At 66.7% G+C, this 56,242-nt stretch carries 49 protein-coding genes, 3 tRNA genes and 1 pseudogene; 28 read left to right on the forward strand and 25 right to left on the reverse strand.

The window, feature by feature from the left end:
• From ON21_RS29830 to ON21_RS29855, 6 genes are all read left to right on the forward strand, one after another.
• On the forward strand, positions 1–3,766 hold a 3,766-nt coding region (locus ON21_RS29830), incomplete at its 5' end, for a lipid II flippase MurJ (RefSeq protein ID WP_245562789.1).
• Between the two features lie 275 nt (positions 3,767–4,041).
• Complete coding sequence (sigM, locus tag ON21_RS29835) at positions 4,042–4,623, forward strand: RNA polymerase sigma factor SigM (RefSeq protein ID WP_039803482.1); 582 nt, start codon at positions 4,042–4,044, stop codon at positions 4,621–4,623.
• 102 nt (positions 4,624–4,725) lie between these two features.
• Positions 4,726–5,499, forward strand: a complete 774-nt coding sequence (locus ON21_RS29840; protein WP_157171012.1) for an RsmA family anti-sigma factor — start codon at positions 4,726–4,728, stop codon at positions 5,497–5,499.
• Between the two features lie 108 nt (positions 5,500–5,607).
• Entirely contained in the window at positions 5,608–6,618 is a 1,011-nt protein-coding gene (gene trxB, locus ON21_RS29845; protein ID WP_051021482.1) for a thioredoxin-disulfide reductase, read from the forward strand.
• 56 nt (positions 6,619–6,674) lie between these two features.
• Positions 6,675–7,007 carry a thioredoxin gene (gene trxA / locus ON21_RS29850; RefSeq protein WP_039803419.1) on the forward strand — a complete coding sequence of 111 codons (333 nt, stop codon included), beginning with the start codon at positions 6,675–6,677 and terminating at the stop codon, positions 7,005–7,007.
• Between the two features lie 146 nt (positions 7,008–7,153).
• Positions 7,154–8,347: an N-acetylmuramoyl-L-alanine amidase gene (locus tag ON21_RS29855; RefSeq protein ID WP_039803420.1), complete on the forward strand. Its 1,194-nt coding sequence runs from the start codon at positions 7,154–7,156 to the stop codon at positions 8,345–8,347.
• Positions 8,348–8,417: 70 nt separating this feature from the next.
• On the opposite strand, the gene ON21_RS29860 is transcribed toward ON21_RS29855, so the two are convergent.
• From ON21_RS29860 to rpmH, 9 genes are all read right to left on the reverse strand, one after another.
• Complete coding sequence (locus ON21_RS29860; protein WP_039803422.1) at positions 8,418–9,146, reverse strand: hypothetical protein; 729 nt, start codon at positions 9,144–9,146, stop codon at positions 8,418–8,420.
• Positions 9,147–9,397: 251 nt separating this feature from the next.
• Positions 9,398–10,411, reverse strand: coding sequence for a ParB/RepB/Spo0J family partition protein (locus tag ON21_RS29865; RefSeq protein WP_039803424.1), 1,014 nt, complete (start codon positions 10,409–10,411; stop codon positions 9,398–9,400).
• 70 nt (positions 10,412–10,481) lie between these two features.
• Entirely contained in the window at positions 10,482–11,435 is a 954-nt protein-coding gene (locus ON21_RS29870; protein WP_245562791.1) for a ParA family protein, read from the reverse strand.
• A gap of 1,713 nt (positions 11,436–13,148) precedes the next feature.
• Positions 13,149–13,940 (reverse strand): 16S rRNA (guanine(527)-N(7))-methyltransferase RsmG, encoded by a 792-nt coding sequence (gene rsmG, locus ON21_RS29875; RefSeq protein ID WP_083880966.1) that lies wholly within the window; start codon positions 13,938–13,940, stop codon positions 13,149–13,151.
• Positions 13,941–14,085: 145 nt separating this feature from the next.
• Positions 14,086–14,634, reverse strand: a complete 549-nt coding sequence (locus tag ON21_RS29880) for a Jag family protein (protein WP_039803428.1) — start codon at positions 14,632–14,634, stop codon at positions 14,086–14,088.
• Between the two features lie 114 nt (positions 14,635–14,748).
• Positions 14,749–15,831 carry a membrane protein insertase YidC gene (yidC, locus tag ON21_RS29885; protein ID WP_039803430.1) on the reverse strand — a complete coding sequence of 361 codons (1,083 nt, stop codon included), beginning with the start codon at positions 15,829–15,831 and terminating at the stop codon, positions 14,749–14,751.
• Between the two features lie 4 nt (positions 15,832–15,835).
• Entirely contained in the window at positions 15,836–16,234 is a 399-nt protein-coding gene (gene yidD, locus ON21_RS29890; protein ID WP_039803432.1) for a membrane protein insertion efficiency factor YidD, read from the reverse strand.
• The gene (gene rnpA / locus ON21_RS29895; RefSeq protein ID WP_039803434.1) at positions 16,231–16,659 is read right to left on the reverse strand and encodes a ribonuclease P protein component; all 429 of its coding nucleotides are present in this window, start codon (positions 16,657–16,659) and stop codon (positions 16,231–16,233) included. The genes yidD and rnpA overlap by 4 nt, the downstream gene beginning before the upstream one ends.
• 21 nt (positions 16,660–16,680) lie before the next feature.
• Positions 16,681–16,824 carry a 50S ribosomal protein L34 gene (gene rpmH / locus ON21_RS37430; RefSeq protein ID WP_006550910.1) on the reverse strand — a complete coding sequence of 48 codons (144 nt, stop codon included), beginning with the start codon at positions 16,822–16,824 and terminating at the stop codon, positions 16,681–16,683.
• Between the two features lie 635 nt (positions 16,825–17,459).
• On the opposite strand from rpmH, the gene dnaA reads away from it, so the two are divergent.
• From dnaA to ON21_RS29940, 9 genes are all read left to right on the forward strand, one after another.
• On the forward strand, positions 17,460–19,394 hold the full coding sequence (gene dnaA / locus ON21_RS29900) for a chromosomal replication initiator protein DnaA (RefSeq protein WP_039803435.1): 1,935 nt from the start codon (positions 17,460–17,462) through the stop codon (positions 19,392–19,394).
• 884 nt (positions 19,395–20,278) lie between these two features.
• Positions 20,279–21,454: a DNA polymerase III subunit beta gene (gene dnaN / locus ON21_RS29905; protein WP_039803437.1), complete on the forward strand. Its 1,176-nt coding sequence runs from the start codon at positions 20,279–20,281 to the stop codon at positions 21,452–21,454.
• A gap of 243 nt (positions 21,455–21,697) precedes the next feature.
• Positions 21,698–22,978 carry a DNA replication/repair protein RecF gene (recF, locus tag ON21_RS29910; protein ID WP_083880967.1) on the forward strand — a complete coding sequence of 427 codons (1,281 nt, stop codon included), beginning with the start codon at positions 21,698–21,700 and terminating at the stop codon, positions 22,976–22,978.
• 350 nt (positions 22,979–23,328) lie between these two features.
• Positions 23,329–23,889, forward strand: a complete 561-nt coding sequence (locus tag ON21_RS29915; protein WP_039803439.1) for a DUF721 family protein — start codon at positions 23,329–23,331, stop codon at positions 23,887–23,889.
• Between the two features lie 137 nt (positions 23,890–24,026).
• A complete protein-coding gene (locus ON21_RS29920) occupies positions 24,027–24,938 on the forward strand; it encodes an alpha/beta fold hydrolase (RefSeq protein WP_051021483.1) in 912 nt (303 codons plus the stop codon).
• 310 nt (positions 24,939–25,248) lie between these two features.
• On the forward strand, positions 25,249–27,294 hold the full coding sequence (gene gyrB, locus ON21_RS29925) for a DNA topoisomerase (ATP-hydrolyzing) subunit B (protein ID WP_039803440.1): 2,046 nt from the start codon (positions 25,249–25,251) through the stop codon (positions 27,292–27,294).
• A 71-nt stretch (positions 27,295–27,365) separates the two neighbouring features.
• A complete protein-coding gene (gene gyrA / locus ON21_RS29930) occupies positions 27,366–29,882 on the forward strand; it encodes a DNA gyrase subunit A (RefSeq protein WP_039803442.1) in 2,517 nt (838 codons plus the stop codon).
• Between the two features lie 39 nt (positions 29,883–29,921).
• Positions 29,922–31,106 (forward strand): DUF3566 domain-containing protein, encoded by a 1,185-nt coding sequence (locus ON21_RS29935; protein WP_039803443.1) that lies wholly within the window; start codon positions 29,922–29,924, stop codon positions 31,104–31,106.
• Between the two features lie 213 nt (positions 31,107–31,319).
• A tRNA-Ile gene (locus tag ON21_RS29940) sits at positions 31,320–31,393 on the forward strand.
• A gap of 416 nt (positions 31,394–31,809) precedes the next feature.
• Here the strand turns inward: ON21_RS29940 and ON21_RS29945 are convergent.
• On the reverse strand, positions 31,810–32,022 hold the full coding sequence (locus ON21_RS29945) for a hypothetical protein (RefSeq protein ID WP_039803445.1): 213 nt from the start codon (positions 32,020–32,022) through the stop codon (positions 31,810–31,812).
• Positions 32,023–32,754: 732 nt separating this feature from the next.
• Between ON21_RS29945 and ON21_RS38775 the strand changes: the two genes are divergently transcribed.
• Positions 32,755–33,015 (forward strand): LppP/LprE family lipoprotein, encoded by a 261-nt coding sequence (locus tag ON21_RS38775; RefSeq protein WP_157171013.1) that lies wholly within the window; start codon positions 32,755–32,757, stop codon positions 33,013–33,015.
• 123 nt (positions 33,016–33,138) lie between these two features.
• Here ON21_RS38775 and ON21_RS29955 read toward each other — a convergent pair.
• Positions 33,139–33,211, reverse strand: a tRNA-Ala gene (locus tag ON21_RS29955).
• 120 nt (positions 33,212–33,331) lie between these two features.
• Positions 33,332–33,988 carry a TetR/AcrR family transcriptional regulator gene (locus ON21_RS29960; protein ID WP_039803448.1) on the reverse strand — a complete coding sequence of 219 codons (657 nt, stop codon included), beginning with the start codon at positions 33,986–33,988 and terminating at the stop codon, positions 33,332–33,334.
• A gap of 42 nt (positions 33,989–34,030) precedes the next feature.
• On the opposite strand from ON21_RS29960, the gene ON21_RS29965 reads away from it, so the two are divergent.
• Both ON21_RS29965 and ON21_RS29970 read left to right on the forward strand, forming a co-directional pair.
• Positions 34,031–34,219, forward strand: coding sequence for a hypothetical protein (locus ON21_RS29965; protein WP_039803450.1), 189 nt, complete (start codon positions 34,031–34,033; stop codon positions 34,217–34,219).
• An 8-nt stretch (positions 34,220–34,227) separates the two neighbouring features.
• Positions 34,228–34,300 (forward strand) — tRNA-Ala (locus ON21_RS29970).
• A gap of 59 nt (positions 34,301–34,359) precedes the next feature.
• On the opposite strand, the gene ON21_RS29975 is transcribed toward ON21_RS29970, so the two are convergent.
• Positions 34,360–35,238: a hypothetical protein gene (locus tag ON21_RS29975; RefSeq protein ID WP_157171014.1), complete on the reverse strand. Its 879-nt coding sequence runs from the start codon at positions 35,236–35,238 to the stop codon at positions 34,360–34,362.
• A 6-nt stretch (positions 35,239–35,244) separates the two neighbouring features.
• A complete protein-coding gene (locus ON21_RS29980; RefSeq protein WP_245562792.1) occupies positions 35,245–35,772 on the reverse strand; it encodes a type VII secretion system-associated protein in 528 nt (175 codons plus the stop codon).
• Between the two features lie 252 nt (positions 35,773–36,024).
• On the opposite strand from ON21_RS29980, the gene ON21_RS29985 reads away from it, so the two are divergent.
• The 3 genes from ON21_RS29985 to ON21_RS37435 all read left to right on the forward strand — a co-directional run bounded on the left by ON21_RS29985 (position 36,025) and on the right by ON21_RS37435 (position 38,836).
• Positions 36,025–36,870 carry a ParA family protein gene (locus tag ON21_RS29985; RefSeq protein ID WP_157171015.1) on the forward strand — a complete coding sequence of 282 codons (846 nt, stop codon included), beginning with the start codon at positions 36,025–36,027 and terminating at the stop codon, positions 36,868–36,870.
• 119 nt (positions 36,871–36,989) lie between these two features.
• A complete protein-coding gene (locus ON21_RS36130; protein WP_157171016.1) occupies positions 36,990–37,661 on the forward strand; it encodes a hypothetical protein in 672 nt (223 codons plus the stop codon).
• A gap of 698 nt (positions 37,662–38,359) precedes the next feature.
• Positions 38,360–38,836, forward strand: coding sequence for a C40 family peptidase (locus ON21_RS37435; RefSeq protein ID WP_083880972.1), 477 nt, complete (start codon positions 38,360–38,362; stop codon positions 38,834–38,836).
• A 34-nt stretch (positions 38,837–38,870) separates the two neighbouring features.
• On the opposite strand, the gene ON21_RS30000 is transcribed toward ON21_RS37435, so the two are convergent.
• Positions 38,871–40,055 carry a DUF1444 domain-containing protein gene (locus ON21_RS30000; RefSeq protein ID WP_039803456.1) on the reverse strand — a complete coding sequence of 395 codons (1,185 nt, stop codon included), beginning with the start codon at positions 40,053–40,055 and terminating at the stop codon, positions 38,871–38,873.
• Positions 40,056–40,099: 44 nt separating this feature from the next.
• A complete protein-coding gene (locus ON21_RS30005; protein ID WP_245562790.1) occupies positions 40,100–40,804 on the reverse strand; it encodes a YoaK family protein in 705 nt (234 codons plus the stop codon).
• Between the two features lie 232 nt (positions 40,805–41,036).
• Here ON21_RS30005 and ON21_RS30010 point away from each other — a divergent pair, with 232 nt between their 5' ends.
• The 3 genes from ON21_RS30010 to ON21_RS30020 all read left to right on the forward strand — a co-directional run bounded on the left by ON21_RS30010 (position 41,037) and on the right by ON21_RS30020 (position 44,650).
• A complete protein-coding gene (locus ON21_RS30010) occupies positions 41,037–41,975 on the forward strand; it encodes an acyl-CoA dehydrogenase family protein (protein WP_039803457.1) in 939 nt (312 codons plus the stop codon).
• An 828-nt stretch (positions 41,976–42,803) separates the two neighbouring features.
• Complete coding sequence (locus ON21_RS30015; RefSeq protein ID WP_039803459.1) at positions 42,804–43,805, forward strand: daunorubicin resistance protein DrrA family ABC transporter ATP-binding protein; 1,002 nt, start codon at positions 42,804–42,806, stop codon at positions 43,803–43,805.
• The gene (locus ON21_RS30020; protein ID WP_051021488.1) at positions 43,802–44,650 is read left to right on the forward strand and encodes an ABC transporter permease; all 849 of its coding nucleotides are present in this window, start codon (positions 43,802–43,804) and stop codon (positions 44,648–44,650) included. The genes ON21_RS30015 and ON21_RS30020 overlap by 4 nt, the downstream gene beginning before the upstream one ends.
• Positions 44,651–44,669: 19 nt before the next feature.
• Here ON21_RS30020 and ON21_RS30025 read toward each other — a convergent pair whose 3' ends face one another.
• Entirely contained in the window at positions 44,670–44,882 is a 213-nt protein-coding gene (locus ON21_RS30025) for a hypothetical protein (protein ID WP_039803461.1), read from the reverse strand.
• A 106-nt stretch (positions 44,883–44,988) separates the two neighbouring features.
• Here ON21_RS30025 and ON21_RS30030 point away from each other — a divergent pair, with 106 nt between their 5' ends.
• The gene (locus ON21_RS30030) at positions 44,989–45,516 is read left to right on the forward strand and encodes a peptidylprolyl isomerase (protein ID WP_039803501.1); all 528 of its coding nucleotides are present in this window, start codon (positions 44,989–44,991) and stop codon (positions 45,514–45,516) included.
• Between the two features lie 4 nt (positions 45,517–45,520).
• Entirely contained in the window at positions 45,521–46,393 is an 873-nt protein-coding gene (locus tag ON21_RS30035; protein ID WP_039803463.1) for a rhomboid family intramembrane serine protease, read from the forward strand.
• Between the two features lie 66 nt (positions 46,394–46,459).
• Here the strand turns inward: ON21_RS30035 and ON21_RS30040 are convergent, their stop codons facing one another.
• Positions 46,460–46,945: a PH domain-containing protein gene (locus ON21_RS30040; protein ID WP_051021489.1), complete on the reverse strand. Its 486-nt coding sequence runs from the start codon at positions 46,943–46,945 to the stop codon at positions 46,460–46,462.
• An 89-nt stretch (positions 46,946–47,034) separates the two neighbouring features.
• Positions 47,035–47,298, reverse strand: coding sequence for a cell division protein CrgA (crgA, locus tag ON21_RS30045; RefSeq protein ID WP_039803465.1), 264 nt, complete (start codon positions 47,296–47,298; stop codon positions 47,035–47,037).
• 97 nt (positions 47,299–47,395) lie between these two features.
• On the opposite strand from crgA, the gene ON21_RS30050 reads away from it, so the two are divergent.
• Together ON21_RS30050 and ON21_RS30055 are read left to right on the forward strand one after the other, a co-directional pair.
• Positions 47,396–48,040: an aminodeoxychorismate/anthranilate synthase component II gene (locus ON21_RS30050; RefSeq protein ID WP_039803467.1), complete on the forward strand. Its 645-nt coding sequence runs from the start codon at positions 47,396–47,398 to the stop codon at positions 48,038–48,040.
• Positions 48,037–48,717: a RibD family protein gene (locus tag ON21_RS30055; RefSeq protein ID WP_039803468.1), complete on the forward strand. Its 681-nt coding sequence runs from the start codon at positions 48,037–48,039 to the stop codon at positions 48,715–48,717. Before ON21_RS30050 ends, ON21_RS30055 begins: the two co-directional genes overlap by 4 nt.
• 184 nt (positions 48,718–48,901) lie before the next feature.
• Here ON21_RS30055 and ON21_RS30060 read toward each other — a convergent pair whose 3' ends face one another.
• The 6 genes and pseudogenes from ON21_RS30060 to ON21_RS30085 form a co-directional block, all read right to left on the reverse strand.
• Complete coding sequence (locus ON21_RS30060; RefSeq protein ID WP_039803470.1) at positions 48,902–49,321, reverse strand: CBS domain-containing protein; 420 nt, start codon at positions 49,319–49,321, stop codon at positions 48,902–48,904.
• A gap of 107 nt (positions 49,322–49,428) precedes the next feature.
• Positions 49,429–51,330 (reverse strand): Stk1 family PASTA domain-containing Ser/Thr kinase, encoded by a 1,902-nt coding sequence (gene pknB, locus ON21_RS30065; protein ID WP_039803471.1) that lies wholly within the window; start codon positions 51,328–51,330, stop codon positions 49,429–49,431.
• Positions 51,327–52,847 carry a protein kinase domain-containing protein gene (locus tag ON21_RS30070; protein WP_039803473.1) on the reverse strand — a complete coding sequence of 507 codons (1,521 nt, stop codon included), beginning with the start codon at positions 52,845–52,847 and terminating at the stop codon, positions 51,327–51,329. Before ON21_RS30070 ends, pknB begins: the two co-directional genes overlap by 4 nt.
• Positions 52,848–52,884: 37 nt before the next feature.
• The gene (locus tag ON21_RS30075) at positions 52,885–54,351 is read right to left on the reverse strand and encodes a peptidoglycan D,D-transpeptidase FtsI family protein (protein ID WP_039803475.1); all 1,467 of its coding nucleotides are present in this window, start codon (positions 54,349–54,351) and stop codon (positions 52,885–52,887) included.
• On the reverse strand, positions 54,348–55,832 hold the full coding sequence (locus tag ON21_RS30080) for an FtsW/RodA/SpoVE family cell cycle protein (RefSeq protein WP_039803476.1): 1,485 nt from the start codon (positions 55,830–55,832) through the stop codon (positions 54,348–54,350). Before ON21_RS30080 ends, ON21_RS30075 begins: the two co-directional genes overlap by 4 nt.
• Positions 55,832–56,242: pseudogene (locus tag ON21_RS30085) on the reverse strand (serine/threonine protein phosphatase); the annotation flags it as partial. The pseudogene ON21_RS30085 and the gene ON21_RS30080, both read right to left, overlap by 1 nt.

The following is a 56,242-nucleotide window of genomic DNA, read 5'->3' on the forward strand; positions in this document are numbered from 1 at the left end:
GGTCCGGCACGAACCCCCGGAGCCGGATCGCCCACGGACCAGGGAGTGGCCCGCCGCCACCGGCACCGCGGAGCCGCCGAAGGGCGACGAGCCGAAGCAGAGCGCGAATTCCCGGCTGCTCAGCGATTCGGGATCGATCGCGTTCGCGACACTGATCAGCAGGATCACCGGTTTCGGTAAGCAACTGCTGCTGCTCACCGTGCTCGGTCCGGCCATCGCCAGCGCGTTCACCGTCGCCAGCCAGATTCCGAACATGATCGCGGAGTTGGTGCTGGGCGCGGTGCTCACCGCGATCGTGGTGCCGACGCTGGTGCGCGCGGAACAGGAGGATCCCGACCGGGGAGCGGCGTTCGTCCGGCGCCTGGTGACCGCGGCTTTCGTGGTCCTGGCCACCGCCGCGCTGCTGGCCACGGCCGCAGCGCCGGTGTTGACCACCCACGTCTTCCTGTCCGACGACGGGCAGGTCAACACCGCGCTGACCACCGCGCTGTCTTTCCTGTTGCTGCCCGCGATCCTGTTCTACGGCATGTCGGCGCTGCTCACGGCGATTTTGAACACCCGGCAGATGTTCAAACCCGGCGCCTGGGCGCCAGTGCTGAACAACCTGGTGGTACTCACCGTGCTCGGGCTGTATGTCCTGATGCCAGGGGAGATCACGCTGGACCCGGTGCGCATGAGCGACCCGAAGCTGTTGGTGCTCGGCGTCGGCGTCACGGTCGGCGTGGTGGTGCAGGCGGTCAGCCTCGTTCCGGCTATCCGGAGGGCGGGCATCGACCTGCGCCCACTGTGGGGCATCGACGATCGCCTCAAGCAGTTCGGCGGCATGGGCGCGGCGATCATCCTGTACGTGCTGATCAGCCAGGCGGGCTTCGTCTTCGCCACCCGGATCTCATCGCATGCCGACGCGGCAGGCCCGGCGATCTACAACAACGCGTGGCTGCTGCTGCAACTGCCGTACGGCGTGCTGGGTGTCACGGTGCTCACCGCGATCATGCCCCGGCTGAGCCGCAACGCCGCCGCCGACGACACGCCCGCGGTGGTCGACGATCTGTCCGCCGCCACCCGGTTGACCATGATCGCGCTGGTCCCCGTCGTCACCTTCCTCACGCTGGCCGGCCCCCAGGTCGGCCAAGCGCTCTACGGCTACGGCAATTTCGGATCGGACGCCGAACGTCTCGGGCTCGCGGTCAGCTGGTCGGCGTTCGCGCTGATCCCGTACTCGTTGGTGCTCATCCATCTGCGGGTTTTCTACGCCAGGGAGCAGGCGTGGATCCCGACCTGGATCATCCTCGGCATCACCGCCGCCAAGATCGTCTTCTCCGCCTTGGCCCCGGTGGTCACCGACGCCGAGCACGTGGTTATCGCGCTCGGTGTCGCGAACGGCCTCGGCTTCACGGTCGGCGCCGTGGTCGGCGGTGTCCTGCTGCACCGCAGTCTGGGCGATCTCCGGATGGCCAATGTCGGCCGAACGGTGACTCGTGTCGTACTTGCGTCACTCGCGGGCGGCGCGGTGATGTGGATCGTGGACCGGGTACTTGGCCTGGATCGGCTGACGGCGTCCTTCGGCGGACCCGGTTCGCTGATCCGGGTGGCGATCACCGCGATCGTCATGTTCGCGGTGGCCTTCGGCTTGATGCGACTCGCCGGTATTCCGGAGATCGTCGCCATCACCGTGGCCATCTCGCGGCGCCTCGGCTGGACACCGCCCGCGCCGGAACTCGACTTGGAAAGCCCTGCGGAAGATCCCTACGTCACGCAGGTGCTCCGCAGGCCTGACCCCTACCTGGCATACCCGCGGTTCGATCCGTACATGGACGCCCAGACCATGGTGCTTCCTGTGATCAGACCGGATGCCGTTGACCGCACCGGCATGGGTGAGTTCCCGTACCCTGTTCGGCAGAGAAGCACAAGTGGCGAATTCGCCGGAACCTCGACATATCAGGGCGAAGGAGGACCGAGGGTGAGCGACGACGCGGTGGGCGGCGTCCCAGCCGCCGATTCTTCTGCGACCACGCCCGGCGGACTGTCCACCGATGTACCGCCGACCGCGGGGGAGCCGTTGGATCCCGCGTACGCGAACAACGAGCCGGGCACGGCCGGACCGGAGCAGGACGCGGCGAGACCGCAGGAGAACCAGCTGCCGCCGCGCGATCCGATGTACGACACGGGGATGATCCCCGTCGGCTCGCCGGAGATGCCGCCGATGGGTGGCGAGAACCTGGGCGCCCGGCGAATCCCGCGCGGCCCCAAGTTGATTCCGGGCGCGTCGGTCGCGGGCGGCCGGTACCGCCTGCTGGCCAGTCACGGCGGCGCCCGCGGCCTGAAGTTCTGGCAGGCGCTGGACATCAAACTCGATCGCGAGGTCGCGCTGACCTTCGTCGACGCCGACCAGAAGGCGACGGAGAATTCCGGGCAGGACGGTCCCCAGGCGATCTTGTCCCGGACGCTGCGCCTCGGCCGGATCAATTCACCCGGCCTCGCCCGCGTGCTCGACGTCGTGCGCGGCAGCTCCGGCGGCATCGTGGTGGCGGAATGGACGCCCGGCCGTTCGCTGCGCGAGATGGCCGATACGGTGCCTTCGCCGATCGGCGCGGCGCGTGCCATCCGGGCCCTCGCCTCGGCGGCCGAACTGGCGCACCGTGGCGGCGGGTCGCTGTCCATCGACCATCCCGACCGGGTGCGCATCAGCGCATCGGGTGACGCGGTGCTCGCGTTCCCCGGCACGCTGTCCGATTCCGACGCGCAGTCCGACGTGCGCGGTCTCGGTGCCATGCTCTACGCGCTGATCACGGCTCGCTGGCCGATCCGCTCGGGCGGTGTCACCGGTACCGCCGCGACCGTCGGCGGACTGCGGCTGGCCGATTTCGGCCCGGACGGCACTCCGGTGGAACCGCGCCAGATCCGTCCCGAAGTGCCGTTCGAGATCTCCGCGGTCGCCGTGCGCTCGCTGGAGTCGAACAAGGGCGTGCGTACGGCGGCGACGGTCCAGCATGTGCTGGAGCAGGCGTCGGTGGTCGATCAGAAGACCGATTTCATCCCCGTGCTGCGGCTCGGCCAGCGCGCTCCCGCGAACATGGACGACTCGCTCGCCGATCCGGAGCTGCTCGCCGCCGAACGCGAACGCTCGCAGCGCATGATGTGGATCATGGTCGGCCTCGGCATCCTCGCCGCGCTGGTGGTCGGCGTCGTGATCTGGTGGATGGTCAGCGTGTTCGCGCCGAGCGCTTCCGACGCGCCGCTGAACGAGCAGCGCAATATCGGCCTGACGACGAACAACCAGCCGGTCCCGACGCCGGCTGCCGCGGGCCCGAACCTCAACTCGACCGGTGCGCCGGTCCCGGTGACCGGCGTGTCGGTGTTCTCGCCCGAGGGCACCGCCGACGGCGTCGCCAACGTCCACGCGGTGCTGGACAACGATCCGGGCACCCAGTGGCGCACCGATCAGTACTTCCAGCAGTTCCCCGCGCTCAAGAAGGGGGTCGGTCTGCTGGCCACGCTGCCGGCCCCCGCGAAGCTCACGAACGTCTCGATCAACTCGCCGAGCTCGGGCACATCGGTGGAGATCCGCACCTCGCCCACCGGCTCGCCGACGCTGGATCAGACCCAGCTGATCGGTTCCGCCCGGCTGGACGACGGTGTCACCGACATTCCGGTGCGCGCCGACCAGGCCGCCCGCTACGTGCTCGTCTGGATCACCGGACTGGGGAATTCCGGAGGACAGTTCCAGACCGCCATCGCCGACATCCGCTTCGACGCCGCGCCGTAGCCCGGCCTGCGGGCCCATTCGACACGCGGTGTCGAGCGCCGCGCCTTCCTCCGTCCTCGCCCGAAGTTGGTTGCTGCCAAAACGTTACGGACGATATGATCTTCGGGCGCTCTCAGCAGGGGAGCTTCCCAGGTTCTGGCGTTTCTCGATCCTGGATGCTGCGAAGTCTCGGTGATGGTCAACCATGCCCGTTGCCGCCGTGAGGGCTGTCCAAGGGGTTGGCATTGTCGTCCGAAGTGAACGAGGAGCTCGGCAGGGGGGCGTCGCAGCCGGTGATGTGTCGCGAGCGCTCCTTCGACCTCGGTGAACGCACCGATGTGGAGTTGTTGCGGGCCCATGTGGCCGGTGAGCGGTATGCGTTCGCGGAGTTGCTGCGCAGACACAACGATCACCTGTGGCAGACCGCGCTGCGCACTTCCTACACGCGTGAGGATGCGGCCGATTCCCTACAGGACGCGCTCTTGTCGGCGCACCGCACCGCAGGCTCGTTCCGGGCGGAGGCGGAGGTGCGCAGTTGGTTGCACGCGATCGTGGTGAACGCGTGCCTGGACCGGATCCGGCGGAACAAGACCAGGCGGGCATTGTCGCTGGCACCGGAGTCGCTGCCCGAGCCGAGGGATACCCGCGACGAGATGGCCGAGGTGGAGATGTCGTTGGTCATCGATCGGGCGTTGTTCTCGCTGCCACCGGATCAGCGGACCGCGTTGGTGGCGGTGGACGTGGAGGGGTATAGCGTGGCCGAGGCGGCGGCGTTGCTCGGCGTGCCCGAGGGGACAATCAAGAGCCGATGCGCTCGCGCGCGGCAGCGGTTGAAAGAGCGATTGGATTTTCTGCGTGATCCGGGGAACCGGAGGTAGTTGGGATGCGTCATTAACAGTGACGAACCACTGAACGAATCAGAGACAGGCCCCGTCGGCGAGGGGGTCCCCGCGATGCCCGATGCGAACAACGGAGGTGCGATGGCTACCGAGTCCGTGCCGCAGCCCCCGTTCACGTCCGAATTGCTGGCCGACCTGCATGCCGACAATGTGACGGCGGCACGGCGCGAGCAATTGTGGCCGATCGTCTCGCGTGATCCCGAGGCGATGCGGTATCTGCACGCGCTGGATGACGTGAGTGCCGAGCTGCGTGCGCTGGGCCGGGACGAGCGCATCGTCCATTCGATGCCGGAAGACGTCGCGGCCCGGCTCGCTCGCTTCGTCGACGAACTGGAGCCACCCGAGGGCGCCACGGTTCATGAGCTGCCGCCCCCTCGGGTAAGCGAATCCGTCGGTGAAGCAGATGTTTCCGGATCCGTGCCGGTGGCTCTGGAGGAGCGTCGCCGCGGCAGGTTGCGCTGGTTCGCCGCGGCAGCCGCGGCGATCGTCGCGGTCGCCGGTGCGGGTGTCTTGGCATCGACGCTGCGCAGCGGTGACGAACCAGCGCCCACCGCGCAACCGACCACCGGGAACGAAGACCGGGGTGACGATCTCACCGCCACCGTGGCCCTCGGCGCGCTGGGCCGTCACAACGTCACCGGACCCCTGGCCGGCCCGCAAGCGCTCGAGCGTTGCGTGCGGGCCAACGGTCTGGACCGCACGATCCTCGGCTCGACCGACATCCGATTCCAGGGCGGCAACGCGGTGCTCATCCTGCTCAACGGCCCGCACCCGCCGAAGATCACCGCGCTGGTCGTCGGGACCGGTTGCGATACAGGTGATCCGCAACGCAAAGCGCTGCAGGACATCGGCTGACCTTGCGATCTGGACCACCCGCGCGGTGTGACCCCGCCGACGCGGGAACAACAGCCATTACCCTGTTGTTGACCGACACGTCCGATCGAATCTTCCCGGAAGGGCCCCATGAGCGAGCGTAGCGAGCAAAAAAGCGACACCGGCGCGCCAGTTCGCGATCTGATCATCATCGGCTCCGGCCCCGCCGGCTACACGGCCGCCGTCTACGCAGGCCGCGCCGAGCTCCAGCCGTTGCAGTTCGAGGGGACCCAGTTCGGCGGCGCGCTGATGACCACCACCGAGGTCGAGAACTTCCCCGGCTTCCGCGGCGGCATCATGGGCCCGGATCTCATGGAGGAGATGCGCGAGCAGGCCAAGCGGTTCGGCGCGGACATCCGCACCGAGGACGTGGAGGCCGTAGACCTGACCGGCCCGATCAAGAAGGTCGTCGTCGGCGGGGAGACCTTCCAGGCCTACGCCGTCATCCTCGCCATGGGCTCGGCCGCGCGCTACCTGAACGTGCCTGGCGAGCAGAGGTTGCTCGGCCGCGGTGTCAGCGCCTGCGCCACCTGCGACGGCTTCTTCTTCAAGGGCCAGGACATCGTGGTGGTCGGCGGCGGCGACTCCGCGATGGAAGAGGCGACCTTCCTCACCAAGTTCGCCTCCAGCGTCACCATCGTGCACCGCCGTGAGGAGTTCCGCGCCTCCCGCATCATGCTGGAGCGCGCGAAGGCGAACGAGAAGATCAAGTTCGTGCTCAACGCCGAGGTGGCCGAGGTACACGGCGAGACCAGCGTCACTCACCTGACCTTGCGTGACACCCGGACCGGCGAGACCTCCGAGCTGGCCGCCACCGGCCTGTTCGTCGCGATCGGCCACGATCCGCGCAGCGAACTCGTCAAGGGCCAGGTCGCTTTGGACAACGAAGGATACGTGCTGGTACAGGACCCGACGACCGCGACCGACATCCCGGGCGTCTTCGCCGCGGGCGATCTCGTCGATCACACCTACCGCCAGGCGATCACCGCCGCGGGCACGGGCTGCCGGGCGGCCATCGACGCCGAGCGCTGGTTGGCCGAGCAGGGCGACATCACCTCGAACACCCTCGCCCACGCGGGTGAGTCGGTGGCCGTCAACTGAGCTCGTGCCGGACGAGCCACACACTTCCGTCTCGCTGTATCGCAAGGAGAACATTCATGTCCGAGTCCGCCAACACGGTCACCGTCACCGACGCGTCCTTCGCCGACGACGTGCTGCTGAGTGAGAAGCCGGTCCTCGTCGATTTCTGGGCCGACTGGTGCGGACCGTGCAAGATGGTCGCGCCCGTCTTGGAGGAGATCGCGGGCGCGCACGCGGACAAACTGACCGTCGCGAAGCTCGATGTGGACGCCAACCCGAGCACCGCCCGCGATTATCAGATCCTCTCGCTGCCCACTATGATGCTGTTCCGCGGCGGTAAGCCGGTCAAGCAGATCGTCGGAGCGAAGGGGAAAGCGGCTCTTCTGCGCGAACTCGAAGACGTCATCTGAGGACGCGCCGTAGGATGCCTGGACCCGGGGATTGTCGAAACCCGGTCCGGGTCTGAGACAATCGACCGACGCTCCGGTCGTGCGAAGGTGTATCCCATCGCATGAGTGGGTACCCGCGGGTTGACGGAAGGAAAGGGCTCTCACGCATGCACCGACTTCGTCACGGCGATTCCGGTCCAGCCGTAGCAGAGGTTCGGAGCACCCTGGCAAGCCTCGGGTTCCTACACGCGCACGTCGCTACCGATAACGCGGACGCACGCGAATATTGGAAGGACACCGAAGTCTCCTTCGACCATCATCTCGACTCCGCGGTGCGCGCGTTCCAGCAGCATCGCGGTTTGCTCGTCGACGGTGTGGTCGGTCCGGCAACCTACCGGGCACTGAAGGAAGCGTCCTACCGACTCGGCGCGCGTACGCTGATCTACCAACTGTCCGCGCCGTTGTACGGCGACGACGTGGCCACGCTCCAGCGCAGGCTGCAGGACCTCGGCTTCTACGTGCACCGGGTCGACGGCTACTTCGGTCCGCACACCCATGACGCGCTCACCGCCTTCCAGCGGGAGATCGGCCTGTCGGCCGACGGCATCTGCGGTCCCGACACGCTGCGCTCGCTGGACCTGCTCGGCGCCAGGGTCACCGGCGGCAATCCCCACCGCATCGCCGAGGAAGAGGTGGTGCACCGGGCGGGGCCGCAGCTCACCGGAAAGCGGATCGTCATCGATCCGGGTCTCGGTGGCCCCGACAAGGGCTGTGCCGTGCCGACGGAGTACGGCGACGTCTACGAGTCGGAGATCCTGTGGGATCTCGCCAGCCGTCTGGAGGGGCGGATGGCGGCCACGGGCATGGAGACCTTCCTGTCGCGTCCGTGGGGCGCCAACCCCACCGACGCCGAACGCGCGGAAACATCCAACGCCTTCGACGCCGATCTCATGATCTCGCTGCGCTGCGCCGCCAACCCGAGCCCTCTGGCCAACGGCGTTGCCGGGTTCTACTTCGGAAACTCGCACGGCTCGGTGTCCATGATCGGACAGGTGCTCGCCGGGTTCATCCAGCGCGAGGTCGTCGCCCGGACATCCTTGCAGGACTGCCGGACCCACGCGCGAACCTGGGACCTGTTGCGCCTCACCAAGATGCCCACCGTGCAGGTCGACATCGGTTATCTGACAAACGAATACGATGCCTCGGTACTCACCAATCCGCGCATGCGCGACGTGATCGCCGAAGCCATCCTGATCTCGGTGAAGCGGCTGTACTTGCTCGGACAGGACGATCAGCCCACCGGCACATACACTTTCGCGGAACTGCTGGCCGAAGAGCTGGCCGCCGCCGACCGGATGTAGCCGTCCGTTCTTTCGTAAGTCGAAGCGCCCCCTGCCTTTCGAGCCGACAGGGGGCGCTTCGTTGTTCAGCTCAACGTGCTCCGATGCGAGTCGGCACGGTCATCGAAGCCGCCGCGAGCAGCTGATCCAACGCCCGTTCGACGTCTTCCTTCCAGCCGTGGTCGGAGGCGAGCTCCAACCGCAAGCGCGGGAATCGGTGATGCGGGGCAACGACCTCGAAGCCGACATCTTCCAGGAAGTCGGCGTCGATCATGCAGCTCTCGGGTGAGCACTCGGTCGTCGCACCCGCCGGGTTCGCATTCTTGATCGGCGCGACGATCCGCTCGAGCAGCGTCATCGAACCGGACCGCTCCGACAGTGCCTGCGTCGCCGGATCGGTTCGAATACCGAACGCCTCCAGGGCGCGCACGCCGCGGCGCACCAGATCGGCCACCACGGCCTGGACCAGGCGGTGGGCAACATCGGCATCCTGATAGGGGAATTCGGCCCGCAGCGTGGTCAACAGGATCGCGTCCGGGCTCACGGGGGAGGTGGGGAAGAGCGTGGCACGCGGCACCGCGCTCGGTGGTGCGTAGAAGGCGCAGCCGGCGACGTTGCCGTCCACATTCGCCACCTGCCCGCACGAACCCCACTCCAGCATGACCGTGGACAGCCAGGCTTCCTTCTCGAACACCGGATCGCTGAAGTTGCGCGAGTCCTCGGCCACCGCGGGGTCCATCTCCCAGAAGACACAGCGCCGCGCATGTGCGGGAAGCTTCTCCAGTCCGCCGAGGGTTAGTGCTGTGACGCTGGTCGACACCGCTCTGCTCAGCCTCCAGCTGTCCGATTCATCCACGCTCACGTCGCATCAATGTTTGCTCGCCAGCAAGAATAAGCGATCAACGGGAACCTGCCTCATTCCATATCGCTGTGCTGTTTGTCGGAAGAACTTGGGTTGCTCCGCCGGGAGCGGTGCACGCTCCGCGGCCGCACGGAACCCTGCCGTCACAGTGACGTTTCGGCCGGGAACCCGCACCTATCGAAACCACAAGTTAAATTTCGTCACTTCTGTCACACTGCGGGTGCGTTGCGCTCCATCAGGGCGACGATCCGTTCGAGGTCTTCGACCGACCCGAACTCGACGACGATCTTGCCTTTGCGCTTGCCCATGCTCACGAGAACCCGGGTGTCGAAGGAGCCGGACAGTCGATCGGCCACGTCTTGTAGGCCTGGCATCTCGATCGGCTTGCGCCGGGCGACGGGAGAGGGCGCGGCCGCGTCCTGCTCACGGTTCGCCAACATGACGGCTTCCTCGGTAGCCCGGACCGAGAGGCCCTCGGCGACGATCCGGGCGGCGAGCACCTCTTGAGCGTCCGCACCCGCTTCGAGACCGAGCAGTGCACGCGCGTGCCCGGCGGACAGTACGCCCGCCGCGACCCGGCGCTGCACCGGGATCGGCAACTTCAGTAGACGGATCATATTCGTCACGACCGGGCGAGAGCGGCCGATTCGGGCAGCCAATTCCTCGTGCGTGACACCGAATTCCTCCAGCAGCTGCTGATAGGCCGCCGCCTCTTCGAGCGGGTTCAGCTGCACCCGGTGGATGTTCTCCAACAGGGCGTCGCGCAGCATGGACTCGTCCGCGGTCTCCCGGACGATCGCGGGAATCGCGGCCAGGCCCGCCTCCTGGCAGGCCCGCCAGCGCCGCTCGCCCATCACCAGCTGATAGCGGTCCACACCCGGTTCGGTCCTGCGCACCACGATCGGCTGCATCAGACCGAATTCGCGAATCGAATGCACCAGCTCGGCCAGTGCGTCTTCTTCGAAGACCGTGCGCGGCTGCTTCGGGTTCGGCTCGATCTGGTCCGGCGGGATCTCCCGGTAGACGGCGCCGCCGGCCTCCAGTTCGGCGTTGTCGGCGGGATCGGGCACCCGATGCAGGTAGGTCGAGGGAGGCTGTGGTCCGACCGGATCCAGACCGATGACGCTCGCCGCCGCGCTGCTGAGGCCCGGTGCTGCCGTCGGTGTCGTCGGGATCAGCGCGGCGAGACCGCGCCCGAGCCCACCCTTCTTCGCCTGACTCATCGGTCTACCGACCCCTTCCTCGTTCCGCTACCAAACCGGACTGTGCCGAGCGTCGGCCCGGCCGGCCGAGTCACTCCGCCGTCTTCGCGGCGACACGCGGGACCACCGCGCGGGCCGCCATCTCACGTCCGGCATCCAGGTAGCTCATCGCGCCCCGGGAGCCTGGATCATAATCGAGCACCGTCATGCCGTAACCGGGCGCCTCCGACACCTTCACACTGCGTGGAATCACCGACCGCAGCACGACATCGCCGAAGTGCCCGCGGACTTCCTCGGCGACCTGGTCGGCGAGTTTGGTTCGCCCGTCGTACATCGTGAGAATCACGGTCGAGACGTGCAGTTCCGGGTTCAGATGCGCCTGCACCAAACCGATATTGCGAAGCAACTGACCGACGCCCTCCAGTGCGTAGTACTCGCACTGAATCGGAATCAGCACCTCCTTCGCCGCGACGAGCGCGTTGACCGTCAGCAGCCCCAAGGAAGGCGGGCAGTCGATCATCACGTAATCGATGTCGTATCCGGCGATATTCGCCTCATGAATGGCGGCTTTCAACCGCCCCTCCCTGGCCACCATCGACACGAGTTCGATCTCGGCGCCCGCCAAATCGATGGTCGCGGGGATGCACAGGAGGCGCTCGCTGTGTGGGCTCGTTTGGATAGCGTCCTTGACCGAGACCTCGCCGATGAGCAGCTCATAGCTGGAGGGGACACCCGAATGGTGCTCGATCCCCAGGGCGGTGCTGGCGTTGCCCTGCGGATCGAGGTCGATCACGAGCACCGTCATCCCCTGATGTGCCAGGGCGGCCGCCAGATTCACGGCGGTGGTCGTCTTCCCGACGCCACCCTTCTGATTGGCGATCGTGATGATCCGTTGCTCGTGCGGTTTCGGCACAGTCACCTTTCCTGGATGGAGGACCTGACTTGCACGTTGCGCTTCGGCGGCTATCGGGGTCTCGCTGGGAGAGATGTGCCCGAACGGTGTACTTCCGAATGCCTCCGTGTCGAAATTGCTGGAGTCCAGCATCCCCGGCACGCGCGACGTTGTTTCCCGTGAAACATTCGCCGGACCGCTCGACATAGACAGCTCCTAACCCGAGAAACTTCAGAACACGTGCGCGCGACGGGACGGGTCGGCGTCGTATCTGCAACAGCCTTTGTCGGTTCGAACACGATGCACAACCGGCTTCGCGGCGCCCGATCGACCGAGCGGAGCTGCTCGCCGCTGTGACAACCAGATCCCTCGTGGCACCTACGCTCACGCCCGACGCACACTAGCTTGCCAGCACTGAGCGGTTTAAGAAAGCTGAATCGCGGCGAGGCGCAAAGCGACACGCAAATCCGCACGAATTCGCTTCGACACGCACGCTGTTTCACATGAAACATTGCCGTCGGTCGGCGATCGTGGCGGCCGGGGCTTGCCGCAGCCAGACGCGGATGGCTACTCGCGGTTGCGGTTCGACGGGCGCGATACAGACGCTCAGTCGACATCCTCGGTCCCGCACACATCCCGTGCACCACGTCGAATGAACTGAGCTCGGTGGCCGATCGAGCTGAACTGAGCTCGATGGCGGATCGACGGGCTGGCGATTGGACCTTGTCCGGCGTGTGTGGCGCCGTGTTCGAGAGCGACTTGCGGACAGAGGATCACACGCATTGACTCCGCGGCTGCGCTCGGAGAGCGATCACGGTGCGGTGGACGGCTCCGCCACTCCGCCACCACACCGCAGTAGCTTCGCAGTAGTCGCGCCCTGGCGATCCACCGCTCTCGGCAGTTGGGCCTCCTTGGCGCAGCGCTCCATGAAAAGGGGTACCGTACTACTACGGCCAGCTGGATGCGGGGGAGTTCATCGGGCGCCACGGTCCGGCGGCATGTCCGCGCCGACTGAAGCCCGCTCTGAACTCTGTCGCCGATCGGTGTAATCGCATCGACCCGACCGAACCGCATGCCGAATCCGCGCGAAGCCTCCTTCTTGGCCAGTCCGAGCACATCCAGTGGGACAAGACCGATTCACGTGAAACATCCGGCGACGGGCCACAGGCACAGTGACAGGCGCACACGCGCCCCGACGGAATCCTCAATCGGACTTTGATTCACGTGAAACATTCGCCGCTCCGCAATCTGGGAAGCATCACTCGATAGCAGACCCACTACCGCCCTTCTTCGCTCGGACTCCGGTGCGGTTCGGATTCACGTGAAACATCGGCAGGCAATGCGCCGCGGACGAGCCCACCGCCGGACCGGAAGTCCGAGTGAGTGCATTTGCGTCCCATCAGGACTGCATCGAAGTACCTCGCGAATCGCACTCGAGGCAGCTGCCAATGCGACTTGTATGTGACACGCACGACGAGTTCGATCCGATCAGGGCGCCAGCCGCAATTCCTTTCGAGGCAACCCGCAGACGGAAGTCCTGGCTTTCAGCCACCGAGCAGCCGCGCCGATTCAACATGTGAGCCCGTGGATCGAATCCCAAGGGGGAGTAAATCATCCGCTTAGTCATCCCGAGCGACTCACTCGGAAGAGCAGGAGGACGACGTCGGCTGTTACTGGAGGGTCAGTCCAGTGGGCGTCCAGCGCAGCAGCTCGCGCATCCGATCAGGAGATGTGGCCCGATCGCACTCGCCTCGCCAAACCCGCGCGCAGCTACCACTCCATCCGCATTCCACCCGACCATTCCGTCAGAGTGACGAAACGAGCCCAGCCCTGAGGTCGAATGCCGATTCTTCGTAATCGAAGCTTCTACTTGGCCTTGCGTGCCGCGCGCTTGCGCGCGCGCTCCGTCGTCGCCGTGCGAACCGCCTTCCCACCACGCTCGACCGTTCGTTCGGCGCGCCGCCGGGTAGCGCGCTCGGCGCGGGGGAGGCGCTCTGCGCTGATCACCATCGTGGGTGTCGACACCCGACCCACGCCGCATTCCAGCACGACCGCATTACCTGCTCCGGCCTTCGCCAGCGCGTCGCCATCGCGTTCGAGTTCCTCGGCCGCGCTCGCGCCCTTCAGCGCGAGCATGTGCCCGTGGTCGCGGAGGAGGGGAAGGGACCACTGGGCAAGTTTTCCGAGCGGGGCCACCGCCCGGGACGTGACCACGTCCGCACCACCGGCTTCCTTCATCACGCCGGACTGCTCCGCGCGCCCTCGCACCACGGTGATGTCCAGCCCGGCCGATTCGATGAACTCGCTCAGAAAGATGGTTCGACGCAGCAGTGGTTCGACGAGAGTGATCCGGAGGTCCGGCCGCGCGATCGCGAGCGGGATACCGGGCAACCCCGCACCGCTGCCGATATCGACCACGGACGCACCCTCGGCGATCAACTCGCCGAGCACCGCACAGTTCAGGATGTGACGATCCCAGAGGCGAGGCACCTCACGCGGGCCGATCAGCCCGCGCTCGACGCCGGCAGTCGCGAGCGCGGTGCAATATCGACGCGCGAGATCGAGTCGGTCGCCGAAGATGGTGGCCGCCGACGCGGGTGGCTCCAACTCCGCGGCTCCCGCGGTGGTTCCACCGAGATCTCGTTCCACGTGAAACATCCTTCCGAACTCGGGTCGATCGACGAGCGAGCAATCGGGCTCCGGACACGAACAAGGCCCCCGGTCCGAAGACCAGAGGCCCTATCCAACCACTACCCATCCGGGCTGCGAAACATGCCATCCGCTCCGGAGACCTGCCCGCGACTCAGGCGGGAACGACCACCACGTGCCGGTTCGGTTCGACGCCTTCGCTCTCGCTGCTCACGCCCGCCACGGCCGCCACCGCGTCGTGCACGATCTTGCGCTCGAACGGGGTCATCGGCGCCAGCGACTCCGGCTCGCCGGAATCCAGCACGCGCTGCGCCGCGGCCGCACCGAGCTCGCTCAGCTCGGACCGCCGCTTGGCCCGCCAGCCCGCCACGTCCAGCATGAGCCGGCTGCGCACTCCGGTCGCCTGCTGGACGGCGAGACGAGTCAGCTCCTGCAACGCGTCGAGCACCTCGCCGTTGCGCCCGACGAGCTTCGTCAGGTCGCGTCCGCCGTCGATGCTCACCACGGCGCGATCACCTTCCACGTCGAGATCGATATCGCCGTCGAAGTCCAGTACATCGAGCAACTGTTCGAGGTAGTCGCCCGCGATCTCGCCCTCCTCGATGAGCGCTTCCTCGGCATCGTTCACGACATCGCCGGTCTCCGCTCCGGCGTTCGCCGTCGTCGTCACGGTGGCGTCCCCTCCGTCGGTCTCAACAGTCATTTGATTTCCTTCATCTGCTCATCGCGCGCGCCGGGCAATCGCCGCCGGGCGGTATTCGCGATCAAGGGGTTGCTCAGCGATCTCGGTGGGCGGCTCGGCCCACCGGTGGTGTGATCAGCGCTTGCGCTTCTGGTTCGCCCTGCCCCGGTTGCCCGGCCGCTTCTGCCCGGCCGGACGCCGCTGGCCCGCCGACTGCTTCGGCGGCTTGGCGGTACCGTTCGTCGACGCGACAGCGGTGTCCTCGTCCGACGCGGTATCGGCAGCGGCGGCGGGTGTCGGCTTCTTCTTCACGTTCACCGGTTTGGCGCCGGGTTTGGGTGCGTTCTGCGCGCGCTGCTCCAGCTTGGCCTGCTTCTTGGCTTCTTCTTCTTTTGCCATGCGGCCGAACACAAGGTGCTGCTGCCCGTAGGTCCAGATGTTGTTGGAGACCCAGTACAGCAGGATGGCGATCGGCAGGAACGGGCCACCGACGAGCACGCCGAGCGGGAATACCCACAGCGCGAGTTTGTTCATCATCGCGGCCTGGGGGTTGGCCGCGGCTTCCGGCGTCTGCCGCGCGACCGACGCGCGCGCGTTGAAGTGCGTCGCCACACCGGCGATGACCATCAAGGGGATCGAGACCAGCGCGATGCTCAACTTGGACGGCACGCCACCGTAGTCGGCGAAGGCCTGCAACTGGGGGGTCGGAATGGTGATGAACGCCGAGATCGGCGCGCCGAAGATGCGAGCGCTCAGGAAGGACTGGACATCGGCCGCGCTGAAGACGTAGTTCGCGGTGTTCGCGTTCTGCTCCGGCGTCATGCCGAGCTGGCCGATGCCGTGCCCGGTCCGGTTGAACGAGCGCAGCACATGGAAGAGCCCGAGGAACACAGGCACCTGAGCGAGGATCGGCAGGCAGCCCATCAGTGGGTTGAAGCCATGGTCCTTCTGGAGCTTCTGCATCTCGAGCGCCATCTTCTGGCGGTCGTTCTTGTACTTCTTCTGCAGCTCTTTGATCTGCGGCTGCAGTTCCTGCATCTGCTTGGTGGTGCGCACCTGCTTGACGAACGGCTTGTAGAGCACCAGACGCAAGGTGAACACCAGGAACACCACGGCCAGCGCCCAGGTGAGACCGTTGTCCGCGCCGAACGCGAACCCGAAGACCCGATGCCAGAACCAGAGGATCCAGGACACCGGGTAATAAATGAAGTCGAGCACGGCTCTATGCACTCCCGTCGTTCGTGTCGCCGATCACCGCGTGCGGCGATCCTTTACAAGCTTTCGGCTCCGACCGCGGTCCGGCGGGCAGGCTCGTATCCTGCGACGTCGCGTCGGTCGCTGCCCCGTCCGCCGGCTCGGCGCGATGCTTGCTCCGCTTCCGCTCCGGAACGGGGTCCCACCCACCAGGGTGCCAGGGCGCACATTTGGCCAAGCGCACGACCGTCAGTAAGAGCCCCATGAACAGGCCCCGAGTGCGCAGTGCGGTCACCGCGTACTCGCTACAGGTCGGGGTGAATCGGCACACCGGCATGCGGGTGGGGGAGACATAGGTCCGATACAGCTCGATCGAAAAGATCAGCACGTTCGCGGGCAGTCTGGCGATTTTCGCCCGGAGACTCATGCCAGGCCGCCCGTCGACATACTCGCCTGGGCGATGCCGAGCTTACGCAGTGCGGTGCGCAGCTGGCGCAGCAGGTCGTCCGACGACGCGGTCGCCGCGCCCGGAAGCGCGCGGATGACGACATCGGTCTCGGCGGGCAATTCGTCGACCACCTGGGCGCACATATGACGCAGGCGGCGGGCGACGCGATGTCGAATCACCGCGTTGCCCACCGCCTTGCTGACGATCAACCCGAAGCGCGGTCCGCCCACGCGGACCAGCACGTCGTCCGGGATCTGATCGTGTCGTCCATTCACGCCCACGATTCCGTCATACCCGTGCGCGAGCGCATGTACGACCAGATCACGCCTCCCGATTCGCTGGCCGCGGCGCACCGTCCGGGAGAAGTCGGCACGATGATGCAACCGATACGGCTCAGGCAACACCCGAGCGTCCGAGAGCGAGAATCAGGCAGTGAGGGAAGCGCGGCCCTTACGGCGACGCGCCGAGACGATGGCGCGACCCGCACGGGTGCGCATCCGGAGGCGGAAGCCGTGAACCCGCGCCCGACGACGGTTGTTCGGCTGGAACGTCCGCTTGCCCTTGGCCACGGTCAACACTCCTCGAGTAGGCGGGCACCAGGTAGTGCCCGAAGCTTGTCGGTGATACGTGTATTGCGCGAATGAATCGCAGGTCTGGTCATCATCGGCGCGCGTCGGTCCTGGCGCACAGTCGGTCGATCACGACCTAAACGCGGTCAGCACAAGACCGCCACCGCACCAAGGGGTGACTGTACGAGGGTACTGATCGGCAAGGAACGGGTCAAACTCGCCCCATACCTTCGCTCGCCTCGGGTGACCAGGCGGTATTGGGCTGCTGGAGTCAGGCATTCTGGCAATGACCGTGAGTTCGTCCACACCCCTAGCCATCCCGCACCCTGCGCCACTAAGGTACGTAGCCAGGCGATTGCTGCAGATCCGCAGGTCCCGGCGTTGCCGTTCCCGCGCGTGCGCGCGTTCCTCAGTTCCCCAGGGTTCTCCACATCTGTGGATAATTGTGTGGAAAGACCCCTGGAGTGGCATATTCGTAGAGCCGACGGTGCCACGCCGCTGTCCAGATGGGGGACCCGGGCAGCGTCCGAACCGGTTACGGACGTACGCAGGATCACGGGATCGATCCCGAGCATCACACTCCACGCGTGCCCCGGCCGTCTGCTCCTATCGACCTACTCCGGGGAGGAAACTGCATGGACGACGAGCAGAACGTGCTGGCCACGGTGTGGCCCGAGGTTGTCACCGAGCTGACCACCGGGTCGCCCGACGGCGCCATCCCTCCGGTGACCCGAGCACAGCAGGCCTGGCTGAAGCTGGTCAAGCCGCTGACGGTCGCACAGGGGTTCGCGCTGCTCTCCGTGCCCTCGTCGCTGGCACAGGAGGCCATCGAACGCGATCTGCGCGAGCCCATCCTCCGTTCCCTCGGCCGTCGGCTCGGCCCTCAGGTGGAAGGACTCGGCGTTCGCATCGCCGCCCCCACCACCCCGACCGCCGATCGGCAGAGCAACACGCCGCGGCACGCGCGGATGACGAGCAGGCCCGAGCGCACCCGAGAAGGCCGAGCTCCCGCCGCCTATCCGGGTTCGGAGTTCCCCGGCCGCGATGCCTACCCGGGGCCGCGCTATGCACAGCCCACCGATTTCCCCACAGCATCCGCGTACAACGACGGCTCCGACTACCCGGGCTCCGAATACGGGCAGGACTTCGCCCCGCCGGAGGAGTACCGCCAGCCGGAGTACGCCCACGCCGACTATCCACCGCGGGGCGAGTACGCCACGACAGCCGAGCTGCCCATGATGTCCGGGCCGGACGCCGCGCCACGACGCGAACCCGGGCTTCCGCCGCGGCGGGAGCCCGCCATCCCGCCGGGGCAGGAGTCGCTGTTCAACCCGGAGCCATCGCCGGGTGGTGTGCGCGGCCCGCTGCGTTCGCCGATGCGCGAGACCACCGACGACGACGCGGGCCTGGCGCACGATCCGATGCGCGAGCCGGTGGGTGACCCGCGCGGCGATCAGGACGACGAGCCGGTGGTGAACGTCCGCAACTCCTGGCCCACCTACTTCGCGAAGTCGCAGGAGTCGCCCGCTCCGTCGACGTCCTCGGCCAGTCTGAACGCGAAGTACACCTTCGAGACCTTCGTCATCGGCGCGTCCAACCGCTTCGCACATGCCGCGGCCGTCGCCATCGCCGAAGCCCCGGCCCGCGCTTACAACCCCTTGTTCGTCTGGGGCGCTTCGGGATTGGGCAAGACGCATCTGTTGCACGCGGCCGGCCATTACGCACAGCGTCTCTTCCCCGGCATGCGGGTCAAGTACGTCTCGACCGAAGAGTTCACCAACGACTTCATCAACAGCCTGCGCGACGACCGCAAGGTCGCGTTCAAGCGCCGCTACCGCGAGACCGACATCCTGCTGGTCGACGACATCCAGTTCATCGAGGGCAAGGAAGGCATCCAAGAGGAGTTCTTCCACACCTTCAACACCCTGCACAACGCGAACAAGCAGATCGTCGTCTCCTCGGACCGTCCGCCCAAACAGCTGGCCACCCTCGAAGAGCGGCTGCGGACGCGATTCGAATGGGGGCTGATCACCGACGTACAGCCGCCGGAACTGGAGACGCGCATCGCCATCCTGCGCAAGAAAGCGCGGATGGACCGGCTCGACGTACCGCACGACGTACTGGAGCTGATCGCCAGCCGGGTGGAGCGCAATATCCGCGAGCTGGAGGGCGCGCTGATCCGGGTGACGGCCTTCGCCTCGTTGAACGGCCAGCCGCTCGACCTTCCGCTGGCCGAAGTGGTGCTGCGCGATCTGATGCCGGACACGACGGCCCTGGAGATCAACGCGGCCACGATCATGGCCGTCACGGCGGAGTACTTCAACACCACACTCGAAGAACTCACCGGTCCCGGTAAAGCGCGGCCGCTGGCCCAGGCCAGGCAGATCGCCATGTACCTCTGCCGCGAGCTGACCGACCTGTCCCTGCCGAAGATCGGCCAGGCGTTCGGCCGTGACCACACCACGGTGATGTACGCGGAGAAGAAGGTGCGCAAGGAGATGACCGAGCGGCGCCGCGTCTACGACCAGGTGCAGGAACTCACAGCCCGGATCAAGCAGCGCTCCCGCTGACCGGTATCCACACCTGAGCACCGCCCCTGACCAGGGGCGGTGCTTTTTTGTGGGCTGTGGATTCCTCGAGGAATCCTTGTGGAGTCCTCGAGGAATCCCCTGGTTTGTCCACCGATCCGTACACAGGTAGGGGCAACCGGTCCCTCGAGTTCCCTCACAGGGCGAATTCAACAGTTTCCCCAGGCAGGCTTACGCACAGGCACTGACCAGGGGAGTGTCCGGATCGGGCCTTGTGGAATCCTCGAGGAGTCCGTGTGGAGTCCTCGAGGATTCCTCGAGCTGTCCACGATCTCGTGCACATGTGTGAACAACCGGGTGAATCCAGTGGAACAACTCGAGGAGCGCTCGAGGATGAATCGGGGACAACTACGGAACCTCCACAGACGCCTCGTGTTCATCCTCGAGACACTCCGTGGTCATCCCCACGGCACCACGCCCCCTGAGCAGCGGTTTCGGCCCCAGTCCACAGAATCCACAGCGCCTACTACTACTTCAGTTCTTCTCATTAGAGATCTCTCTTCAAAACAGGGTGTGTGGAAAGTCGGTCGAGCAACGCACTGCGCCGTCCGCTCCCGCTTCCCGGCAAGGACGGCAGGGCCGACCCGAACCCGGATCACAGTCCCGACGGCCGATCGCCATACGCGGTCCGCGCCCGCGGCAAACCGGACTCGAGCTCCACTGACCGGCCCGCACAGATCCACTCCGAGCTCGGCCATCCGCGGCACCGGAGGGTCGGGCTAGGTGCACGTCCCTCGCGCGGGTACGGTTTGATGTCGGTCGCCTGTGCCAGACTTCGAAGGCGGCCGATTCGGCAGGACCCTTTCGAGCACCGACACTGACGAGCCGACAACAGATCACGGAACCGGGAGAGGACAGATCGGGCGATGGAGCTTGCAAGCATGAAGTTTCGGGTCGCCCGTGAGGATTTCGCCGACTCCGTCGCCTGGGTGGCGCGCAGTCTTCCGTCCCGGCCGCCGGTTCCGGTGCTCGGCGGTGTGCTGCTGGTCGCCGACGAGGACGGACTGACCGTCTCCGGCTTCGACTACGAGGTCTCGGCGCAGGTGCGGGTGGCCGCCGAGGTCGCGGGCCCCGGCCAGGTGCTGGTCTCCGGTCGTCTGCTCGCCGACATCACCAAGGCGCTGTCCAACAAGCCCGTCGACGTCTCCGTCGACGGCACCCGCGTGCTGATCACCTGTGGCAGCGCGAAGTTCTCCCTGCCGACCATGCCGGTGGAGGATTATCCCCAACTGCCCGAGGTGCCCCAGCAGACCGGTGCACTGAGTGTGGATGTTTTCGCCGAAGCGGTCGGCCAGGTCGCCGTCGCCGCGGGCCGCGACGACACCTTGCCCATGCTGACCGGCATCCGGGTGGAGATCGAGGGATCGCAGGTCGTGCTCGCGGCGACCGACCGGTTCCGCCTCGCCGTCCGGCACATCGAGTGGCAGCCCGCGCGTGCCGATATCGAGACTTCGGTGCTCATCCCGGCCAGGACGCTGTCGGAGGCCGCCAAGACGCTCGGACCCTCCGATGCGCCCGTTCAGCTGTCTCTGGGCACCGGCGCGGGGTCGGACGGCCTGCTCGGCATCGTGAACGCGGGCCGCCGGACCACCACCCGCCTGCTGGACGCGGAATTCCCCAAGTTCCGCCAGTTGCTCCCCAAGGAGCACACCTCGATCGCCACCCTGGCTGTCGCCGCGCTCACCGACGCCATCAAGCGCGTCGCGCTGGTCGCCGAACGCGGCGCGCAGGTGCGGCTGGAGTTCTCCGCCGACGGCCTGCTGCTTTCCGCGGGCGGCGACGACGCGGGACGGGCCGAGGAGTGGCTGGAGGCGGACTTCCGCGGCGAATCCCTGACCATCGCGTTCAACCCGGGTTATCTCGTCGACGGCCTGTCCGCGCTGCACGCCGACCGGGTCACCTTCGGCTTCACCACACCGAGCAGGCCCGCCGTGCTGCTGCCCGCGTCCGAGGAGGAGCCCGAGGTGCTCGACTCGGGGACGTTCGCGGCGCTGTCGAGCCCGTACATCTATCTGCTGATGCCGGTCCGGCTCCCGGGCTGATCGCCCGTGCACGACCTGGCTTCCGGCGGATCCGCTCCGCGTGATCCGGCGCGGGTGAGCGATGACGTCGCTGGAAACCTCCCAGCGACGTCGGAAGAACTGGTTCCCGCGCAGCTGGGGGCGCACTTTATCCACAGGTGTTCCACAGAGGTGTGGAGCGCCGGGCCGTCTGTGTGTAGCGCGGCGGTGATGCGTCCACCGGCGGAAATGCCCGCTTCGACGCAGGCAGGGGCACGATAGCGGATGTTCGTCCGAGCCATGTCACTGCGTGACTTCCGCTCCTGGGAACATGCGGAGCTGGAATTATCCCCAGGTCGAACCGTTTTCTTGGGATCGAACGGCAACGGCAAGACGAACCTGTTGGAAGCGATCGGCTACCTGGCCACGCTCGGGTCGCATCGGGTCGCCACGGAAGCTCCGTTGATCCGGACCGGGACCGAGCGTGCCCGGATCGGCGCCACGGTGGTCAACGCCGGCCGCGAACTGCGCATCGATGTCGAGCTGAATCAGGGCAGTGCGAACCGTGCGCAGATCAACCGCTCTCCGGTCCGGCGGACCCGGGAGATCCTGGGGATTCTGCAGACGGTGTTGTTCGCTCCGGAGGATCTCGCGCTGGTGCGCGGCGACCCAGGGGAACGCCGTCGATTCATGGACGAGTTGTGCACAACTCGGCTCCCCAGACTGGCCGCGGTCCGCAGCGACTACGACCGGGTGCTGCGCCAGCGCTCGGCGCTGTTGAAAACCGCTGGGCGGCAAGCCAGGTCGAAGGCCGACCTCAGCACTCTGGACGTGTGGGACGGGCACCTCGCCGCCCATGCGTCCGTCCTGCTCGCCCAACGGCTGCGGTTGGTGCACGATCTCGCGCCCTATCTCGCCCAGTCCTACGCATCGATCGCCCCCGAGTCGCGGCCCGCGTCGATCGCCTACCGCAGCGCCGCGCTCCCCCCGGAGTTCCTCGATCCGGCCAGGCCACCGCGCCAAGAGGATACGGAGGAGCTCGAGGCGATCGTGCTGCGCGAACTGGTCGCCGCCCGACCGAGGGAACTCGAACGGGGTGTCTGCCTGGTCGGTCCGCATCGCGACGAACTGGACCTGATGCTGGGTGATTCGCCCGCGAAGGGGTTCGCCAGTCACGGTGAGTCCTGGTCGTTCGCATTGGCCTTGCGCTTGGGCGCGTTCGAGCTGCTTCGCGCCACCGGCGCCGAACCGGTACTGCTGCTCGACGACGTGTTCGCCGAGCTGGACCGGCGTCGCCGCGCCGCGCTGGCGGCCGTCGCCGCGGACGCGGAACAAGTGTTGATCACGGCGGCCGTGCCGGAGGACGTGCCCGCCGAACTCGCCGCCGTGCCGCTGCGCGTCGAGACCGTAGGCGGTCCCGACGGCCGCGTTTCGCGGATCCTGGCCGAGGACCGATCGGGCAGCGGCGGATTCGCCGGCGAACAACGGCGTGACCACGCCACGCCTCCGACAGCCGAGGAGGAACGTGATCCGGTCACCGGTTCGAGGGAGTCGCGGGCGCCGTAGCCATCCACAGGTGAAAATGGACAGGATCGCCATTCATCTCGAGGTCAACTACAGTGACCTGTCGTCGGGGACGCCGCTCGAGTTCTCAACAGCTGAGTCCGATTCCCCAACACCTGTGGAAAACTCTTCCGGTCACGCTTGCCCGCATCCCGAAACCGATTCAGCAACAAGTGAGCAAGTCGTACCGACTTTCGCCCGGAAAGGCTGTTTTGGGCCTGGAACAGAGCTTTCGACCGGCTGTACGCGGCAGGGAGCGGGCACGATTCCCGGCGCTGGCAACCTCGAGCACTGGCTGGGGATAACTTGATCGAAGTTGGGGACAATCCCTTGGACGCGGAGGAACGAGGGCGATGAGCGATCAGTCCGCGGAACCGGAATCCGCAGGACCGGAACCCGAACTGCGCGGAATCGACCTGGCCCGGCGTGCTCTGGAGGAAGCGCGTGCCGCGGCGCGGGCGAGCGGGAAATCCGTCGGTCAGGGGCGTTCTTCACCCCAGCGCAGGCTGCGGACGGGCGCCCGGAGGCGTACCGGATGGTCGGGCGCGGGCCCGGACGACCGCGATCCACAGCCGTTGGCCAAGCTGGCCGGCTCCATCGCCAGGAGCCGCGGCTGGTCGGGCAAAGTCGCCGAGGGCACGGTCTTCGGCCGCTGGGCGGGAGTGGTCGGCGAGGACATCGCGGCGCACGCCACACCGGTCACCTTGAAGGACGGCGTGTTGAGCATTTCCGCCGAGTCGACCGCCTGGGCGACTCAGTTGCGGATGCTGCAAAGCCAGATCCTCGCGAAGATCAATGCCGCGGTCGGGCAGGGCGTGGTGACCTCGCTGAAGATCTCGGGGCCCGCCGCGCCGAGCTGGCGCAAGGGCGAGCGTCATATCAAAGGCCGCGGACCTCGCGACACCTACGGGTGACCACGGTGCGCAGTACCTGATACCGGGTGTTACGTTTATCCCGAAGCGGCGTTTCACGTGGAACGCCCCGGTTCGCGTCGCATCAAGCCTGCCTGCGGCATCGGATCGGATGCATCCGCCCGCGGAAGGAAATCTCGATGACGATCACGACCTCGGTCGGTCCGTTCCCTGCGATCGCGACCAGGACGGTGCACCGGGGCGACGTCGAACTCGCGGTCTACGAGTGCGGCAATCCCGAGGGCATCCCGGTGCTGCTGATCCACGGCTGGCCCGATACCCATCTGCTGTGGAACCGGGTGGCGGGCCTGCTCGGCGGCCGTCATCGCGTGATCGCCTTCGACAATCGGGGCGCCGGAAGCAGCTCGGCTCCGGAAGCGGTCGACGCCTACCGGATCGAAGAGCTCGCTGCCGATGTCCGCGCGGTCATCGCCGCGGTCGCGCCCGGCGAACGCGTGCACGTCCTCGGGCACGACTGGGGATCGGTGATCGGGTGGGAGCTGGTAGCCGCCGCGGACGCCGCGTCGGCGATCGCGTCCTTCACCTCGGTGTCCGGCCCTAATCTGGATTTTCTCGGCGCGTATCTGCGTGGTCCGCTCACCCCGGCGCGGCTGCGCGGTGCGCTGGCTCAAGCCGTGGCGTCGGCCTACACCGTCGCCTTCCAGATCCCCAAGCTGCCGGATCCGGTGCTGCGGGTCTTGTCCGGCCGCTGGCCGCGTTTCCTCGGATTCTTCGACGGCCTGGATCCCGCGCTGGTGGAGACGGCGCCGACCCTGCGCGCCGATATGCTCAACAATCTGAAGCTCTACCGCGCGAACATCCGGACCCACCTGCGCCATCCGCGTCCGCGTCCGATCGAGGTGCCGGTCCAGTTGATCGTGGCGACCGGCGACCGCGCTGTGCGACCCGTGGCGAACGCCGAGGCCGACCGGTGGGTGTCACGTCTGAGCAGCGTCGAGATCCAGGCGCGGCATTGGTCGCCGATCTCACACCCGGCGGAACTGGCGCGTCACACCGCCGCCTTCATCGCTCGGATCGACGCCGCTCGCTGATCCGGGCACTCGAAACGGCGACCCGCCAACGCATCTCTCAGCCCACTTCTGATGGATCGAAACCGTCGGGAGGCGCAACCGAGTCACCGAATTCCGATTTCTCGCATCCACGCCGCCGTGAGGGGTGTCGGAGGTGGGTTGTAAGTTGGCTGTACCAGTAGGATGGTGACGTAACTAGCGGCGATACCTTCGGCGCGTTCCGCACAGTCCGCGCGTGGACCCTAATTCTCCAGCAGGCATCACCAGGGCCCCACGTGTGCTGTCCGATCGCTCTATGCCGGGATCAGCAAGTAAGGAGAGCTACCGACCAGTGGCTGCCAAAGACTCCAACGCATCGGGTTCGACCAGAGCGACCGGGAAGCAGGACTACGGTGCCTCCTCCATCACGGTTCTCGAGGGACTCGAGGCGGTTCGCAAGCGTCCGGGCATGTACATCGGCTCCACCGGTGAGCGCGGTCTGCACCACCTGATCTGGGAGGTCGTCGACAACTCCGTCGACGAGGCGATGGCCGGATACGCGACGAAGGTCGAGGTCACCCTGCTGGGCGACGGCGGCGTCGAAGTGATCGACGACGGCCGTGGTATCCCCGTCGAGATGCACGCGCAGGGCATCCCGACCATCGAGGTCGTCATGACCCAGCTGCACGCGGGCGGCAAGTTCGACTCCGAGTCCTATGCGGTGTCCGGTGGTCTGCACGGCGTCGGCATCTCCGTGGTCAACGCGCTGTCGACGCGGCTGCAGGCCGAGGTCGATACCGGTGGCTACCACTGGACCCAGGAATACAAAGACGCGAAGCCCGGCAAGCTCATCCAGGGCGAACCGACGAAGCGGACCGGTACCACCATTCGGTTCTGGCCGGATCCGGAGATCTTCGAGACCACCACCTTCAACTTCGAGACCGTCGCGCGCCGGTTGCAGGAGATGGCGTTCCTGAACAAGGGTCTCACCATCGTCCTCACCGACGAGCGCGTCAGCGACACCGAGATCACCGACGAGGTGGTCAGCGAAACCGCCGAGGCGCCCAAGCACGCCGAGGAGGGCGCCGCGCCCGCCGAGCACAAGGTGAAGTCCCGGACCTACCACTACCCCGGTGGTCTGGAGGACTTCGTCCGCCACATCAACCGGACCAAGCAGCCGATCCACAACTCGGTCGTGGCGTTCACCGGCAAGGGCACCGGCCACGAACTCGAGGTCGCGATGCAGTGGAACTCCGGTTACTCGGAGTCGGTGCACACCTTCGCCAACACCATCAACACCCATGAGGGCGGCACGCACGAAGAGGGCTTCCGGGCGGCGTTGACCACGGTGGTCAACAAGTACGCCAAGGACAAGAAGCTCATCAAGGAGAAGGACGGCAACCTCACCGGTGACGACATCCGGGAGGGCCTGGCCGCCATCGTGAGCGTCAAGGTCGGCGAGCCCCAGTTCGAGGGCCAGACCAAGACCAAGCTGGGCAACACCGAGGTGAAGTCGTTCGTGCAGCGCACCTGCAACGAGCACCTCACCCACTGGTTCGAGGCCAACCCGGCCGACGCGAAGACCATCGTCAACAAGGCGGTGTCCTCGGCGCAGGCCCGCGTCGCCGCGCGCAAGGCTCGCGAGCTGGTGCGCCGCAAGTCCGCCACCGACCTGGGCGGACTGCCCGGCAAGCTGGCCGACTGCCGGTCGAAGGACCCCAGCAAGTCCGAGATCTACATCGTGGAGGGCGACTCCGCGGGCGGCTCGGCCAAGTCCGGCCGCGACTCGATGTACCAGGCGATCCTGCCGCTGCGCGGCAAGATCATCAATGTCGAGAAGGCGCGCATCGACAAGGTCCTCAAGAACAACGAGGTCCAGTCGATCATCACCGCGTTCGGCACCGGCATCCACGACGAGTTCGACATCAGCAAGCTGCGGTATCACAAGATCGTGCTGATGGCCGACGCCGATGTCGACGGCCAGCACATCTCAACGCTGCTGCTGACCCTGCTGTTCCGTTTCATGCGCCCGCTGGTCGAGCACGGGCACGTCTACCTGGCGCAGCCGCCGCTGTACAAGTTGAAGTGGCAGCGCAGCGAGCCGGAGTTCGCCTACTCCGACCGGGAACGCGACGGCTTGCTGGAACGCGGTCTGGCCGCGGGCAAGAAGATCAACAAGGACGACGGCATCCAGCGCTACAAGGGTCTGGGCGAGATGAATCCGAAGGAACTCTGGGAGACCACCATGGATCCCAGTGTCCGGGTGCTTCGTCAAGTGACGTTGGACGACGCGGCCGCGGCCGATGAGTTGTTCAGCGTGCTGATGGGCGAGGACGTGGAGGCCCGCCGCAGCTTCATCACCCGCAACGCCAAGGACGTCCGCTTCCTCGACGTGTGATTCCGCCCGCGCCGCCGCCGACTGGGGTGGCGCCCGGCAGTTCTCGCACGTCAGCCCGTTAAGGAGACTTCATGACCGACATCACCCTGCCGCCGGAGGGCACGGGCGACCGCGTCGAACCGGTCGATATCCAGCTGGAGATGCAGAACAGCTACATCGATTACGCGATGAGCGTGATCGTCGGCCGCGCGCTACCCGAAGTGCGCGACGGCCTCAAGCCGGTGCATCGCCGCATCCTCTACGCCATGTACGACAACGGGTACCGGCCCGATCGCGGGTACGTGAAGTCCGCGCGCCCGGTCTCGGACACGATGGGTAACTACCACCCGCACGGCGACTCGGCGATCTACGACACCTTGGTGCGCATGGCCCAGCCGTGGGCCATGCGCTACCCGCTGGTGGACGGCCAGGGCAATTTCGGCAGCCGCGGCAACGACGGCGCCGCCGCCATGCGGTACACCGAGTGCCGCCTCACGCCGCTGGCCATGGAGATGCTGCGCGAGATCGACCACGAGACGGTCGATTTCATCCCCAACTACGACGGCAAGACGCAGGAACCGGTGGTCCTGCCGAGCCGCGTGCCGAACATGCTGATGAACGGCAGCAACGGCATCGCGGTCGGCATGGCGACCAACATCCCGCCGCACAACCTCACCGAGCTCGCCGCGGCCATCTACTGGGCGCTGGACAACCACGACGCCGACGAGGAGGCCACCCTCGCCGCGTGCATGGAGCGGATCAAGGGCCCCGACTTCCCGACCGCGGGCCTGATCGTCGGCACCCAGGGCATCCAGGACGCGTACACCACCGGCCGCGGCTCGATCAAGATGCGCGGTGTCGTGGAGATCGAGGAGGACAATCGCGGCCGCACCACGATCGTCATCACCGAGCTGCCCTACCAGGTCAACACCGACAACTTCATCAACGCGATCGCCGAGCAGGTCAAGGACGGCAGGATCGCCGGGATCGCCGATATCCACGACGAGTCCTCCGACCGTGTCGGTCTGCGCATCGTGGTGACGGTCAAGCGTGACGCCGTCGCGAAGGTCGTGCTGAACAACCTGTACAAGCACACCCAGCTGCAGACCAGCTTCGGCGCCAACATGCTGTCCATCGTCGACGGCGTGCCGCGCACGCTGCGGCTGGACCAGATGATCCGGTTCTACGTCAACCACCAGTTGGACGTCATCGTCCGGCGTACCAGGTACTTGCTGCGCAAGGCCGAGGAACGGGCCCATATCCTGCGCGGCCTGGTCAAGGCGCTCGACGCGCTCGACGAGGTCATCGCGCTGATCCGTCGCTCGGCCAACACCGACACCGCGCGCACCGGCCTGATGCAGCTGCTCGACATCGACGAGATCCAGGCGACCGCGATCCTGGACATGCAGCTGCGGCGGCTCTCGGCGCTGGAGCGGCAGAAGATCGTCGACGATCTGGCCAAGATCGAAGCCGAGATCGCCGACTACAAGGACATCCTCGACAAGCCGGAGCGGCAGCGCGCGATCGTGCGCGACGAGCTGGCCGAGATCGTGGAGAAGTACGGTGACGAGCGGCGCACCCAGATCGTCTCCGCGGACGGTGACGTGGCCGACGAGGATCTGATCGCTCGCGAAGACGTGGTCGTCACGATCACCGAGACCGGCTACGCCAAGCGCACCAAGACCGATCTCTACCGCAGCCAGAAGCGTGGCGGCAAGGGCGTGCAGGGCGCGGGTCTCAAGCAGGACGACATCGTCAAGCACTTCTTCATCACCTCGACGCACGACTGGCTGCTGTTCTTCACGAACAAGGGCCGGGTCTACCGTGCCAAGGCCTACGAACTGCCCGAGGCCAACCGCACCGCGCGCGGCCAGCACGTGGCCAACCTGCTGGCCTTCCAGCCGGACGAGAAGATCGCACAGATCATCCAGATCAAGTCCTACGACGACGCGCCGTATCTGGTGCTCGCCACGAAGAACGGCCTGGTGAAGAAGTCGAAGCTGACCGACTTCGACTCCAACCGCAGCGGCGGCATCGTCGCGGTGAATCTGCGCGACGAGGACGAACTGGTCGGCGCCGTGCTCTGCTCGGCCGACGACGACCTGCTCCTGGTCTCCGCGCTCGGCCAGTCGATCCGGTTCTCGGCCACCGACGAGGCGTTGCGTCCGATGGGGCGCGCCACCTCCGGCGTGCAGGGCATGCGGTTCAACGACAGCGATGCGCTGTTGTCGCTCAACGTGGTCCGCGCCGGCACATATCTGCTGGTCGCCACGTCCGGCGGCTACGCGAAGCGGACCGCGATCGAGGAGTACACCGCGCAGGGCCGCGGTGGTAAAGGCGTATTGACCATCCAGTTCGACGCGAAACGTGGCACCCTGGTCGGGGCGCTCATCGTCGACGACGAAGATGAGTTGTACGCGATCACCTCCGGGGGCGGCGTCATCCGGACGGCGGCTAAGCAGGTTCGTAAGGCTGGACGACAGACCAAGGGCGTGCGATTGATGAACCTCGCCGAGGGCGATACCTTGCTTGCGATCGCGCGCAATGCCGATGAGCCCGATCCCGATCAGGTCTCCGGTGGCGGCGACACCGGCTCCTCCGAGAAGTAACCCAACAGCGGCGGCAACGAACGGATCTAAGGATTCCCATTGACCACTCCGAATCAGCCGAATGACGAGCGGCACCAGACGAACGGTGTGACCGAGCGGATCGCGCCGTCACCGATCCCGCCGCGGCCGATCCCACGGCCGGTCGCCTCGGCCGAGAACGGTCAAGGCCAGCAGAGCGGCGGCCAGCCGGGCGGTCACCCTGGTGGCGGCCATCCCGGTGGGCCGCAGCCGGGTGGTCCCCAGGGCCAGCCGAACGGACCGCAGTCGGGCGGGCATCCGGGTGGACAGCCGGCCAACCAGCCCGGCGGCAACCAGCCGCGCGAGAATCGCGACAAGCAGGGTGATTTCGCGCCGCAGCAGGGCGCGCCGGACCAGGCGCCCGGAGGCGACGGCCACGATCGCTTCGACCAGAAGACGACCCGGATCCCCAACCAGGCCCCGCAGTCCGCGCCCGAGGGCGAGGACAAGCAGCCGGTGGGCGCCACCAACGGCGGTCAGCAGTCGCCGTACCAGGACGGGTGGGCTCAGCTTCCGCAGCGGGAGCCGCAGTCCAACCTGTACCGCCCGGGGCAGGCCCCGGTCACCGGCCGTCCGACCTCGGGCGGTGGGGGCCTCGGCGGCAGCACGTCCAACGCCCGCACCACCGCCGACCTGGCGGCCAAGGCGGCACGCAAGGAAGCGGCGATGGTGAAGTCCGTCGGCATCGACGGCCCCACCCGCAGCATCGCGCGGCCGGAGCTGATCAAGGACATGCCGGACCTGTCCGAGATCCGGCATCCGCTGCCGCAGACCGAGGCCCCGGGCCCGCAGTCCGGGCCGGTCTCGCCCGCGGTTCCGGTCGCGGTCGCGGCGGTCGCTTCCGGTGAGCCGCTGCGGGCCACCGTGCAGATCCGTCGCATCGATCCCTGGTCGACGCTGAAGATCTCGCTGGTGATCAGCGTGGCGATGTTCTTCGTGTGGATGCTGGCGGTGGGCCTGCTGTACATCGTGCTCGAGGGCATGGGCGTGTGGGAGCGGCTGAACAACACGTTCACCGACATGGTGTCCCAGGACAGCGGCTCGGTGGGCCTGATCGACGCGGGCACCGTGTTCGGGTACGCGGGCGTCATCGGCTTGATCAACGTCGTGCTGTTCACCGCGCTCGGCACCGTCGGCACCTTCATCTACAACCAGTGCTGCGACCTCGTCGGCGGCATCCAGGTCACCCTGGCGGACCCCGACTAGTCCCAGGCATCCCCAAAACGGCCGGTACTCGCCCCAGCGGGGAAGTACCGGCCGTTTTTGTGGCGCGTGACGGACTGCCCATACCGGCGGCCCTGGACAAGGCTGCCGCTGCGAGTGCGCCCCCGTTAAGGCTTCTACCAGCCGTTTTGGTTCAGTGGATAGGTGTTGTGTAGTCTCTACACGTCGTTGTTCACCGCAAACAACGCAAACTACGGGCCTATAGCTCAGGCGGTTAGAGCGCTTCGCTGATAACGAAGAGGTCGGAGGTTCAAGTCCTCCTAGGCCCACTCCCTTGGTGCCAGTTCAGGCACCGTTCCTGTTCTCGAGCCGATCTCGTTCTCGAGCCGATCTCGCGTCATCAGCGGCCACTTCTCAGTGCATCTTCCGACGATCGGAAGGCATCCGAGCACGCGTGGATCTGGGCGCTGATGAGCAACGACGTCTACGCCGATTGGCTGATGAAGCACCACAGGCTGTAGCGATTCGCCGAGTGGGGCAGGCGGATGCGAGGTGGATGCCGCGGCTGACACCGACCGCCGGTACAGCCTGAGCCGATGCGTTCGGCGGGCCGGCGTGGATGGTGTCGATATTCGAGGACGTCGCCTGGGCGATGCCGCCGGAGGGCACCGTCGTCCGGCAATCGCCGGTGCCTTCCGCCATACGACTCGTCAGTCGGTGAATTCTCGGACGCGGCCTCGAGGTCTTACTGGCAGAACTGGGGGCCCTGGTTCATGAGCATCAGTTTGATGATGGTGCATACGAGCCCTGTCGAACCGCTGGCCGAGCCGCTATCGCCGGCGGCCACCGCGGACATGGACGGAGTGGGCTGCGGAATCTCGGCCTGCGCGGCCGCGGCGGGGGACAGCGCAGCCACGGCCAACAGCGCGCCGATGGTGAGACGAGTGATTCGAGTCATGGCGAATTCGCCTTTCTATCTTGGGGTTTCGGTCCGCCGAGGCGTACCGCCAATACCATCGGCGGTTCCGCGCCTGCCGTTACCGCGGTGTTATGCGGCGTTGCCGTTCGAGTCGCCGACGACCGTGGACTTGTACCGGGTGGTCTCTGTAACACCCACGCCAATCGGTCCGACATCCCTGACAAGAGTTGGAGGACAACGACATTCGTGACACAGCGATGCCGTGCGCCGGTTGCTGCGCGCAGGTGATCGTCCGAGCGGGAACGAATGCCGAACCGTAATCGCCCGAGGGGCTTCGAGGGGTGCGCAATGAACGTCAAACTATCGGCTGTGGTGTCGATCGCGGCGACTGTCGTGATCGGTGCCGCCGCGTGCAGTACCGACTCGGGCATATCGGCCGGGGCCTCGACGTCGGCGGGGAACACGGCCAGCGCGGCACCTGCAGGTCCGGCGGGGACGCAGACCTCCGCGATCGGCGAACAGCCTGGGGCAGCGCCACAGCCGGCTCCGGGGGCCACGACGGCTCCCGAACCACCCGCTGCGGCGACCGCGTCTCCCACCGCGCAGTCGGCACTGGAAGGTAGTGGCCACGGCCTGTGTTTCGACGCCAACTCGGCGCTCGCTGCGTCCTCGGTCGCCACATTGGCCGCGCCGCCCGGCGGCGGGTCATGGACGATCCAAGGGGCGAGCGACGATCCGATAGCGGCGGGATGTTCCGGGGTGCTGTCGTGGATGACGGTGGAATGGCCGGGGATTCATCCCGGCACGCATGTCTTGTTCTTCACCGGCGGAAGGTACCTGGGGACCGCGAGCGCGCGGCCGTACGCGTACACGACAGTTCTGGGCAAGACCCGCGACACCGTGTCGGTGCAGTACCGCTGGCCGGAGAAGACCGACCCGCTGTGCTGCCCGCAGGGCGGACCGAGCGTCGTGACGTTCACCCTGACCGGCACCACTGTGCAGGCGAACGGTCAGTTCCCGCCGGACAACTGATCAGTCCGCCGCACCGGTGCAGCGACCACTGGAGCCCGGGGGAAGCCCACCGCGAGAGACGTGGCGGTTGCGCCCCGAAGGAATGGAAAAGGCTCACACTCTTCATGAGCATGAGCCTTCGAGTGGAGCCTAGGGGAATCGAACCCCTAACCCCTGCCTTGCAAAGGCAGTGCTCTGCCAATTGAGCTAAGGCCCCGTGCGTACAGACGCCTGCAAAACGGTACCTTCTCGCCGTTGACATGGTCAAAACGGCAGGTTGTCGCGTCAAGGAGGCCGTCGTGAGCCGCGGAGCGGGGTCACGCCGCGAATGAACGCGTCAGGCGGCGCGCTGCAGCACTTCGTCGAGGGAAGGCAGGGGCAGGGCGCAGATCTGCCGCGCCTCGTCGTCGGACACGCCGAACATCCGCAGCAGGTCTTCGGTGACCTGATCGGTGGCCGCGGCGTCGTCGCGGTCCGGGTGATCGTGCAACAACTGGCCGAGGCACAGAGCGGCCCCGGCCACGATGGTCATGGCCAGTTCGGCGTCACGGGTCCGGAAACGGCCGGCACGAGCGGCGGCCTCGATATCGCGCCGAGCACGCGGCGCGAGTCCTTTCTCGGAGGCGGTGAGCGTCAGGCCGTTGTTGAGCAGCACCTTGCTCAGGGTCGGGATTCTCCGGTGCATGCGGCCGGTCAAGCGGAAACTTTGTGCGAAGACCTCGGCCGGGTCGTCCATACCCTCGGTAAGGGCGTCGAGCACGGCGCCGTGCTTCTCGAGCGCTTCCTCCACCGCCGCCTGGAACAGGTCCTCACGGCTCTGGAAGTGGTTGTAGAACGAACCCATGCCGACGTCGGCAGTCTGGGTGATCTCCAGGATGGGCGCGTTCAACTTTCCGCTCGCGATGAACGACTGGGCCGCGGCCACGAGAGCTGCGCGGGTACGGGCCTTGCGGCGCTCCAGACGGTTGGGTTCCGCCCCGGTCCGATCCGTCATGCCCGCTCCTCTCCCTGTCGGTGCCGAGACGATGATAGCTCAGTGCTCAGTTTTGACGAATTCATCAAGGAGGAAGCTCAGCGGTTCTGGGCGGGCTCCGCGCACCGCAGTAGTGTGGAAACCATGAAACTTCTTCTCACCGCCGGTGTCGTGGTCCTGGTTCTCTTCGGCATCTCCAAGCTGCGCCAGCGCAGCGACGCGGACATGTGGCACGAGGTGACCACCCGCTGATCCCGGGAGGGGCCTTAGCTCAATTGGCAGAGCACTGCCTTTGCAAGGCAGGGGTTAGGGGTTCGATTCCCCTAGGCTCCACTGACGCAACGTTCGTGACCCGAGGCGACCACGAAGGCCGGCTGGACCGCTGGGGGCTATCAACCGCCGTCGGGCACCGAATCGCCCCGAGGTGCCCGGTGTACTTCCCATAGCGTTTCAGCGGTGTCGCCAACGGAGGAATCCACCTCGACACCGACACTGGAAACATCTTCCCGGGAACGCCAGGTCTGGGTCATCACGTCGCCGGTGGCGGCGTACACGTCACGATCGATCTGCGTCTCGCTGTGCAGATGACGGGACATCGATGCGGCCGCGGAGCCGCCAGGCCGAGCCGGGCTGCACGAGAGCAGCACCAGCGGCCCCGGCCTCGCGTCCAGCGCCTGTGCCAGATGCTTGTTCGCGGCCAGCAGCTTGGCGTAGGTCGGCCCATCGATTTGCACCGGTTTCGATCCCCACCGGCCCGTCTTGACCGAAACATGGAACGTTCGGCTGTCCGCGTGCGCGTGCGCGTACACCGGGTCGGTGTCCGCCCACGGCGCCGTCCTCCGACGGCCGAACGTCCACTTGGGCTGCTTCGCCTCCGGATTCTCTCTCCAGAAGGCGTAGTGCACTTGATCACTCGACCTGAGTTTCGCGCGTGCCCACCGCTTCTTACTCGAGACATCCCCGCGTCGCGAAGGAAACGACACGCCGATGACCTTCCCCTGCGAATCTATGAGGGGAACGCTGACGACGTCGTCGGCCCGGAAGCGTACGAACTGGCCCGAACGAAGATCACCGCCGACCAGGCGCGGGGCCGCGGGTTGCGTATCGGAACGCCGAAACGGGACCGCTCCTTCCGCGTCGGCGTGCTCCAAGCGCACCGCCGCCCCGCGCAACTGCGTGCCGGTGGCTGTGAGGCGGCCCGCCACCGCTCGTGCCGCATTCCCGACAGCGTTGTCCAGACGCCCGAGCATCTTGGCGAAGACTGGTAACACACGGACTCATAGATTTCGGTCGGCATTCCGCAATGTCTCGGCGGACAGACGGAGCGGGGCCCGACCCCCGGGGTTGAGCAGAATGTCGGTTCCCACGGGGATGACATCAGGAAGTTCGCTGCCCAGTACCGGCCACCAGTGGCCGGATCCCACGTCCACCTTCTGGACTTCGGCCGTCGCCACCAGAACACACGGGAGGCCATCCGGCGCGGTGTCCACGAGCGGCTGATCCTGGTCGTCGCACACGATCTCCACCACCGAGTTACGGAGCAGGTCAAGTAGTACGTCGCCCACCGGCTCGCCCTCGCCGATCGAGTGCAGCAACGCATCAGTGGGGTCGGTCGGCGCCTCGTCGTCGATGGGAAGGTATTCCGGATTCGGTTGAAACGGACCGGTTTTGCCGTCCTCGTCCATCATCCAGCCACCGATCACGGCCTCTGTCGGTGGCTCCGACCACTCGGCGGCCGGCTTCCACCAGGGGTCGAGCAACAAGAACCAATCACCACTCCGGATAGTCACCGGTTGCGGCTGCATCACACAAACTGCCCTTCTCGGCGGGGTCCCTCATCATCGAACCGCGAGAGTCTTCGCGGTAATCATCGGTCCGAGCGGTCGGTTTGATCGGAAGGATATTCCCAATTATGGGAAGTCCCCTGTCGGCATCGGGATTGTTCGTGTGGACGAAATGTGTGCCTACGCAGGGGTGATGATCTGCTGTCGGCGGGCTGCGGCAACGGCACCGGCGCCGATGGAATTCGAGACCGGTCCTCGGTCTTTTGTGTCCAATTGGACACAGAGCGGCGGCGGCACAGCCGGGACGAGGCGCCGCAATCAGACGATATTCGCCGTCGCTGTGCCAGACTGGCCCAGCACAGTAATGCACTCCTCACCCTCGGAGGAACGTCTATGACGAATTCTGTTGCGCCACTCGATTTGCCCGAACCTCTGGTCATCACGCTGGGGAATCTCAAGGGCGGTGTCGGCAAAACGACATCAGCGTTCTTCTTGGCGAGCTACTTCGCTTCGGTGCACGAACTGCGGGTGCTGGTGATCGACGCCGACCCGCTCAGCCAGACCGGATACTCGTGGTACCGGCGGCTGGTCAAGGGGGGCATCGAAGTGCCGTTCCAACTGGTCGCGTTCCCCTCGAGGCATGTGGGCGACTGCATCACCGACAATGCCGCCGATTTCGACGTCATCATCGTGGATGCCGGGGGTGAGTCGGCCGACATCTTCAAGGCCGCTGTTCCGGAGAGCGACGAACTCCTGCTGCTGACCAGTGTGAGTCCGTCGGAGGTCAAACGTGTGCCGAGTACGTTCAAGGCCGCCGAGGAGGCGGCGGCCGACACCGATCGGGAAATCCGGGTTCGGGTGCTGATGACCAAAGTCCCGGTGATCATGAAAAAAGGCGTCAATGTCTCGACCGAATACCGGGCGCAGCGGGGGCATCTGGAAAGTGCGGGCTACGACGTATTCGACTCCTATTTGAGCGCATGGAAATGGTACCGGGAGGCAGCCGACGGGGAGGTGGGGGAGGGCGCGGAGAATCCGATCGAGGATTTGGGAGAGTACCGCAAGGTGGGTGACGAACTGCTGAGCGCGTATCGCGCCCTGATGGAGGTGCCTGCCTGATGCCTCCACAACGCAGGAAGGGTTCGATCGGCGGGGGTAATCCGCTATCCGACGGCGCCGAGCACACGCCACCGGTGTCCCCTCTGCGCGATGCCGAATGGCGGCGGGCGAAGCCGGCCGTGAGCTCGAATGTCTTGACCATGCCGGTGCCGGATGCGGGTGAAGGACCGCTGAGCGACCGGGAACGGGCGCAGTTGACCGCGTGCGAGTCGTCCATCGACACGCTGCGCATCGCATTCTGGGCGGCCGGGCGTGCGCTGCAGATCGTGCGGGACGGCCGGCTCTACCGCGACAGCCACGAGACGTTCGACGACTACGTGGAACAGCGGTGGGATATGCAGCGGTCATACGCGCACAAGCTGATTCGCGCTTGGCCGCTCGCCGCGCGGCTGTATCCGATCGCGCCCGCGATCAATGAGGGCCAGGTCCGTGAGCTGTTGCCGGTGGTGGCCGAATACGGGGAAGATGCGGCGGTCACCGTCTACACCACCGTGGCGGCGGGCGCCGACGTGAAAGTCACCGCAGGAAAACTCCGGCAAGCGGTGGCCCTTCTGCCCGAACGCTACGAAGAAGAGGTGGTGGTCGAGCGCCTGCAGGCGTGGCTGCGCGGCGAACTGCCGGGCGACCCGACCGACCGTGCGGCCGACATCTTCACCGCCATGGAATCCCGGCTGGCAGCACTGACCAAGCGCGTGGTCAAGGGATCCAGCGACGACCCGCGGGCAGCGCGCGAATTCGCGGCAAAGCTCCGTACGATCGCCGAGCAGATCGAAGAACAGATCACCGCGTGAAAGCTGGACCCGGCAATGGCCCCGCGGCGGGATCGTTTCCCTGCGGGGCCATTGCGTACCACGGAATGAATTGAGAACAGGCAATTCTTATTTCGAGGCCATGCGCCGGAACGAGTTATTATTTCGTTATGGAAATAAAGGTGTGTTGTGCTTTACGTGATGCAAGCTATGCCGAAAGGTGAACACTCGGATCGGATCCGCTGGACTGACGAAGCACCGTGATGTTTTTCGAATCAATTCGAGGTCTTTGGTGAAGTCCGTCGCGCCGGGCATGAGGCGTCGTATGGCTCCGCCGGAGGCCGGCGATATGAGCATCGGAGGACCGCATCATGGCATCATCGACCGACGACCGATATCTCCGCTACCTGCGACGTGCCGTCCTCTGGACGCTCGCCACCGGAGCGGCCGCACTCATCGGCGTGTTGTGCAACGCAGGGGAGGCATCGGCCCAGCCGGTGACCATACCGGGGGTGGGGACGTTCGAGATTTCCGACGATATTCCGCTTCCCGGCCCGCCCGAAACACTGTTCCGAAACAACGCCATACTTCCCGTCACCGAATCTCCGGTGACCGCAGGGATCCAGGAAATACGAGACAGCGCAGACGCTTCGGTTCCGCAGATCGAGATCGCGCCGGCCACTCTCGGCCCGGCGATCGAATCCCCGTTTTCTGTGCACGTTCCCGTGATCGAGCTGCCGATGCCGACCATCGTGCCGGGGATCGAGATCCCGCTGATCGGCGTGCTTCCGGAGATCGAACTGCCCTTCCTCGGCGACCTCCCGCAGATTCTGCCCCGTGCGCCCACCCCGCCCGCGGCAGTGATACCGCAGAAGACCGCCGGTGAGATGGCAGTCGACGCGGCCCGAACCAAACTCGGTTCCGATTACAGCTACGGCGCCGTCGGCCCCGACTCCTTCGATTGCTCCGGACTGGTCCAGTGGTCCTACGAGCAGGTCGGCGTGGAACTGCCGCGCACCAGTTACGACCAGCTCGCTGCCGGAACACCGGTACCGCTCGACGACCTGCGCCCCGGCGACATGGTGTCGTTCTACGGCGGAAGCCACTCCGCCCTCTACGCGGGCGACGGCAAAGTCATCCACGCATCGACATACGGCACGGGCGTGACCACTTCCCCCCTCTCCTCGATGCCGGTGACAGGCGCCCGCCGATTCTGATTTCCTGTGGTGCGGCCGCACCGGCCGTGCTCGGTCAGGGCGAGACCGCCGCCGCTTCCAGTGCGGCCAGAGTCTCGGCATCCGGCCAGTGGCGGATCTCGTAGCGGCGAGGCGAGAGATCCGGGACCGGAACGAGGCCGGTCAGACCCACGACAGCATCGAACGGGACCTCGAAAAGTCGCTCCAGCTCACCTCGGTCGTCACGGCAGAAGGCGACGTAGTCGGCCTCCGGGAGCAAGTATTCGACGCCCTCACCCCAGACGGTGATCGTGAAGGGACCGTTGTCGCCGTGGCCGTACATGACCGAACCGACGTAGGCGGGCTCGAGGTCATAGGGCGTGAACTCCAGATCGCGTTCCACGATCTCGTTGAGAATCCGAGTCTGCGCGTCGTATTCGGTGACCGCCAATCCGCACCGGGCGCGCTGCACGACGGGCAGATGACGGTGCTCGGGCGAACGATCGAGCGGAATGACCGCGCCACTGTCGTCCACGGTGTACCCCTGTGGCGAGATCGGCCGGGACGCGTCACGGTACTGCTCTTCCACCACCTCGAAGATCGGCTCGAGATCGTCCGTACCGGTCGCGATGATGAGCGTGTCGACATCGGGCATGAAGGCGACGGGTGCTCGGGTTCCGAAGCCCGAACCGGCGAGCCAGCCGGGGAGCAGCGGCCACGATGTGCAGTAGCCGTCGCCGTCGTCGACGAATTGCAGGATGCCGTCTTCCTCGATGTCGGTGAAACCCGCCACCGCACCGAGGTTCTCGTGCGCGGCCGTGAACACTTCCTCGGGACTCACGCCCCACTCGCGCAACGACGCATGCGTGACGATCGACCGGGTGTGGGGCATATCGATGGCGACCATCTCGTCCACGAATGGAAAAGCGGGGCGCGCTATCGGCCGCGACTCCGGTTCGACTCCTACGCCGAAGCTGTTGGGACGCAGGATCGGGCGCAGCATGGACCGCACCGAAGGCCAATCCGGTGCCGGGGCGCGTAGCTCGCGCAGGGCGTTGCAGTGCTGTTCGACCCGGGCGTCGCGCTCGGCGGGATCGAGTTCACGGGTTTCCTGAAAGATGTTGTGCAGATCGAGAAAGAGATCGCCGACTCGTATCGCGAACTCGTCCGGCTCGTATTCGATATCGGTTTCGCCCAGCGCGGCCAGATGTTGCGTGACGAGCTCGGCGAAGGCGGCGGCTTCGTCTTCGATGTTCTGCACGCGGCCACGGTAGTCGCGCAGCCGGGCAGACGCCCGGCGCAGGCTTACCGCGTGAGGGGACCGTGCCGATCCAGATGCAGGTAGGTGAATCCGGTGACGAGCAGGCACACGACGGTCGCGGTGATCAGCATGGCCCAGCCCGCGACCAGCAGACTCAGCAGTCCGCCGACCAGCGCGCCGAGCGAGAAACCGGTGTAGAGCAGGAAGTATCCGAGCCAGTCCGCGTAGTCGCCACCGCTGAGATGGCGTTCGATGCCCTGGCCCAATTTGACCAGCGTTCCGGTGACGTAGCTGAGCGGCACCGACACCTCACCGTTGCGCACGAACGATGTGTTGAGCGCGCCGACGCCGAAGGCGACGAACAAGATCGGCAGCAGGCCGATCGGCTTGCTGGAGGTCTGGTATTCGAGTATGTCGACCACCGAGGCCAGTGCCAGGCAGACAGTGGTGAGCAGAGTGGGGCCGTGCGGGTGCCCGGACCAGTAGCGTCTGCGGCACCATGAGGCCACCACGACACCGGACAGGAACGACGTCAGCAATGCGGCCGCCGCAAACGCCATGTCCGGTTCGTCGTGGAAGTAGCCGAGGACGGCCCGCTCGGTATTGCCCGTCATGAAGGTGACGAAATAGCCGGCCGTATGCATGAACGCTGCCGCACCGATCAATCCGGCGAGCGCCGCCAGCACCCAGGACAATCGGGCTTCGGAGTCGAATAGTGCCTTCTTACGGCTTTCTTCCAGTTCCGGCACAGGTCGAACTCCTTCCGGTACGGGCGACAGTTCAGTCAAGCAGGCTCGTCGATGGAACCCGCCCACGCAGCGCCGGTGGTTGCTCACAGATCGCCGGTAATTCGGCAGGTTCTGTTGTCGCATGGATACCCAGCGCCTCCGAAGTGCCGGCTCACCACTGGTCGGTGGGATTCTGTCGGCTACGCGGACCTGTGGCCTCCCGAGCGAGTCACTGCTCGGTTACCGTGCTGAGGTGGATACTCTGCTCGACTTCCTGCTGACCGAGCCGGTGGCAGCCGCGCCGCTCGACGACGTCGCCGCGGCGTGGACGCGCCATCGAGTGGCGGCCAACCGATTCGAGCAGCCGGTGGAGGTGGCGATCGCGGGCGGTTTCGGAGCCGATCGGCTCGGGTTCGCCTTCCTGTCCGGCTACCAGGAGGCGCTGCGGACGCTGATTCCGGACCTGCCGGACGACGAGCTGGTCGCGATGTGCGCCACCGAGGAGGGCGGCGGCCACCCCGCCGCGATCCGCACCACGCTCACCGAACGGGACGGGGTCTGGTTGCTCGACGGCACGAAGTCGTTCGCGACCATGGGTTCCTACGCGCGGCGCCTGGTGGTGATCGCCAGTGTCGGCACGGCCGCGGACGGACGAAATCGATTGCGCGCCTGCATGATCGAGTCCGGCGAACCAGGCGTGCGTTTGACCGACCATCCCGCGCTGTCGTTCGCGCCCGAGGTACCGCACGCCTCGGTCGTGCTGACCGGCGTGCCTGCGCTGGTGCTTCCCGGTGACGGATATCTGGACTACCTCAAGCCGTTCCGGACGATCGAGGACATCCATGTGCTGGCCGCCACGCTGGGCTGGCTGGTACGGGTGGCTCGGGTGTCGTCGTGGCCGCGCGCGAGTCGGCAACGGCTGTTGACACTGGTGGCCGCCGTGCGCGGCCTGGACATCGATGCGCCGAGCGCTGCCGGGGTGCACATCGCCCTCGGCGGCGTCTTCGATTCGTTCGGCGACCTGCTGGCCGACCTCGAGCCTTTGTGGCAGTCCGCGGACCCGGTGACACGACAGCGGTGGGAGCGGGACCGGCCACTGCTCGCCACCGCCGGGCGCGTGCGCGACCAGCGGCTCACAGCCGCATGGCGGGCGGTGGAACCGGGCCACGACCAAACGGAGACAGGCGTCTGACCTGGTCTGAAAATGGGGAGCGGGCCTCGGCGAAGGGGGGGAGTTAGCCGAGGCCCGCGTAGGGTCGGCCCGGGGGGAGGGGCCGACGTGAACGATGCTACTCGATGATGTGCGTTTGTGTGTGCGTGGGGACGGCCACGTTCCAAAGTTTTTTGGGTGGGCTTACTTTCTGGATGCCGCGGGGTAGTTGTCACCGGCCGGTCCGTCGCCCGCGCCGCTGCTGACGGTTGGCCGATTATTTGCCAAAACCTTTGTCGAGCAAGCGTTTCCAAACCTACTCAGCCGCATGACCTGCTGCTCCGACACGTTGTGCGCAACATGCCGACCGGTCGCCGATGGACGACACTCTCGCGAACGTTCGGGCGTGTCGGCCTTCCGGGCGCGTAGCGCCGCGCACCGAAGGGCGGAATGTGTCGTACCCTGATGCGAACATGTGTTCGTGCTCACCGACTGGACTGTTCGCGCGCGGCGCCCCCGCTCGTCGCGGCGGCGCGCATGTGGATTTCCGCCGTCCGAGTACGGGTCGGCGGCGATTCGGGTAGCTCGCTACGCGCGCTCCGACGCCCGTGCACGCGGGATCATCGAACCGGTCGCATTCCGATCCGGTACCCCCGAGCACCGACCGGATCGGAATGCGGCCTTCCTGCGTCGCACGAGTCGTCCTTCCGCGGCGGGCCTGCCTTCGAAAACAAATCGGATGAAATCGTCGGCGGCCGCGACAATACTGTCTCGGGTATCGGCCGGTCATCCGATCCAGCGAATTGATCGGCGCCCGGAGTTCCTGGCGTCGCGCTCAGTCACCTCGAACTCGTCAATCTCAGGAGAATCATGCCCGACGCAATAGTCGCCGAGGGTCTTGTCAAACGATACGGCCAGCTGGTCGCCCTCGACGGACTCGATCTGCGAGTCCAGGAGGGCACCGTCACCGCGCTGCTCGGACCGAATGGCGCTGGCAAGACCACCACCGTCCGCGTGCTCACCACCCTGCTGGTGCCGGACGCCGGGCACGCGACGGTCGCGGGAATCGATGTGCTGCGCGATCCGCAGTCGTTGCGTTCCCGCATCGGCGCGTCGGGGCAGTACGCCGCGGTCGACGAATACCTCACCGGTTTCGAGAATTTGGAAATGGTGGGACGTCTTTATCACATGGGGGTGCAGCGGAGTAAGGAACGCGCGCGCGAATTGCTCGAACGATTCCGGCTCACCGACGCCGCGGACCGGCCGGTCAAGGGCTACTCCGGCGGTATGCGCCGTCGCCTGGACCTGGCGGGCGCGTTGGTCGCTAATCCGCCCGTGCTGTTCCTCGACGAGCCGACCACCGGGCTCGACCCGCGTGCGCGCCTGGATCTTTGGGACGTCATCGAAGAACTGGTCGCGGGCGGCACCACGTTGCTGCTCACCACGCAATACATGGAGGAGGCGGATCGGCTCGCCGATTCGATCGCCGTGATCGACCACGGCAAGGTGATCGCCGAGGGTACCGCGGACGAACTCAAGACCATGGTCGGCGGCGACCGCATCGAACTGACCGTCGATCGCGCGGACAATCTCGCGACGGCCGAGGCCGCGCTGAAGAGCCTGGCCGACGGGGAGATTCATCTCGAACCGGGGTTGCGCCGGATCGTCGTCCCGGTCTCCGACGGGTCGCAGGCGCTGGTGGAGGCGGTCGGGCGGCTGGCCGAGCACGGTGTGCAGATCCACGATGTCGGTCTGCGTCGCCCGTCGCTGGACGACGTCTTCCTCACCCTCACCGGTCACGAAGCTGCGGCGATCGCCGACGGCGACGTGCCGAACGACGAACTGGAAGCTACGGAAGGAACGATCCGATGACCGCGACGGCCCCGGTCCTGGCCCGGCCCTCGCTGGGCGCGCGACTGTCCATAGTGGTCAGCGACAGCGTGACCATCGCCAAACGCAACGTCATCAAGATCAAGCGGGTACCCGACGTCCTGATCTTCTCCACGCTCTCGCCGATCATGTTCGTGCTGCTGTTCGCCTATGTCTTCGGCGCGGCCATCGACGTGCCCGGCCTCTCCGGCGGGTATCGCGAATTCCTCATCGCGGGCATCTTCGCGCAGACCGTCGTGTTCGGCGCGACCTTCACCGGTGCGGGCCTGGCCGAGGACATGCAGAAGGGCATCATCGACCGATTCCGCTCCCTGCCGATGGCCTCGTCGGCGGTGCTGGTCGGCCGCACGATCAGCGATGTGGTGATCAACGTGGTCAGCCTGACGGTCATGTCGCTGACCGGCCTGATCGTCGGCTGGCGCATCCGCGGTTCGTTCCTCGACGCGGTGCTGGCCTACATCCTCTTGCTGCTGTTCGCCTACGCCGTGTCCTGGATCATGGCCGTGGTGGGGCTGCTGGTGCGGGCGCCGGAGGTGTTCAACAACGCCAGCTTCATGGTGATCTTCCCGCTCACGTTCATCGCCAACACGTTCGTCCCCAGCGAGAAGCTGCCCACCGTCCTGCGCGTGATCGCGGAGTGGAACCCGGTGTCCGCGCTGACCCAGGCGACGCGGGAACTGTTCGGCAACACCAGCCCGATCGCGCCGACGCCGGATGCCTGGTCGTTGCAGCACCCGGTGATCACCTCGCTCGCCTGGGTGGTGGTGATCCTGGTCGCGTTCGTGCCGCTGGCCCTGCGTCAGTACAAGAAGACGGTCAGTCGCTGATCCGGTGTGTTCGTTCGCGTCAGTGATCGGTCTCCGCGCCGGCTTCCGCCAACGGGGTCGGCGCGGAGCCGTTGCGGGAATACCCGATGCGCGGCGGCGCGGGCGCGGGTTCCGGCTGCTGCGGCCGCCGGGTACGAACCAGATAGGCCACGCCACCCACCAACGCGACGGCGGCGGCGAGCAGGAGCCGATTACGTGAACGCGAAGAGACATGCAGGCGCCCCGAGGTCATGGGACCACTCTAGGCACAGCCCGGCGATTCGCGCAGGAGGCCCAGCTCACAGCACGGTCCGGCCCAGTTCGGCGGCCATGTCGCCGACCGTGGCACGATGGGCGGCGTGACCTCACCGAATCAGACATCCGTGGCAACGCTGCACACGAATCACGGCGATATCAAGCTCGCGCTTTTCGGTAACCACGCGCCCAAGACGGTCCGCAATTTCCTAGATCTCGCCGACGGTTCGGCGCCGTACACCACCGCGAACGCCAGCGGAGGCAGCAGCGGCCCGTTCTACGACGGCGCCCTGTTCCATCGCGTGATGGCAGGTTTCATGATTCAGGGTGGCGATCCCACCGGCACCGGTCGCGGCGGCCCCGGCTACGAATTCGGCGACGAGTTCCACCCCGAACTGCGGTTCGACCGGGGCTACCTGCTGGCGATGGCCAACGCGGGGCCGGGCACCAACGGCTCCCAGTTCTTCATCACCGTCCGGCCGCAGCCGCACCTCAACCGCAAGCACACGATCTTCGGTGAAGTGGTGGACCCGGATTCCCGGAAGGTCGTCGACTCGATCGCGACCACCAGGACCGATCGCAACGACCGACCCCTGGAGCCCGTCGTCATCACCAAGATCACGATCGAATGAGACTATGAATCCCCAGCCGCCCGCACCCACGTGCGTTCGCCATCCGAATCGCCCGACCGGCCTGGCCTGCACGCGGTGCGGGCGGCCGTCCTGTGCGGAATGCCTGCGCCCCGCGGCCGTCGGGCAGCACTGCGTCGACTGCCTGCACGCGGATCAGCGCGACGTCGCGCCGGTGCGGACGGTCTCGGGCGCCGCGGCGCCCGGGGTGTCCGCGCCCTATGTGACCTATGCGCTGATCGCGGTCAACGTGGTGATCTACGCGATCACCGCGGCCCAGGCCAAGAGTTTGATGGACAACCAGCTGGGTTCGGCGCTGTTCTTCGACTGGGTGCTGTACGCGCCTGCGGTCGCGGACGGCGAATGGTGGCGGGTGCTCGGCGCCGGATTCCTGCACTACGGTCCGATCCATCTGCTGCTGAACATGTTCGCGCTGTACGTGGCGGGCCGGGATGCCGAGTTGGTGCTCGGTCGGCTGCGCTATCTGGCGGTGTACCTGGTCTCGCTGCTCGGCGGGTCCGCCGGGGTCATGTTGCTGGCGCAGAACAGTCTTACGGCGGGTGCGTCGGGCGCGGTGTACGGCCTGTTCGGTGCGATCACGATCATCCTGCTCCGATTGCGGCAGAACCCGAATCAGATGCTCATCATCATCGGCATCAACGTGTTCATCAGTCTTTCGCTGCCCGGTATCTCGTTGTGGGGGCATCTCGGCGGCTTGGCCGCCGGCACCCTCGCGACGCTCGGCATCCTGTTCTTGCCGAGTTGGCTGCGCGTCCGCACTCCGCAGGCGGCACGGACGGTCGGCTGGGTAGCGGTGGCGCTCGTGGCGTTCGCGGCGCTGGGGCTGGTGGCGGTGGGCGCGATCACTTCGACTGCCTGACAGCGGGATTCGCTTCACGTGAAACATTCCCGGCCGGGCACGCCGAACGTCGAGGCCGGGGTGCCGTCAGCGGGTCTTGTCCTGGGTGAGCCGCAGGGTTGCGACCAGGTCTTGATAGACGAACTGGGGATTGGCGCCCAGATCCCAGCGGCCGAAGATCAGGAGCCGGTCCACGCCGTCGCGCTCGACGTCGAGTTCCAACATCGGCATCTTGCGCCCGAGACGCCGGTAGCTCACCACGCGGGCGCGAATGATCTGCTCCGGGGTGTACTCGTCCGGCCCCGTCAGCGTGCGGACGACCATGCGTGGTTGCGCGCCGGGTACCACCGACAGCCGCGGGCGTTGCCGGAATCCGAGCGCGGCAAGGGCGAGCAGCCCGGCGGCTGCCAAGCCGACGAGCAGGCGGCTCGCCGCCTCGGTGGTGATCACCGCCGCGACGGCCAGCGCGACGCCGCCCGCGGCGACCGCGACGAGCGCGGGGGTCGGGGTGGTCCAGGCCAGAATCGGCTCGTCAGGGTCCGGCGGGCCGGGGACCGCGGACTCCGGGCTCACGGAACTCCCCAATCGCTCCTCGAGTTGTCCACAGGCTCATCCACAGGTGTGCATGAATGACACGTCTGTAATCCGCTCGATGTCGCCGCTCAGCGCCAGCGCATCGTCATGATCAGGCCAACCACCATCAGGCCGAAGCCGATCAGGAAGTTCCAGGCGTTGAGGTCGTTCATCCAGCTGATCTGCTCGGCCGCCAGGTAGTAGACGAGCAGCCACGCCAGCCCGGCGAGCATGAACCCGAGCATGATGGCGACATACCAGACCGGAGACGGCCCAGCCTTCACCTTCACCGGGGTCCGGCTGGCGGGGTTGATCGTGTAGTCGGTCTTCTTACGGACCTTCGACTTGGGCATGACGTCCTCGTATTCGGCGTGCAGGTCGTGGTCTCTAGGCTATCCCAACAGGTAATGGATGCGACGCGGTGCCGGGCGGGCACGTAATCTCGATGCCATGCGTGTTCTGGTCGTCGACAATTACGACAGCTTCGTCTTCAACCTGGTGCAGTACCTCGGCCAACTGGGTGTCGATGCGGTCGTGTGGCGCAACGACGATCCGAATCTGGCCGACGTCGGCGCGGTGGTCCGCGACTTCGACGGCATTCTGATCAGCCCCGGCCCCGGCACTCCCGACCGTGCGGGCGCCAGTATCCCGTTGGTGCGCGCGTGCGCGGAAGAAAGCGTGCCACTGCTCGGCGTGTGTCTCGGCCACCAGGCGATCGGGGAGGCGTTCGGCGCCACCGTCACCAGGGCTCCCGAGTTGCTGCACGGGAAGACGAGTGAGGTCTTCCACATCGGCGCAGGCGTGCTGGCGGGTCTGTCCGACCCGTTCACCGCCACGCGGTACCACTCCCTCACCGTGCTCGAGGAGACCTTGCCGGAGGAGATCGAGGTGCTCGGCCGCACCGAGAGCGGGATCGTGATGGCCATGCGGCATCGCACCTTGCCCATCCACGGGGTGCAGTTCCACCCGGAATCGGTGCTCACCCAGGGTGGGCACCGGATGCTGGCGAACTGGCTCGGCGTGTGCGGTGAGCGTCCCGCCGAGGGCTTGGTGCGGACGCTGGAGGCGGAGGTCGCCGCGCTGGTGCTGCAGTGACCCGTCCGCATGTGCTGCTCTCGGTCGCGGTGAGCATCGACGGGTACATCGACGACGCGAGCCCCGAGCGGCTGCACTTGTCCGACGCGGCGGACTTCGATCGGGTCGATCAGGTCCGCGCGGACTCCGACGCCATCCTCGTCGGAGCGCAGACGTTGCGCAGCGACAATCCGCGACTGCTCGTCGGCAGCGCCGAGCGCAGGACGGCTCGCCTTGCCGCGGGCAAGCCGGAGTATCCGTTGAAGGTGACGGTCTCGGCGAGCGGCGAGCTGGATCCCGAGCTGCGTTTCTGGCACCACGGCGGCGACAAGCTCGTCTACACCACCACGGCGGGCTCGGCGAAACTCACCGCCCGGCTGGCCGGACTGGCCGAGGTGGTCGATCTCGGCGCCGGACTCGACTTCGGCGCGCTGTTGGACGATCTGGGCCGACGGGGTGTGGGCCGTCTCATGGTGGAGGGCGGCACTCGCATCCATACCGCGTTCCTCGCCGCCGATCTGGCCGATGAGCTGCATCTCGCGGTGGCCCCGATCCTGGTGGGTGACGTCGCGGCTCCGCGTTTCCTCGACCCGGCCGCTTTTCCGGGGGCGCCGCACCGCAGGATGCGACTGGCAGGCGTGACGCAAGTCGGCGATGTCGCCGTGCTTCGGTATCTGCCGAAGAGCGACCCGGCCTGACGCCGGAGTCGTGCCTCGGATGTGACGCACCTTCCGCAGCCGGGGGTCGGCTCACGCGACTGACCGGACTCCGCTCGCATTCTCTCGAGCACGCATCGCCCGGCGGGAATCCCAGTGATATCGCCGGAGTGCGAGGTCGATCCAGAGGGCGGCGTGGGTACCGCCCTCCGCACCGGTTCGAACTCTAAGGACGCCCGTAAACGGCGGTCACGAACTCGCCGAGTTGGTTGTCGTCCAGATGCCTGGCCAAGTCCGCCTCGCTGATCATGCCGACCAGCCGCTTGTCCTCGATGACCGGCATCCGCTTGACCCGGTTGCTCTCCATTTCATCGAGGACTTCCTGGATGTCGGCGTTGGCATCGACCCACCGCGGCGTCGCTTCGCACAATTCCTCGACCCGGCAGTCCTTAGGGGTCTTGCCCTGAGCGATGCACTTCACCACGATGTCGCGGTCGGTGACGATGCCGCACATCCGCTCGTTGTCGTCGGAGACGATGAGTGACCCGACATTGAGTTCGGCCATGGTGCGCGCGGCCTGCTCGATTGTCGTGTCCTTGGCAATCCACTGAACGCCCGGTTTCATGATGTCCCTGGCAGTGGTCATGAGCTACCTCCTCGTGCCTCAGCTGCGCTGATTGGGATGGAGCAGCATCATTCTCCCGCAATTCACACCGGATGGTCTCGTTTTCTGGATACCGATGACCCCGCCGATCACGGCGGGCCGAGCACCCCCACACCGACCAGGATGGCGCTGTTCTTCTGGATCGAACTGCCCGCCGACGGTTGCTGGCTGAGGATACGTCCGACATTGCCCGCGTCGAAGGTGCCCTGCGGCGACTGGCTGATCTGGCTGGTACTGCCGGTCCAGCCCTCCGCGCGCAGCTTCTCCACCGCCTGCGAGACGGTGAGACCCACCAGCGACGGCATCTTCAGATCGCCCGCGGACACCTGGACGGTGACCGTGGAGCCCTTCTCCGCGCTGCTGCCGCCGGCCGGGCTGGAGGCGACCACTTCGCCCTTCGGCTTCGAGGACTGCACCTCTTGGACGACGACCTTGAAGCCGTTGCCCTCGATGTTCGGCTGAGCCACGTCGATGGTCTGGCCGACGACATAGGGAACGCGAACCGCTTCCGGGCCGGTGCCGATCGTGACGACGACTTCCCAGTCGATGTCGACCTTCGAACCCGGCGACGGATTCTGCTCGATCACCTGATCCTTCTCGGCGGTGCTCGACGGCTTGCGCTCGACATTCGGGTTGATCCGCAGGCCTTTGGAATTCAGCACCTGCTCGGCCTGCTCCTGGGTCAGGCCCGTGAGTTTCGGCACCTGCACCTGTGCGGGCCCGGAGGACACCTGGACCGTGACGGTGCTTCCCTCGTCGATCCGCGAGCCGCCGAGGGGCTGGGTCGCGATGACGTTGCCCGTGGCGACCTTGCCGTCGGGCTTCTGCTGGATCGCCACCGTGAAGCCGAGCTTCTGCAGCGCGTCCTGAGCCTGTTGCGAGGACTTGTTGGACAGATCGGGAACGGCTACCTGGTCCGGTTTGCTGCCCGGTCCGAGCAGCACCCAGAACAGAGCGAAAGCCACGGCGACGGCCGCGACGGCGCCGAGCGCGATGTAGGCGGTCCGGCGCTGGCCGTTCGGCTCGGCCGGATCCTGCTCGGCGGTGTCGTCGTGGCGCTCGACGGTGCGGTAGTTGCGCGGCGGGGGCTCGTCCGCGCTCATCATGGTGGTGCGGTCCTCGTCGGTCATCACCATCGGCGCGCTCGGCTTCTGGCCGCCGAGCACCCGGATCAGGTCGGCGCGCATCTCCGCGGCGGTCTGGTACCGGTTGGCCGGATTCTTGCTCATCGCCTTGAGCACGACCGAGTCCAGCTCGCGCGGAACGCCCTGGTGCACGTGCGAGGGCAGCCGCGGATCCTCCCGGACGTGCTGGTAGGCGACGGCGACCGGTGAGTCGCCGGTGAAAGGCGGCTCGCCGGTGAGGATTTCGAAGAGTACGCAACCGACGGAGTAGACGTCCGAGCGGGCGTCCACCGTCTCCCCGCGCGCCTGTTCCGGCGAGAGGTACTGCGCGGTGCCGATCACCGCCGCGGTCTGCGTCATCGGGTTGGAGCTGTCGGCGATGGCGCGTGCGATGCCGAAGTCCATCACCTTCACCGCGCCCGACCGGTTGATCATGATGTTGGCCGGCTTCATGTCGCGGTGCACGATCCCGGCCTTGTGGCTGAAATCCAAGGCGGCGCAGACGTCCGCGATGATCTCCATCGCGCGGCGCGGCGGCAGCGGGCCCTTGCCGCGCACGATGTCGCGCAGCGTGTCGCCGTCGACGTACTCCATCACGATGTACGGCAGCGGACCGCCGTCCACCTCGGCCTCACCGGTGTCGTAGACCGCGACGATGGCCGGATGATTGAGCGCGGCGGCGTTCTGCGCTTCGCGCTTGAACCGCAGGTAGAACGTGGGATCGCGGGCCAGGTCCGCGCGCAGCACCTTGATCGCCACGTCCCGGCTCAGCCGGATGTCGCGGGCTTTGTGCACCTCGGACATACCGCCGAACCCGATGATCTCGCCCAGCTCGTAGCGAGACGAGAGATTCTTCGGGGTCGTCATGGCAGTCCTTGGGAAGGAGTAGCGGATCCGTGGCGGGTGGCCGAAGGCCCCTGAGCACCGGGAATCTCCGGGAACGGTAGGTCGAGGGTCGGGATTCGCGGGCGGGTGGCGGTAGTCGTGGGCGCGGTGGTCGTCGGCTTCGTCGTGCTCGGTGCCGTGGTGGTGGGCGGCGCGGTGGTCGTCGTTGGCTCCGGTGTCGTGGTCTTCGGCTCGGTGGTGGTCGGTTCGTAGGTCTCGGTTTCCACCGGCGCGGGCACGGCCTTGGGGGTGGTCGTAGTGGCCACCGGCGGGGCCGGCTTCGGATTCGGCGCGAACGTCGCGGTCGGCGATGGCGTGGAATCCGGGTTGGTGTCGCCACCGAAGAGCAGGTAAGCCGTGAGCGCGGCGAGCAGTACGGCGCCGATGCCGAGTCCGGTCAGCCATTTCTGACTCGTGGTGAATCCCTTGCCGCCGCCGGGCGGTTGATCGCCCGCGGCGCCCCGGCTCAGCACGGTGGCCGGAGCCGCGATCGTGCCCGCGCGATTCGCCGCGCCCACCGCGCCCGCCGCGGGCGTCGAGTAGCGCACCGTCGCCCCGTCGAAGTCGGATGGTGTGGAGGGGATCACGGCGGTCGGGCCGGGCGGGAGCACCCGCGTGGCCCCGGTCAGAGGCGCGGCGGGGTGGGCGCCACTCGGCGGCGGTGGACGGCGGCCCCCGCGCACCGCGGCGACCGCGTCGGCGAACTCGCCGCCACTGGCGTAGCGGCGCGCCGGGTCCTTCTCCATCGTGATCTCGATCAGTTCGCGCACGTTGCCGGGCAGATCTGCCGGCATCGGGGGCGGCGTCTCGCGCACGTGCTTCATCGCGACGGTGAGTGCGCCGTCGCCGGTGAACGGCCGCTGTCCGGCCAGCACTTCGTAACCGACCACGGCGAGCGAATAGACGTCGCTGGCCGCGGTGGCGTCCTCGCCGACCGCCTGTTCCGGTGCGATGTACTGTGCGGTGCCCATCACCATGCCGGTCTTGGTCACCGGCGAGGCGTCCACCGCCTTGGCGATACCGAAGTCGGTGATCTTCGCCTGCCCGGTCGGAGTGACCAGGATGTTGCCCGGCTTCACGTCGCGGTGCACCACGCCCGCGCGGTGCGCCACCTCCAGTGCGCGCCCGGTCTGCTCGAGCAGGTCGAGACCCTGGGCGACCGACAGCCTCCCCAGGCGATTGAGCACCGTGTTCAGCGGCTCGCCCTGGACGAATTCCATGACCAGGTACGCGATCTCGCTGCCCTGCGGGTCGATCGTCTCGCCGTAGTCGTAGATGCCCGCGATACCGGGGTGATTCAGCTGGGCGGTGGTCTTCGCCTCGGTGCGGAATCGGTGCCGGAACGTCGGGTCGGCCGAGAACTCCGATTTCAACACCTTGACCGCGACCCTGCGGTCCAACCTGGTGTCCAGCGCTTCCCAGACCTGGCCCATGCCGCCGGTCGCGATCAGTCGCTGCAGCCGGTACCGGTCGGCGATCATCGCACCGTTGTTCAGCATCGAGGTCCCCGTACCTTCACTCGCACATCCATATCGTTCAGCCCCCTCGAAGACCGGCGTCGAGAACCGCGCGAGCCACCGGCGCGGCGACCGAACCACCGGTCGCGGCAAGCGCCCGGTCCCCACCGTTCTCCACGATCACCGCGATGGCGATCTTCGGGTTCTGCGCGGGGGCGAACGCGATGTACCAAGCATGCGGCGGCGTGTTGCGCGGGTTGCTCCCGTGCTCCGCGGTGCCGGTCTTGGACGCGATCTGATAAGGGGTCTGGTTACCTCCAGAGGTGTTGCCCTCCGACGCGATCATCAGGTTGGTCAGGGTCGACGCTACATCGGCGCTGACGGCTTGGCCGACCGAGACCGGCTTGGTCTTCGACAGCTCGCTGAGATCCGGGCCCTGCAACTGATCCACCAGGTAGGGCTCCATCCGGACGCCGCCGTTGGCGATGGTCGCCGCGACGACCGCGTTCTGCAGCGGGGTCAACGCCACGTCGCGCTGCCCGATGCTGCTCTGGGCCAGAGCGGCGTCGTCGGAAATGGTGCCGACGGTGCTCTCCGCCACCGGCATCGGGATTCCGCGGTGCGGGCCGACGCCGAACGCGGCCGCCTCGTCTTTGAGGTTCGCGGAGCCCACCTTGACGCCGAGTTCGGCGAACGCGGTGTTGCACGAGCGCCGGAACGCCTCGAACAGTGACGCGGTCGGGTTGGGACCGCAGGTGGAGCCGTTGTAGTTCTCCAGCGTGGTGCTGGTGCCGGGCAGCGTGATGTTCGGCGCGGCGGTGAACTGGTCGTCGGGAGTCGCGACGCCGTTGGACAGCGCGGCGGCGGTGACCACGACCTTGAAGGTGGACCCGGGCGGATAGGTCTGCGAGATGGCGCGATTCAACATGGGGTGCTTCGGATCCGCGCTCAGGGTTTCCCACGCCTGGGTGCCGCGCGCGCCGTCGTGCCCGGACAGCAGGTTCGGGTCGTAGCTGGGCGTGGAGACCATGGTGAGGATCTTGCCGGTGCTCGGCTCGATCGCCACCACCGAACCGGTGTAGCCCTTGCTGGTCATCTGGTCGTAGGCCACCTGCTGCATCAATGGATTGAGCGTGGTGAGCACGTTGCCGCCGCGCGGGTCCCGGCCGGAGATCAGGTCGACCAGGCGGCTGCCGAACAGCTGACTGTCGGAGCCGTTGAGCACCGAGTCCTCGGCCCGTTCCAGTCCGGTGCTGCCGTACTGCATCGAGTAGAAACCGGTCGCGGGCGCGTACGCCTGCGGCTCGCTCGGGTACGTGCGCAGGTACTTGTAGCGGTCGTCGGTCGCGACCGAACTGGCCAGCACGGTGCCGCCGGCCGAGATCTGCCCGCGCTGACGGGCGTACTCGTCGAGCAGAACCCGGGAATTGCGCGGATCGGAGCGCAGATCGTCGGCTTTGATCACCTGGACGTAGGTGGCGTTCGCCAGCAGCGCGACGACCATCACCATCACCGCGATCGCGACTCGGCGTAGTGGAGTGTTCATGTCAGCGGCCCCGCCTCCGGTCGTCCGCCATCGCGCCGCAGCAGTTCGGTCTGCACGTCGGCGATCGGCGCCGGTTCCTTCTTGCGCACCGGGGCGGGTGCGCGGGCGGCGTCGGAGATCTTGATCAGCAACGCCAGCAATGCGTAGTTGGCCAGCAGCGAAGATCCGCCATAGGACATGAACGGGGTGGTGAGACCGGTCAGCGGAATCAGCTTGGTCACACCTCCGACCACGACGAACAGCTGGATCGCGATGGTGAACGACAGACCGGCCGCGAGCAGCTTGCCGAAGCTGTCGCGCACCGCGAGGGCGGTGCGCAGCCCGCGCACCACGAATACCAGGAACAGCACCAGCACCGCGGCGAGCCCGATCAGCCCGAGTTCCTCGCCGATGGTGGTGATGATGAAGTCGGTCTTGGCGAACGGCACCTGGTTCGGCCTGCCGCTGCCGAGGCCGGTCCCGGCGAGACCGCCGGTGGCCAGGCCGAACAGCGACTGGGAGATCTGATAGCCGGTGTTGTTGTAGTCGTCGAACGGGTGCAGCCAGGTCTCCACCCGGACCCGCACGTGGCCGAACAGTTGGTAGGCGAAGACGAATCCGAGCGCGAGCAGTCCGCCGCCGATGACCAGCCAGCCGACCCGTTCGGTGGCGATGTAGAGCATTACGAGCACCGTGCTGAAGATCAGCAGCGAGGTGCCGAGATCCTTCTCGAACACCAGCACCCCGATGCAGACGACCCAGACGGCCAGGATCGGACCGAGGTCGCGGCCGCGCGGGAACTCCATGCCCAGCACGTGGCGCCCGGCGGCGGTGAAGATCTCGCGCTTGGCCACCAGCACCGAGGCGAAGAAGATGATCAGCAGGATCTTCGCGAACTCACCCGGCTGGACACTGAACCCGGGCAGGCGGATCCAGATCTTCGCGCCGTTGGTCTCGGAGAACGCGCTGGGCAGCAGGGCCGGAATGGCGAGCGCGACAAGACCGATGAGGCCGAGGGTGTAGCTGTAGCGGGCCAGGGTGCGGTAGTCGCGCAATGCGATCAGCAGTGTGATGAACACGAGCGTGCCCAGCGCGGTCCACAGGATCTGCTGATTGGCGTCGGGGGACGGGGTCGCCCACGAGTTGTAGGCGGCGGTCTGCTGATCGGCCAGATCCAGCCGGTGGATCAGCACGAGACCGAGTCCGTTGAGCAACGCCACGATCGGCAACAGCAGCGGGTCGGCGAAGGGAGCGAACCGTCGCACGGCAAGGTGCGCCACCGCGAACAACGCCAGGTAGGCCAAGCCGTATTTGGCGATATCCAAGGTGATCGACTGTTCCTGGCTGGCTTCGACCAGGAACAGGGACACGGTGGTGATCACCGCCGCCGCCGCGAGCAGCAGAAGTTCGACGTTGCGTCTCGTGCTCGGTGGTGGCGCGGGAGCGAAGCCGCCCGGGGGACTGGGAAAAGCCCCAGCCGACGGCGGTGCCGGCGCGGACATCAGTCCGTCACCCGGCAGTTCTCCCCCGCGGTCTGGGGGGCGGGCGACGTGGTCGACGGCGGGGCCGGAGCCTCCGACTTCGTCGGCGTCTTGATGTCGGTGCCCCTGGCGTCGCCCTGTTCCGGCGCGGGTGCGGGCGCGGCGGGGGCCGGAGCGGGCTGAGCGCCGTTGGGCGCGGGCGGCGCGGCCTCGGCCGGTGACGGGACGACCCCCGGCTGCGGCGCGGATTCCTTGACCGGGCACGGCGGCAGCAGTTCGCGCTGGGACAGGTAGGTCATCGAGTCCCTGGCCTTGTCCAGGGACCCGGGCGGCAAGCCTTTGCCCACTTGGTCGCGGCCGGTCTGCTTCAGATCGGTGACCTTGAGCGGCTTGCACGCGGAGGGTGGATCATCGCCGGGTTCGGTCAGGGT

It is taken from the genome of Nocardia araoensis NBRC 100135, assembly GCF_000308435.1.
Taxonomy (GTDB): Bacteria; Actinomycetota; Actinomycetes; order Mycobacteriales; family Mycobacteriaceae; genus Nocardia; species Nocardia araoensis.

What these genes read in the sequence shown, in the direction of transcription:
- sigM (WP_039803482.1), top strand. Translation starts at nt 4,042, where the DNA reads ATGTGTCGCGAGCGCTCCTTCGACCTCGGTGAACGCACCGATGTGGAG.
- ON21_RS29840 (WP_157171012.1), top strand. Translation starts at nt 4,726, where the DNA reads ATGGCTACCGAGTCCGTGCCGCAGCCCCCGTTCACGTCCGAATTGCTG.
- trxB (WP_051021482.1), top strand. Translation starts at nt 5,608, where the DNA reads ATGAGCGAGCGTAGCGAGCAAAAAAGCGACACCGGCGCGCCAGTTCGC.
- trxA (WP_039803419.1), top strand. Translation starts at nt 6,675, where the DNA reads ATGTCCGAGTCCGCCAACACGGTCACCGTCACCGACGCGTCCTTCGCC.
- ON21_RS29855 (WP_039803420.1), top strand. Translation starts at nt 7,154, where the DNA reads ATGCACCGACTTCGTCACGGCGATTCCGGTCCAGCCGTAGCAGAGGTT.
- ON21_RS29865 (WP_039803424.1), bottom strand. Translation starts at nt 10,411, where the DNA reads ATGAGTCAGGCGAAGAAGGGTGGGCTCGGGCGCGGTCTCGCCGCGCTG.
- ON21_RS29870 (WP_245562791.1), bottom strand. Translation starts at nt 11,435, where the DNA reads ATGCTGGACTCCAGCAATTTCGACACGGAGGCATTCGGAAGTACACCG.
- rsmG (WP_083880966.1), bottom strand. Translation starts at nt 13,940, where the DNA reads ATGTTTCACGTGGAACGAGATCTCGGTGGAACCACCGCGGGAGCCGCG.
- ON21_RS29880 (WP_039803428.1), bottom strand. Translation starts at nt 14,634, where the DNA reads ATGACTGTTGAGACCGACGGAGGGGACGCCACCGTGACGACGACGGCG.
- yidD (WP_039803432.1), bottom strand. Translation starts at nt 16,234, where the DNA reads ATGAGTCTCCGGGCGAAAATCGCCAGACTGCCCGCGAACGTGCTGATC.
- dnaA (WP_039803435.1), top strand. Translation starts at nt 17,460, where the DNA reads ATGGACGACGAGCAGAACGTGCTGGCCACGGTGTGGCCCGAGGTTGTC.
- dnaN (WP_039803437.1), top strand. Translation starts at nt 20,279, where the DNA reads ATGGAGCTTGCAAGCATGAAGTTTCGGGTCGCCCGTGAGGATTTCGCC.
- recF (WP_083880967.1), top strand. Translation starts at nt 21,698, where the DNA reads ATGTTCGTCCGAGCCATGTCACTGCGTGACTTCCGCTCCTGGGAACAT.
- ON21_RS29915 (WP_039803439.1), top strand. Translation starts at nt 23,329, where the DNA reads ATGAGCGATCAGTCCGCGGAACCGGAATCCGCAGGACCGGAACCCGAA.
- ON21_RS29920 (WP_051021483.1), top strand. Translation starts at nt 24,027, where the DNA reads ATGACGATCACGACCTCGGTCGGTCCGTTCCCTGCGATCGCGACCAGG.
- gyrA (WP_039803442.1), top strand. Translation starts at nt 27,366, where the DNA reads ATGACCGACATCACCCTGCCGCCGGAGGGCACGGGCGACCGCGTCGAA.
- ON21_RS29945 (WP_039803445.1), bottom strand. Translation starts at nt 32,022, where the DNA reads ATGACTCGAATCACTCGTCTCACCATCGGCGCGCTGTTGGCCGTGGCT.
- ON21_RS38775 (WP_157171013.1), top strand. Translation starts at nt 32,755, where the DNA reads ATGACGGTGGAATGGCCGGGGATTCATCCCGGCACGCATGTCTTGTTC.
- ON21_RS29960 (WP_039803448.1), bottom strand. Translation starts at nt 33,988, where the DNA reads ATGACGGATCGGACCGGGGCGGAACCCAACCGTCTGGAGCGCCGCAAG.
- ON21_RS29980 (WP_245562792.1), bottom strand. Translation starts at nt 35,772, where the DNA reads ATGCAGCCGCAACCGGTGACTATCCGGAGTGGTGATTGGTTCTTGTTG.
- ON21_RS37435 (WP_083880972.1), top strand. Translation starts at nt 38,360, where the DNA reads ATGCCGACCATCGTGCCGGGGATCGAGATCCCGCTGATCGGCGTGCTT.
- ON21_RS30015 (WP_039803459.1), top strand. Translation starts at nt 42,804, where the DNA reads ATGCCCGACGCAATAGTCGCCGAGGGTCTTGTCAAACGATACGGCCAG.
- ON21_RS30020 (WP_051021488.1), top strand. Translation starts at nt 43,802, where the DNA reads ATGACCGCGACGGCCCCGGTCCTGGCCCGGCCCTCGCTGGGCGCGCGA.
- ON21_RS30025 (WP_039803461.1), bottom strand. Translation starts at nt 44,882, where the DNA reads ATGACCTCGGGGCGCCTGCATGTCTCTTCGCGTTCACGTAATCGGCTC.
- ON21_RS30035 (WP_039803463.1), top strand. Translation starts at nt 45,521, where the DNA reads ATGAATCCCCAGCCGCCCGCACCCACGTGCGTTCGCCATCCGAATCGC.
- crgA (WP_039803465.1), bottom strand. Translation starts at nt 47,298, where the DNA reads ATGCCCAAGTCGAAGGTCCGTAAGAAGACCGACTACACGATCAACCCC.
- ON21_RS30050 (WP_039803467.1), top strand. Translation starts at nt 47,396, where the DNA reads ATGCGTGTTCTGGTCGTCGACAATTACGACAGCTTCGTCTTCAACCTG.
- ON21_RS30060 (WP_039803470.1), bottom strand. Translation starts at nt 49,321, where the DNA reads ATGACCACTGCCAGGGACATCATGAAACCGGGCGTTCAGTGGATTGCC.
- pknB (WP_039803471.1), bottom strand. Translation starts at nt 51,330, where the DNA reads ATGACGACCCCGAAGAATCTCTCGTCTCGCTACGAGCTGGGCGAGATC.
- ON21_RS30070 (WP_039803473.1), bottom strand. Translation starts at nt 52,847, where the DNA reads ATGCTGAACAACGGTGCGATGATCGCCGACCGGTACCGGCTGCAGCGA.
- ON21_RS30075 (WP_039803475.1), bottom strand. Translation starts at nt 54,351, where the DNA reads ATGAACACTCCACTACGCCGAGTCGCGATCGCGGTGATGGTGATGGTC.
- ON21_RS30080 (WP_039803476.1), bottom strand. Translation starts at nt 55,832, where the DNA reads ATGTCCGCGCCGGCACCGCCGTCGGCTGGGGCTTTTCCCAGTCCCCCG.